Raw genomic sequence first — 57,671 nt, forward strand, 5'->3', positions numbered from 1 at the left:
GCGCGGGTCCTCGGCGGGCCTCGGGGCGCCTGGCACCCGCGGGTCGGGGGCGGCCGGGGCCGGGGGCGTGGTGGGCTCCTGCGGCAGGCCCATGGCGCGGCCCATCAGCGCGCGGGCGTCCGCGTCACCGGGCGCGTGCTGGAGGGCGACGGCCGCCTCGCTCACGGCTTCGTCGTCGCGCCCCGCCTGGAGGAGGAGTTCGGCGAGGTGCAGCCGCAGGGGGACGTCGTCGGGCGCGGCGGCGACGGCGGCACGCAGGCTGCGGATGAGGGGAGACTCGTCGGACATGCCGTCACCCTACGGACCCGGTACGACAACCGGGCCGGTGGGCCCCTCCCGCGGCGGCGCGACGGGGCCGGCGGGGCGGGCCGCGGTGCCGTCAGGACCAGCGGCCGGTGCGGCCCAGCAGCAGCGCCGTGGCGGCCGTTCCGGCGGTGGAGGTGCGCAGCACGCTGCGGCCGAGCCGGTAGGGCTTCGCGCCCGCCTCGGCGAAGGCCGCCAACTCGTCGGGGGCCACGCCGCCTTCGGGGCCCACGACGAGCACGATGTCGCCGGAGGCGGGCAGTTCGGCGCCGGCCAGCGGCTCGGCGCCCTCCTCGTGGAGGACGGCGGCGAAGTCGGCCTCGGCGAGCAGCCGGGCGACCTGCTTGGTCGACGCCGCGTCCGCGACGTCCGGGAAACGGAGCCTGCGCGACTGCTTGCCCGCCTCGCGCGCGGTGGCCCGCCACTTGCCGAGCGCCTTCAGGCCGCGGTCGCCCTTCCACTGCGTGATGCAGCGGGACGCCGCCCACGGCACGATGGCGTCCACGCCGGTCTCGGTCATCGTCTCCACCGCCAGCTCGCCCCGGTCGCCCTTGGGGAGGGCCTGGACGACGGTGATACGGGGCGAGGGCTCGGGTTCCGTACGGACCTCGGCCACCGCCACCTCCAGGCGGTCCTTGCCCTCGACGGCCGCGACCGTGCCGTAGGCGCCCGCACCGGCGCCGTCCGTCAGGACGATCTCCTCGCCCACCCGCAGCCGCCGCACCGCCACCGCGTGGCGCCCCTCGGGCCCGTCGAGGACGACCGTCCCGCCGGTGACGCGGTCGACCAGGAAGACGGGGGCGGTCATGACGCCACGCCCCGCAGCGCGAGGGCCGCCACCGAGGCGTCCAGCTCCGCGCCGAGGACCTCCACCAGCCGCCCGGCGGGCAGCTCGCGCGCCATCCGGTGGCCCTGCCCGGCCCACAGCGCCATGCCCTGCGGGTCGCCCGCCTTGGCGGCGGCCTTGCGCAGCCCGCTCGTCAGGTGGTGCACCTCGGGGTACGCGGCCGGGGCGTACGGGCCGTGCTCGTGCATGAACCGGTTGACCAGGCCCCGGGCCGGTCGCCCCGAGAACGCCCGCGTCAGTTCGGTGCGGACGAACAGGGGGTTGGTCATGGCCTGCTTGTGCAGGGCGTGCGCGCCCGACTCGGGGCACACCAGGAACGCGGTGCCGAGCTGCGCGGCCTCGGCGCCCGCCGCGAGGACGGCGGCGATCTGGCTGCCGCGCATCAGGCCGCCCGCGGCGACGATCGGCAGCGGCACGGCCTCCTTCACCAGCGCGATCAGCGACAGCAGGCCCGTACCGCAACCGCCGCTCTCCGGGTCGTCGCGGTGCGTGCCCTGGTGGCCGCCCGCCTCGACGCCCTGGACGCACACGGCGTCGGCGCCCGCCCGCCGCGCCGTCTCGGCCTCCTCGGGCGAGGTGACCGTCACGACGGTGACCGTCCCGGCGCGGGCGAACGCGGCGACCGTCTCGGGGGCGGGGCAGCCGAAGGTGAACGACACCATGGGGACCGGGTCGTCCAGCAGGATGGCCAGCTTGGCCTCGTACCCGTCGTCGCGCCCCGCGTCGGGGTCGCCGAGCGGGGTCTCGTACCAGGTGGCCTCACCGGCGAGCTGGTGCCGGTACACGTCGACGGCCGCCGGGTCGGCCTGCCCGGGCTGCGGCATGAACAGATTGACGCCGAAAGGCCGCGAGGTCAGCCCGCGGACCTGCTTGATCTCCTGGTACATGCCGTCGGCGGTCTTGTACCCGGCGGCCAGGAAGCCCAGCCCGCCGGCCTCGGACACGGCCGCGGCGAGCTCCGGACAGGAGGCGCCACCCGCCATGGGGGCCTGCACGATCGGGTACCGGCAGAGATCGGTCAGTGCGGAGGACATGCACGCATGGTGTCACGCCCCCGCACCCGCACCGAATCCAGAGGGCTCACCGCCCGTTGAACGCGTCCTTGAGGCGGGAGAACAGCCCCTGCTGCCCCGGCTGGAACTGGCCGGTCGGACGCTCCTCGCCGCGCAGCTTCGCCAGCTCCCGCAGCAGCCGCTCCTGCTCCGGGTCCAGCTTCGACGGCGTCTGGACCTCCACGTGCACGATGAGGTCACCGCGTCCGCCGCCCCGCAGGTGCGTGACGCCGCGGCCGTGCAGCGGGATCGACTGGCCCGACTGCGTGCCGGGGCGGACGTCGACATCCTCCAGCCCGTCCAGCGTCTCCAGCGGGCACTTGGTGCCCAGCGCGGCCGCCGTCATGGGGATGGTGACCGTGCAGTGCAGGTCGTCGCCGCGCCGCTGGAACACCGGGTGCGGCAGCTCGTGGATCTCGACGTACAGGTCGCCCGCCGGGCCACCGCCGGGGCCGACCTCGCCCTCGCCGGCGAGCTGGATGCGGGTGCCGTTGTCCACACCGGCCGGGATCTTGACCGTGAGCGTACGGCGGGACCGGACCCGGCCGTCACCCGCGCACTCCGGGCACGGCGTGGGGACGACCGTGCCGAAGCCCTGGCACTGGGGGCAGGGGCGGGACGTCATGACCTGGCCCAGGAAGGACCGGGTGACCTGGGAGACCTCGCCCCGGCCGCGGCACATGTCGCAGGTCTGCGCCGACGTGCCGGGCGCGGCGCCCTCGCCGGAGCAGGTCGTGCAGACGACGGCCGTGTCGACCTGGATGTCCTTGGTCGTGCCGAAGGCCGCCTCGTTGAGATCGATCTCCAGGCGGATCATCGCGTCCTGGCCCCGCCGCGTCCGCGACCGGGGCCCGCGCTGCGACGCCGTCCCGAAGAAGGCGTCCATGATGTCGGAGAAGTTCCCGAAGCCGCCCGCGCCGAAGCCTCCGGCACCGGCGCCGCCGGAGGCCGACAGCGGGTCACCACCGAGGTCGTAGACCTGCTTCTTCTGCGGGTCCGACAGCACCTCGTAAGCGGCGTTGATCTCCTTGAACCGCTCCTGCGTCTTCGGATCGGGGTTGACGTCCGGGTGCAGCTCGCGGGCGAGCCTCCGGAACGCCTTCTTGATCTCGTCCTGGGACGCGTCGCGGCGTACGCCGAGTACGGCGTAGTAGTCCGTGGCCACTTACGACTCCGCCAGGATCTGTCCGACGTAACGTGCCACTGCGCGTACCGCTCCCATCGTTCCGGGGTAGTCCATGCGGGTCGGTCCGACCACGCCGAGTTTGGCGACTGCCTCGTCGCCCGAACCGTAGCCGACCGCGACGACGGACGTGGAGTTGAGGCCCTCATGGGCGTTCTCGTGCCCGATACGTACGGTCATGGCCGAGTCCTTGGCCTCGCCGAGCAGCTTCAGGAGCACCACCTGCTCCTCCAGCGCCTCCAGCACCGGCCGGATCGTCAGGGGGAAGTCGTGCCCGAAGCGGGTGAGATTGGCGGTGCCGCCGATCATCAGCCGTTCCTCGGTCTCCTCCACCAGGGTCTCCAGCAGCGTGGCCAGCACCGTGGAGACGGTGCCCCGGTCCTCCGCCTCGAAGGACTCGGGGAGGTCCTGCACCAGCTGCGGCACGTCCGTGAAGCGCCGGCCCACCACGCGGCTGTTGAGCCGCGCCCGCAGGTCGGCCACCGACGTCTCGCCGAACGGCGCGGGGCAGTCGACCATGCGCTGCTCCACGCGCCCGGTGTCCGTGATCAGGACGAGCATCAGCCGGGCGGGCGCCAGCGACAGCAGCTCCACATGACGCACGGTGGACCGCGTCAGGGACGGGTACTGCACGACCGCGACCTGCCGGGTCAGCTGCGCGAGCAGCCGCACCGTGCGGCCGACGACGTCGTCGAGGTCGACCGCGCCGTCCAGGAAGTTCTGGATGGCGCGCCGCTCCGGCGACGACAGCGGCTTGACACCGGCGAGCCGGTCGACGAAGAGACGGTAGCCCTTGTCGGTCGGGATGCGGCCGGCGCTGGTGTGGGGCTGGGCGATGAAGCCCTCCTCCTCCAGCACCGCCATGTCGTTGCGCACGGTGGCGGGCGAGACGCCGAGGTTGTGGCGCTCCGTGAGCGCCTTGGAGCCGACCGGCTCCTCGGTGCCCACGTAGTCCTGGACGATGGCGCGCAACACCTCGAGTCTGCGTTCGCTGAGCATCGCGCGCACCTCCAGCTGGCTGTGGTTCCTCCGGCTTCGCTGGCACTCACCATGCCCGAGTGCCAACCTTCCCCCGGCAAGTGTACGGCGCCGGGGTACGCCCCTAGCAAGGGCGGCCGACCACGCTACCGCGCGACGACGCTGGTGGATGCCGATAGCGTCGCGGTATGGACGTCAGTTGGGAAGACTTCGGATGGGAGCGTCTGGGCGACGGGGTGGGCCGCAGGAGGCTGCCGGTGTGGGACGCGACCACCGCGCTGGTGGTCGGGGAGGACGGCGCCCTCCTGTTCGACACGGGCGCCACCCTCCGTGAGGGGGCCGGGATCCGGGCGCAGGCGCAGGCCCTCCTGGGCGGCCGGAGAGTGACGCACATCGCACTGAGCCACCCGCATTTCGACCACGTGCTGGGCACGGCCGCCTTCTCCGGCACGGAGGTGTACGGCGCGGTCGGCGTCGACACCGTGCTGACCCGGGACCGGGATGCGCTGCGGGGGGACGCCGTACGGCACGGTGTGGCCGAGGCGGACGCCGTGGAGGCGGTGGACGCCCTGGTGGTCCCGCACCACCTGGTGTGCGGCGAGTGGACGCTGGAACTGGGCGGGCGGCAGGTGCTGCTGGCCAACGTGGGTCCGGGCCACAGCGGCCACGACCTGGCCGTCCTGGTGCCGGGCTCCCGCGAGGTCGTCCTGTGCGGGGACCTGGTGGAGGAGTCGGGCGACCCCCAGGCCGGGCCGGACGCCATCCCGTCGCGCTGGCCGGCCGCCCTGGACCGGCTGCTGGAGCTGGGCGGCGAGGACGCGGTGTACGTCCCGGGGCACGGCGCCGTCGTCGACGCCGGCTTCGTACGCGCCCAGCGCGCTGAACTGGCCCGCCGCTTCGGGGTGTCGTAGCGTCTGGCGGATGCGCGCTTACGACCCTGACCTGACGCCCTCCTGGAAGCGTTCGGCCCCGGTGCCGGAGGTACCCGCCGAACCGGACCTGGTGGTCGAGGAGGTGAGCACCGGGTTCTGCGGGGCGGTGATCGGCTGCGAGGCGGGCACGGTGACCCTGGAGGACCGCTTCGGCAAGCACCGGGTGTTCCCACTGGCGCCGCGCGGTTTCCTGCTGGAGGGGCGCACGGTGACGCTGGTGCGCCCGGCGGCCGGCCCCGCGCGCCCGTCGCGCACCGCCTCGGGCTCGATCGCCGTCCCGGGGGCACGCGCGCGCGTGGCCCGCGCGGGGCGCATCTACGTGGAGGGCCGCCACGACGCCGAGCTGGTGGAACGGGTGTGGGGCGACGACCTGCGCGTCGAGGGCGTGGTCGTCGAGTACCTGGAGGGCGTCGACGACCTCCCGGCCGTCGTGCGGGACTTCGGGCCCGGCCCGGACGCCCGCCTGGGGGTGCTGGTCGACCACCTGGTCCCGGGCTCCAAGGAGTCCCGCATCGCCGCGTCCGTCACGGACGAGCACACGCTGGTCGTCGGGCACCCGTACATCGACATCTGGGAGGCCGTGAAGCCCTCCTCGGTGGGCATCCGGGCGTGGCCGTCCGTCCCGCGCGGCCAGGACTGGAAGACGGGCGTGTGCCGCGCCCTGGGCTGGCCGGAGAACACCGGCGCCGCCTGGCAGCACGTCCTGTCCCGGGTACGGAGCTACAAGGATTTGGAGCCGGCGCTGCTGGGCGCGGTGGAGCGGCTGATCGACCATGTGACGGTCGGCGAGGCGGCGGGCTGACCGCCGTCGCCCCGGTCGCGCGCGAGCCCGGCGGGGTCCGGAGGACAGGCCCTAGTCCACCAGGTCCCGCACCACCGCGTCGGCGAGCAGCCGGCCGCGCAGCGTGAGGACGGCCCGCCCCTCGGCGTAAGGACCGGTGTCCAGGAGCCCGTCCCTTACCGCGCGTCCGGCGGCGGCCAGGCCGGCGGGCCGGAGCAGTGACAGCTCGCAGCCCTCCCGCAGCCGCAGCTCCAGCAGGACCCGCTCCACCCGGCGGTCCTCCTCCGACAGCACCTCGCGCCCCGCGCCGGGCGAGCGCCCCCCGGCCAGCGCGGCGGCGTACGCGCCGGGGTGCTTCACGTTCCACCACCGCACGCCCCCGACGTGGCTGTGCGCTCCCGGTCCGGCGCCCCACCAGTCGGCGCCGCGCCAGTACAGCTCGTTGTGCAGGCACCGGCCCGCGTCCGAGGTGGCCCAGTTGGACACCTCGTACCAGGAGAAGCCCGCGCCGGACAGCACGTCCTCCGCGATCAGGTACCGGTCGGCGTGCACGTCGTCGTCGGTCATCGGCACCTCACCGCGCCGGATGCGCCGCGCCAGCTGCGTGCCCTCCTCCACGATCAGGGCGTACGCGCTGACGTGGTCCGGCCCGGCGCCGATCGCCGCGTCGAGCGAGGCGCGCCAGTCGGCGTCGCTCTCCCCCGGCGTGCCGTAGATCAGGTCGAGGTTGACGTGCTCGAACCCGGCCGCCCGCGCCTCCGCGACGCAGGCCTCCGGCCGCCCGGGGGTGTGCGTGCGGTCCAGCACCTTCAGCACGTGCTGCCGGGCGCTCTGCATCCCGAAGGAGATCCGGTTGAAGCCGCCCTCGCGCAGCTCGGCGAGGTACGCGGGGCCGACGGACTCCGGATTCGCCTCGGTGGTGATCTCGGCGTCGTCGGCGAGGCCGAACTCGTCCCGGATCGCGCCCAGCATGCGCACCAGATCGGCGGCGGCGAGCAGGGTGGGCGTGCCGCCGCCGACGAAAACGGTCCGCACGGGGCGCGGGTCGTCGCCCAGCACCTTCCGCGCGAGCCGCACCTCGTCGGTCAGCGTGGCGGCGTAGTTGTCTCGGGAGGCGAGGACACCGCCGGAGCCGCGCAGCTCGGTGGCGGTGTAGGTGTTGAAGTCGCAGTAGCCGCAGCGGGTCGCGCAGTACGGCACGTGCAGATAGAACCCGAGCGGCCGCTCACCGGCCCCGAGCAGGGCGGACGCGGGCAGCGCGCCGTCCTCGGGCATGGGCTCACCATCGGGCAGTACGGAAGGCATACCGTCCATTGTCCGTCACCGCCGCGCCTACCTGGCCTGGAGCACCAGCAGCGCGAGGTCGTCGCACACGGGCGTCTCACCGAAGGCGTGGACCGCGTGCTTGATCCTTTCGGCGACCTCGCGCGCCGGCAGGCCGGCGCACCCGGCGAGGGCCTCGGCCAGGCCGTCCCCGTCGTCGAACATCCGGCCCGTGCGGGAGCGGCGCTCGGTGACGCCGTCCGTGACGCACAGCAGGGTGTCGCCGGGCGCGAGGTGGAACGTGTGGCTCTCGTACCCGACGTCGTCGACGACGCCCAGCAGCACCTGGGGCACCGCGGCGGGCGTCACGGAGCCGTCCGGGCGCAGCAGCAGCGGCAGGGGGTGGCCGGCGGAGGCGAGGGTGCAGCGGGCGCCGCCGCCCTCCTCGGGGCCGAGCGGTACGAGCTCGCCGAAGAGCAGCGACAGGAACCGCGCCTGGGGCTGGGCCGGGGGCTGCGGCCCGCCGGGCAGGTCACCGGCCGCGGCGACCATGGAGGCGGCGGCTTCGGCGGCCTCGGTGGCGTCGTCGAGGAGCAGCCGGTTCAGCCGGTCGAGGACCTGGCCCACCCGGTGGTCCTCGCGGGCGAGCAGCCGCAGCCAGGGGCGGGCGAGGCCGGTGACGACGGCGGCCTCGGGGCCGCTGCCCTGGACGTCGCCGAGCATGAAGCACCAGCGCCGGAGTCCGGGACCGGCCTGGAACACGTCGTAGAAGTCGCCGCCCGCGAGGCCGTCGTCGCTGGGCTCGTACACGACGCGGCTCTCCACGCCCGGGATCTGCGCCACCTGGCTGGGCAGCAGCCCGCGCTGGAGGACCCGGCTGATGGTGACCTGCCGGGTGTAGCGGCGTGCGGCGCCGACGGCGAGGGCGACGCGGCGCGCGAAGTCCTCGACGAGGGTGGTGACCGCGTCGGGGATGCGGTCCTGTCCGCGCCGTCCGATCATGAGCGTGCCGAGGGCGTGCCCGCCGACGACCAGCCGGTACGCGAGCGCCGCGCCGCCCGGGGCGGCGTGCGTGGCGTGCTTGGCGTGCGTGGCGTGCGTGGAGGCGCCGCCCGCGCCTCCGTGCACGCCCTGCGCGCGCCCGTCCCCGTCCACGCCCTGCGCGCGCCCGTCCGTGCCGTGGGCGCCCGGGGCCGGGCCGCCGGCGGGCCGTGCGGCGCCGCATCCGTCGGGCGACGGCCAGGGGACCGGCACCGGCCGGGTGCCGGGGGGCTCCGGCATACGCGGCGGCTCCTTCTCCAGCACGGTACGCAGCGGCTCCAGCGCCGACTCGTCGGCGTGCCACACGCGGGCGAGCCGCGGTCCGCCGCCGCCCGTGCCCTCGCCCTCCAGCCAGAAGGCGCACCAGTCGGCCAGCCGCGGCACCAGGAGCTGGCCGGCGAGCGCCGCGACCAGGTCCTCGTCGAGCTGGCCGGCCAGCAGGTCGGACGCCTCGGCGAGGAACGACAGCGCTCCCCGGCCGGCCCACTCGTGGTCGTCGCGCACGACCCTGCGCGGAGGCGGGGCGAGGATCTCGGCGGCGCGCAGCCCGCGCTGGATGGCCGGCTCGGCGCCGGGCACCGGGCAGGTGTCCCAGCCGTCGAGCGGGAGCCGGGCCCAGACCGTCTTGAGGCCGGGGCGGTAGGTGATGCCCCAGCACTCGGTGAGGGCGGCGACCAGCCGGAGGCCGCGGCCGTACTCGTCCAGGCCGTCCTCGTCCTCCTGGAAGGCGTCGTGGCGGACCGGGCGCGCGGGATGGTGGTCGGACACCTCCAGGACCAGCGCGGCGGGCCGGCCCTCGGCGGGATCCTCCAGGCGGAACAGGAGCTCGACGGTGGTGCCGGCGTGGACGACCGCGTTGGTGACCAGTTCACCGACGACGAGGACCGCGTCGTGGGCGACCCGGTCGGTGATCGCCGCGGCGGCGGGCAGCGCCAGGCCCGTCCAGTCGGCGAGCGCGGCGCGGACGAAGCGGCGGGCGGCGGACGGCGCGAGGGGGTTGCCCGGCAGGCTGGTGCGCGTGACGGACTGGCCCGGCGGCGGGTGGTGGGGCGGCGGCGCCAACTCGCCCATGGTGGCGCGCTGTGTCGGGAAGGACCCCACGTGCGGCTCCTCGTCGGCTCCTGGGTCGGCTCGTGGTCGGACACCGACAGGGTGACAGATCGAGCACGCCCATAAGCGCCGAGTCATCGAACTCGCCCGCGCGGACGGGGCCGCGCCCGTCCGGCGCGGCCCCGTCCTCGTGTCCCGGGAGGTCAGTCCTCCCTGGTCCCGGCGTACATCTCGTCGATCAGGTGCTTGTACTCGCGCTCCACCACGGGCCGCTTGAGCTTGAGGCTGGGCGTCAGTTCGCCGTGCTCGATGTCGAGGTCGCGCGGCAGGAGGCGGAACCGCTTGATGGTCTGCCAGCGCTGAAGGCCCTCGTTGAGCCGGTCCACGTAGCCCTGGACGAGCCGCTCGACGTCGGAGGTGGCGACGACCTCGGCGTAGGACTTGCCGCCCAGGCCGTACTCCTCCGCCCAGGCCAGGATCGCGGGCTCGTCGAGGGCGATGAGCGCGGTGCAGTAGTTCCGGTCGGCACCGTGGACGAGGATGTTGGAGACGTACGGGCAGACCGCCTTGAACCGCCCCTCGACCTCGGCGGGCGCGATGTACTTGCCGCCGGACGTCTTGATCAGGTCCTTCTTGCGGTCGGTGATGCGGAGGTAGCCGTCGACCGACAGCTCCCCGATGTCGCCGGTGTGGAACCAGCCGTCCGACTCCAGGACCTCGGCGGTCTTCTCCGGGAGCCCGTGGTAGCCCTCCATGATGCCGGGGCCGCGCAGCAGGATCTCGCCGTCGTCGGCGATCCGCACCTCGGTGCCGGGCAGCGGCTTGCCGACGGTCCCGGTGCGGTAGGCCTCGCCCGGGTTGACGAAGGACGCGGCGCTGGACTCGGTCAGGCCGTAGCCCTCCAGGATGTGGATGCCGGCGCCCGAGAAGAAGTAGCCGATGTCGGGCGCGAGGGCGGCCGACCCGGAGACGGCGGCGCGCAGCCGGCCGCCGAAGGCGTCCCGGAGCTTGGAGTAGACGAGGGCGTCGGCGACCTTGTGCTTGGCGTTCAGTCCGAAGGGGACGGTCGCGTTGCCGGTGCGGCGGAAGTTGTCCTGGCTGGTGCGGGCGTACTCGCGGGCGACCTCGGCGGCCCACTTGAAGATCTTGTACTTGGCACCGCCGCCGGCCCGGGCCTTGGCGGCGACGCCGTTGTACACCTTCTCGAAGATGCGCGGCACGGCGGCCATGTAGGTGGGCTGGACGACCGGCAGGTTCTCGATGATCTTGTCAACCCGGCCGTCGACGGCCGTGACGTGCCCGACCTCGATCTGCCCGGAGGTCAGCACCTTGCCGAACACGTGCGCCAGGGGCAGCCAGAGGTACTGCACGTCGTCGCCCGTGACCAGGCCGGTCGCGGCGATGGCCTTGGCCATGTACGACCAGTTGTCGTGCGGCAGCCGGACGCCCTTGGGCCGGCCGGTGGTGCCGGAGGTGTAGATGAGGGTGGCGAGCTGGTCGGCGGTGATCGCGGAGACCCGGTCCCGGACGGCGTCGGGGTGCTTCTCCAGGTACGCGCGGCCGCGCTCCTCCAGCTCGGCGAGGGAGAGGACCCAGCCCTCAGGGTCACCGGCGTCCGTCTCGGCGCCGGCCGGGTCGATGACCACGACATGGGCGAGGTGCGGCAGGTCGGCGCGGCGCTCGCGGGCCTTGGCGAGCTGGGTGGCGTCCTCGGCGATCAGGACGCGGCTGTCGGAGTCGGCCAGGATGTACCCGGACTCCTCGGCGTTGGTCTGGGGGTAGACGGTGGTGGTCGCCGCGCCGGCGCACATCACGCCGAGGTCGGCGAGGATCCACTCGACGCGGGTGGCGGACGCGAGGGCGATCCGCTCCTCGGACCGTACGCCCAGGTCGATGAGGCCGGCGGCGATGGCGTAGACGCGCTCCGCGGCCTGTCCCCAGCTGAGGGACCTCCACTCGTCGGGGCCCTGGCCGGAGCCCGCCGGCACCGGGTAGCGGTATGCCTCCGCGTCCGGCGTCTTCGCCACGCGCTCCAGGAAGAGGTTCGCCACGGAGGGCGGGCGGGTCTCGATCAGGGTCTGTGTGTCGCTCACGACGTCCTCCGGGCGGCTTGCGGCTGGGCTGCACGACGGGATGGTTGTTTAACTGGCGAGTAACCCTCGGGCGGGATCAGGTTAGAGCGCCGTGCTCCGCCACGTAAGGGGCTGTGGCCCGGTGGTTCATACCCGGTTCATAACGACTGGGACGCCGCGCGGCACCCGGAGGACCCGGTGCGGCGGGGCCCGGACACGGCGCGGACACGGCCCGGGCACGGCGCGGGCACGACAGCGACACGGCGCGGACACGGCGCGGGCACGCCCCGGGTACGCGAAAGCGCCCGTCCGTGAACCGAACGGGCGCTTTCGCTTGCCCTACTGCTTCCGGGTGGCCGCCCGGCGGATCCCGGTCCCTACTTCTTGGACTTGCCGCCCGCGGCGTCGTCGCTGGACAGCACCGCGATGAAGGCTTCCTGCGGAACCTCCACGGAACCGACCATCTTCATCCGCTTCTTGCCCTCCTTCTGCTTCTCCAGCAGCTTCCGCTTACGGGAGATGTCACCGCCGTAGCACTTGGCGAGGACGTCCTTGCGGATGGCGCGGATGGTCTCGCGGGCGATGACGCGCGAGCCGATGGCGGCCTGGATCGGCACCTCGAAGGCCTGCCGCGGGATGAGCTCGCGCAGCTTGGCCACGAGCCGCACGCCGTACGCGTACGCCGCGTCCTTGTGCGTGATCGCGGAGAACGCGTCGACCTTGTCGCCGTGCAGCAGGATGTCGACCTTGACGAGGCTGGAGGCCTGCTCGCCGGTGGGCTCGTAGTCGAGGGAGGCGTAACCGCGGGTCTTGGACTTCAGCTGGTCGAAGAAGTCGAAGACGATCTCGGCGAGGGGAAGGGTGTAGCGGATCTCCACCCGGTCCTCGGAGAGGTAGTCCATGCCCAGCAGGGTGCCGCGGCGGGTCTGGCACAGCTCCATGATCGAGCCGATGAACTCGCTGGGGGCGAGGATCGTGGCGCGTACGACCGGCTCGTACACCTCGCTGATCTTGCCCTCGGGGAACTCGCTCGGGTTGGTGACCGTGTGCTCGGTGCCGTCCTCCATGAGCACGCGGTAGACCACGTTGGGGGCGGTGGCGATCAGGTCGAGCCCGAACTCGCGCTCCAGCCGCTCGCGGATCACGTCGAGGTGCAGCAGGCCCAGGAAGCCCACGCGGAAGCCGAAGCCGAGCGCGGCGGAGGTCTCCGGCTCGTAGACGAGCGCGGCGTCGTTGAGCTGGAGCTTGTCGAGGGCGTCGCGCAGCTCGGGGTAGTCGGAGCCGTCCAGCGGGTAGAGGCCGGAGAACACCATGGGCTTGGGGTCCTTGTAACCGCCCAGGGCCTCGGTGGCGCCCTTGTGCAGGGTGGTGATCGTGTCACCGACCTTGGACTGCCGGACGTCCTTCACACCCGTGATCAGGTACCCGACCTCGCCGACGCCGAGCCCGTCCGCCGGGAGCATCTCGGGCGAGTTGGTGCCGATCTCCAGCAGCTCGTGGGTCGCGCCGGTGGACATCATGCGGATGCGCTCGCGCTTGTTGAGCTGCCCGTCGATGACACGCACATAGGTGACGACACCGCGGTACGAGTCGTAGACCGAGTCGAAGATCATCGCCCGGGCGGGCGCGTCGGCGACACCGACCGGTGCCGGGACCTCCCTGACGACGCGGTCGAGCAGCGCCTCGACGCCGAGACCGGTCTTGGCCGACACCCGGAGGACGTCGTCGGGGTCGCAGCCGACCAGGTTCGCCAGCTCCTCGGCGAACTTCTCCGGCTGGGCGGCCGGCAGGTCGATCTTGTTGAGCACGGGAACGATGGCGAGGTCGTTCTCCATCGCCAGGTAGAGGTTGGCGAGGGTCTGCGCCTCGATGCCCTGGGCGGCGTCGACGAGCAGGATGGTGCCCTCGCACGCGGCCAGGGACCGCGACACCTCGTAGGTGAAGTCGACGTGACCGGGGGTGTCGATCATGTTGAGGATGTGAGTGCTGCCCTGGCCGGGCCCCTCGGTGGGGGCCCACGGCAGACGCACCGCCTGGGACTTGATCGTGATGCCGCGCTCGCGCTCGATGTCCATGCGGTCGAGGTACTGAGCGCGCATCTGCCGCTGCTCGACCACACCGGTCAGCTGGAGCATCCGGTCGGCAAGGGTGGACTTGCCGTGGTCGATGTGCGCGATGATGCAGAAATTGCGGATCAGCGCCGGGTCGGTACGGCTCGGCTCGGGCACGTGGATAGGAGTCGCGGGCACGCAGGGTCCTGATTCTCGAGACGCCGGGCGTCTCAGCTCGGGTCGACGGCGGATCGATACGTAGGGTTCCATGGTCCCACGGACGGGGACGGGCGCTCGGTTTGGGCCGCTCGGAGGGCGGCTGGTAGCCTGGGCAGCTGTGTCTCGTGGCCCTCTCAGCGACGTGGCACACATTCAGAGAAATCCTTACGAACCTGAAAAGGCTCATTCGTGGCGAACATCAAGTCCCAGATCAAGCGGAACAAGACCAACGAGAAGGCGCGCCTGCGCAACAAGGCCGTCAAGTCGTCGCTCAAGACCGCGATCCGCAAGGCCCGTGAGGCCGCTGCCGCGGGTGACGTCGAGAAGGCCACTGTGGCCGCTCGCGCCGCCTCCCGTGCGCTCGACAAGGCTGTCTCGAAGGGTGTCATCCACAAGAACGCCGCCGCCAACAAGAAGTCGGCGCTGGCCACCAAGGTTGCCACCCTCCAGGGCTGAGCTGCTCTCGATTTGATCGCCGGGACGGACCCAGCGGGCCCTCTCTTCCGCTCCTGACCGGCACCCCCGAGCCCGTACGCGGCCTGCGTTCGCCACGCGGGTACGAGCTCACCAACGCATCACCCGAAGGCCCCGTCGCCCGTTCTTCCCCAGAACACGGCACCGGGGCCTTCGCCATGCCCGGTCACGGGGCCGCCGCGCATCCTGGGGCGGGCTGCCCGGGGCCGCCGGACACCCGAAGGGCGGGTGCCCCGGGGGGGCGGCCTTCGGGGAGCAGCCCACCGCACCGGTACAGGCGCCCGCAAGGGGGAGCGTCCGGTCAGCGGCGGGAGCGGGCCGCGCGGGCGATGGTGACGACCGCCTTCTCCAGGGCGTACTCGGGGTCGTCGCCCCCGCCCTTGACACCGGCGTCCGCCTCCGCGATCGCGCGCAGCGCGACGGCCACGCCGTCCGGCGTCCAGCCGCGCATCTGCTGGCGCACGCGGTCGATCTTCCAGGGCGGCATGCCGAGCTCGCGGGCGAGGTCCGCCGGACGCCCGCCCCGCGCCGACGACAGCTTGCCGATCGCCCGCACGCCCTGCGCCAGCGCACTGGTGATCAGCACGGGCGCGACCCCGGTCGACAGCGACCACCGCAGCGCCTCCAGCGCCTCGGCCGCCCGCCCCTCCACCGCCCGGTCGGCGACGTTGAAGCTGGAGGCCTCCGCGCGGCCCGTGTAGTACCGTCCGACGACCGCCTCGTCGATGGTGCCCTCCACGTCCGCGACGAGCTGCGACACGGCGGACGCGAGCTCCCGCAGATCGCTGCCGACCGAGTCGACGAGCGCCTGGCACGCCTCCGGCGTCGCGGACCGCCCGAGCGCCCGGAACTCACCGCGCACGAACGTCAGACGCTCCGCCGGCTTGGTGGTCTTCGGACACGCGACCTCCCGCGCCCCCGCCTTCCGCGCCGCGTCCAGCAGGCCCTTGCCCTTGGCGCCGCCGGCGTGGAGCAGGACGAGGCTGATGTCCTCCACGGGCGAGCCGAGGTACGCCTTGATGTCCTTGACGGAGTCGGCGGAGAGATCGTGCGCGTTCCGCACGACCAGCACCTTGCGCTCGGCGAACAACGACGGGCTCGTCAGCTCGGCGAGCGTGCCGGGCTGGAGCTGGTCGGACGCGAGGTCACGGACGTCCGTGTCGGCGTCGGCCGCGCGGGCGGCCGCCACCACCTGCTGCACCGCGCGGTCGAGGAGGAGGTCCTCCTGCCCCACGGCGAGGGTGACGGGCGCGAGGACGTCGTCGGTCTGGTTCTTTCTGGTGGCCATCGCGAACCAGCATCGCACGGCCCACCGACAGCGCGGGCACGGCCGGACCCCTCCCTACGGCTCCTCCCGCCAGCCGTCCCACCCGGCCGCGAACTCGTCCAGCTCGGCGGCCACGAGCCGGCCGTCCGGGTCCTCGACCACCACCAGCCACTGGGCGTCCTCGGCGTCGTCCTCGCCGGCCAGGGCGTCCCGCACCAGCTGGGGCTCCTCCGTGATCCCGAAACGCTCCCCGAGCTCCTCGGCGGCTTCCTCGGCCGCGTCCCGGTCGGGCAGCACCAGTACATGTCTCACATCGCTCACGCCTCCCATTGTTCCCGCGCTCCGTCAGGGTTCCGTCCCCGGCCCCGGGGCCTCCGCCGTGGTGGCGCGCAGCTCCCTCCCCCTTCCCGTCACGGCGATCGCGCCGTGCCTGTCGGTGCTCAGCACCACCGCTCCCCCGGCCCGCAGGGTGTCGACCGTCCGGGGTGACGGATGGCCGTACGGGTTGTCCCGCCCGGCCGACACCAGGGCCAGCCGGGGCCGGGCCCTGTCCAACAGGCGCGGGTCCTGGTGCGCCGAGCCGTGGTGGGCGACCTTCAGCACGTCCACCGGCGGCAGGTCCGGGTGGGCCCGCAGCAGGCCCTGCTGGGCCGGCGGCTCGAGGTCGCCGAGGAGCAGCAGGGTCGTCGCGGGCGTGCCGTCGCCGACACGGACGAGGAGCGCGACGCTGGCGTCGTTCGGCCCCTCCGGTGCCGGGCCGGGGGCGGCGTCGCCCGGCCACAGCACCCGCCAGTCGAGCGGCCCGACCCGCCGGCGCTCACCGGCCCCCGCCCGGACGACCGGCACCCCCGCCCCGGCGGCGGTCCTCCGCACGAACGCCGCCTGGTCCGCCGGGTCCTGGAGGCCCGTGGTCTGGATCGCCCCGACCTCCCGCCCCCGCAGCACGCCCGGGAGGCCCGCGACGTGGTCGGCGTGGAAGTGGGTGAGGACGACGAGCGGGACCCGGCTGACGCCGAGCGACCGCAGACAGCGGTCCACCAGGGCGGGATCGGGGCCGGCGTCCACCACCACGGCCGAGCCGCCGCCCGCTGCCAGCACCGTCGCGTCCCCCTGGCCGACGTCGCACATGGCGAACACCCAGCCGGACGGCGGCCACCCGGTGACCAGCCTGATGAGCGGCGGTGGCCGTACCACGGCGAGCACCAGCAGCACCGCGCACGCTCCCGCCAGCCACGCCCGGTGCCGCACCCGGCGCACCCAGAGCACCAGCAGCCCGGTGACGGCCGCGAGCAGCAGACCCCCGAGCCAGCCGCCGGGCCACCCGGCCTCCGCACCGGGGAGCGCGGCACCCGTGCGGGCGACGCCGGCGATCCACCCGGCCGGCCATCCCGCGCAGGCGGCGAACAGCCCGGCCACCGGCATCGCGACCGGTGCCACCGCCAGCGCGGCGAACCCGAGCACGGTCGCCGGGGCCACCGCGAGCTCCGCCACCAGGTTGCACGGGATCGCCACCAGGCTGATCCGCGCGGCGAACACGGCCACCACCGGGGCGCACACCGCCTGCGCCGCGGCCGTCGCGGCCAGCACCTCCGCGATACGTGGTGGCACCCGGTGCCTGCGCAGCGCGGCGCTCCAGCCCGGGGCCACGGTGAGGAGCGCCCCGGTGGCCAGGACCGACAGCAGGAAGCCGTAGCTCCGCGCCAGCCACGGGTCGTACAGCACCAGCAGCAGGACGGCGGCGGCGAGCGCGGGGATCAGCGATCGGCGCCGCCCGGTGCCGATCGCCAGCAGGGTGATCAGGCCGCAGGCGGCGGCGCGCAGCACGCTCGGGTCGGGCCGGCAGACCAGGACGAAGCCGAGGGTCAGCGCCCCGCCGAGCATCGCAGTGCCCCGGAGCGGGATCCCCAACCGGGGCGCCAGACCGCCGCGTTCCGCCCTGAGCGCGCTGCCGGGCGGGCCGATGAGCAGCAGCAGGACGATCGTGAGGTTGCTGCCGGAGACGGCCAGCAGATGTGTGAGGTCCGTCGCCCGGAAGGCGTCGTGCAGGTCGGACGGGATACGGGAGGTGTCCCCGACGACCAGCCCGGGCAGCAGGGCGCGCGCGTCCGGCGGCAGTCCGTCGGTGGCGGTACGCAACCCCGCGCGCAGCTTCCCGGCGGCCTGCTGGAGGGAGGTCGGCGGCCCGGTGATCCGCGGTGGGCCGGCGTCCGCCCGCAGGACGGCGGCGAACGGTTCGCCGGCCCGGTGCGGCGGCGCGACCCGCCCCGCCAGGCTCAGCCGGGTCGAGGGCAGCAGCCGCCGCCAGTCCTCGCCGCCCGCCGGGACGATCACCAGGACGGGCGTGCGGACCCTGGTGACCGCTCCGTCGGTGGCCGTCACCCGGGTCACCTCGGCGTCCAGCACGACGGAGGCACGGGGCGCCCTCGGGCCGAGGACCCGCACACGGCTGAGCCGGGGATCGGACGTGACCGTCGCCTCCACGGTGACCCTCGCGTGCCGCTCCGCCAGTTCGGGCAGCGGACCCCGCGCGAGGTCGGCGCCGTGCAGCCCCGCGGACGCCGCACCGGCCGCGGCGCAGAGCAACACGGCCGCGCACGCCGGGCCGTTGCCCCTCCAGCCCCTCTGCGGGCTCCCGAGGAGCACCAGCACACCTGTCACGGCGCAGAGCGCCACCCCCGCCGCCGTCCATCCGCCTGGCGCGCCCAGCGCGAGGGCGGCCGCTGCCCACGCCGCCAGGGCGGGTGCCACGAGCCGGGCGTCGGCCGGGGCTTCCTGCCATGGGTCGGCGACCCCCAGCGGCGTACCCGACGCGGCGTGAACCGCCTGGCGGGTCACGGCTGTACGAGGGGCTGGAGATCCGCGAACCGGCGTTCGCCGATCCCGTCGACCTCGCGCAGCTCGTCGACCGACCGGAATCCTCCATGGCCGGTGCGGTAGTCGACGATGTGCCGGGCCAGCACGGGGCCGACGCCCGGCAGCGTGTCGAGCTGCTCCACGGTGGCGCTGTTCAGGCTCACCGGCCCCGCGCCGCCACCGGGGCCGGCCGCCGCGGACGTCCCGGACGCGAGCCCCGGAGGTGGCGCGGCCACCCCCACCACGACGTGCTCGCCGTCCATGAGCACCCGCGCCCGGTTCAGCCCCGTGAGGTCGGTGCCCGGCCTGGCCCCGCCCGCCGCGCGCAGGGCGTCGGCGACCCGCGACCCCGCGGGCAGCCGCAGCACGCCCGGCCGCCGTACCGTGCCGCTCACGTCGACCACGACGGGCGGCGCGCCTGCCGGGGTCCGGCGGGTCGCGGGCCCCGCCGCCGTCGGCGCCGCCTCCGTGACCAGTTCGGGAGCCCGGACGGGCTCCGGACGGCCCACCCAGAAGTAGCGGCCGGCGACGACGGCGGCCACGGCCAGGACGACGGCCAGCGCGACGACCGTACGGGCTTCCATCCCGCAGCGCGCCTGCACCCACAGCGGCACCCGGTCCCGCAGCGCCTGCCGCCACCGCTCCCGGCGCCCCGGCGCCCGCTCCCCCGCCGCAGTCCGATCCGGATCCGGATCCGGATCCGGATCCGGCGCAGCGGCCCCTTCGGACGGGTCTGTCGCTGCCGCCCCGGCCGGGCCGCCGGTCGTCACCCGCCTCCACCGCGCGAGCCGCGCCGCGGGCGCCCCGGACGCGGCACCGGCCGCCCGCGCCCCGGCCGAGCCACCATCAACCTCCCGCGTCCCGGCCGTATCATCATCGGTCCCCGGCGACACGGCCGTGCCGCCCCCGGTCACCCGTGGCACGGGCCACGCACCCGGCCGACGCGGCACCGGCGAATCACCGAGCGCACGCGAGTCGGCCGCGTCACCACAGGCCGCACCACCACCGGCCGCCCCATCCGCGCCAACCGCAGCACGAGCCGCCGGCGACCCGACCCGGGCGTCACCAGCCGTCGGGCGCGTCGGTGCGGGGTCGACGGCGGGGGGCGGCGGGTGCGTCGCGGACGCGCCCGCCCCTGCGAAGAGCGCGTCCGCCCGGCGGCGGGCCAACGCCTCGGCCCGTGCCCCTGCGCGTCCGCGCAGCCGGTGCCGGGCGGGACCCCGGCGGCTCCGCGAGCGGCCGTCCGACCCGGGCGGCCGGCCGGGTCCGCTCACAGCGCGTACTCGAGGCGAGGAGAATGTCACGGAGTGTGTTCGCGTTTCCATGCCACAGCACGGTAGACACCATCGCCCCACCCCGCCGTGCCGCGCCAAAATCCGTGGACAACCCGGCAGTTGTGGAAAACCCGCCCACCCGTCCGGGTGAGCCGGGCGGTCACCGCGCGGAGACGACCACCCCCAGCAGCCCCGGCCCGGTGTGCGCGCCGATGACCGCGCCGACCTCGCTGACGTGCAGCTCGGCCAGGCCGGGGACGCGGGCGCGCAGCCGGTCGGCCAGGGCGCCTGCCCGGTCGGATGCCGCGAGGTGGTGCACCGCGATGTCCACCGGGCTCGCACCCGCCCGCTCGGCGGCGATCTCCTCCAGGCGGGCGATCGCCTTCGACGCCGTGCGCACCTTCTCGCGCAGTTCGATCCGCCCGCCCTCCAGCTCCAGCAGCGGCTTCACCGCGAGCGCGGAGCCCAGCAGCGCCTGGGCCGCGCCGATGCGGCCGCCCCGGCGCAGGTACTCGAGCGTGTCGACGTAGAAGTACGCGGAGGTCCCGGCGGCCCGCTTCTCGGCGGCGGCGACCACCTCGTCCGGTGAGCCTCCTGTCTCCGCCGCCTCGGCGGCGGCCAGCGCGCAGAAGCCCAGCGCCATGGCGACCATGCCGGTGTCGACGACCCGCACCGGCACCGTCGCCTCCTTGGCGGCCAACAGGGCGGCGTCGTACGTACCCGAGAACTCGGCGGACAGGTGCAGCGAGACGATCGCGGTGGCGCCCCGGCCGGCCGCCGCCCGGTATGCCTCGGCGAACACCTCCGGGCCGGGCCGCGACGTGGTCACCGAGCGGCGCTTCTGGAGCGCGAGGGCCAGCGAGCGGGCCGAGATCTCGGTGCCCTCCTCAAGGGCCTGGTCGCCGAGGACGACGGTCAGCGGCACCGCGGTGATACCGTGCCGCTCCATCGTCTGCGGCGGCAGGTAGGCCGTTGAATCGGTGACGATCGCGACATGGCGGGACATGACCGGGAGGGTACCCCGGTCGGGGCGCCGTACGGCAGCCCGCCCCCGCCTCGTGATCGAATCCGATCAGTTCGTGGTCTCGGGACGGGCCGACTTCTGCCAGGAGTAGTAGGGCTGTTGCCGCGGGTCCTTCGCGGTGATCGCCCTGGGCGTGCCGGTACCGGACGCGTCGCGGCCGGCGCCCGCCTCCTCCGCGGAGCGCGCTTCGGGCCCGGTGCCCGTGGGCTCGGTCCGGTCTGCGGCCGGCCCGGACGGTTCCGGGGATCGTCCCGCCGCCTCCTCCACCCAGGAGAGGTCGTCCTGCTCGCGCCCGGCCCAGTGGCGCAGCGCGCCGGCCTCCACGTCGATCTGCGCGCTCAGTGACGCCAGGTCGTCGTCCGCGAAGTTCCGGGCCCGGTCGCGGGCCGCCCACCGCAGCGACTCCGCCGAGTGGGTGATCCGCTCGGTGCGCTCGCGCAGGTCGTCGAGCTGGGCGGCGACCCCGGCCCTGTCCGGGTCCCGCTCCAGCCGCTTGAGGTCGGCGTCCAGTTCGTGCCCGTGGGCGCTGAGCCTGCGGAACAGCTCCAGGGACTCCTGCAGCGAGGCGTCCTCCACCGCGCCCGCCTCCAGTGCGTCCTGGGTGGCCCGCATGGAGGTCCGCAGCGACAGGCGCAGGTGCGCCAGCTCGGCCTTCACGCCGCCGGTGCCGTAGCTCTTGGCCCGCAGCGTGGTGTCCTCGACGGTTCGCCGCGCCTGGGTGATGGTGCGGTCGACTCCGCGCTTGGCGGCCTTGACCGCCTTCACGGTCACGTACACCCCCAGAGCGACGAAGGCGACGAAGAGCAGCGCCAGGATCGCGATCGCTTCTGCCATGAAGTCCCCTTGGTGTCGCCGGGTACCGCTCCGGACGCGGCCGGCCGTCTGTTCCTCCACGGTAAACGGAACGGGCAGGCCGAGGGTTCCATCGGAACCCCCAACCTGCCCGTAGGGGAAAACACCTAGGCGCCGTGCGACGCTCGCGTCACACCCGCATCACGCCGTCCTGGTCCTGGCCGTACGGATGAGGCCGTGCGGATCGCCCGCGTCACGCCGGGACGATGTTGACCAGCTTCGGCGCCCGGACGATCACCTTGCGGATGCCCGCGCCGCCCAGTGCCGCGACGACGCCCTCGTCGGCCAGGGCCAGCGCCTCCAGGTCCGCGTCCGTGATGGACGGGGAGACCTCCAGGCGCGCCTTGACCTTGCCCTTGATCTGCACGACGCAGGTCACCGTCTCGTCGACGACGTACGCCGGGTCGGCGACCGGGAAGTCCTGGTGGACGACGGACTCGGTGTGGCCCAGCTTGCGCCACAGCTCCTCGGCGATGTGCGGGGCCAGGGGGGCGACCAGCAGCACCAGCCGCTCGGCGACCGACCGCGACACCGGGGCGCCGGTCTTGGTCAGGTAGTTGTTCAGCTCGGTGACCTTGGCGATCGCCGTGTTGAACCGCATCGCCGCCATGTCCTGGGACACGCCGTCGATGGCCTTGTGCAGGGCGCGCAGCGTGTCCTCGTCGGGCTCGGTGTCCACCACGGTGACCTCACCGGTCGACTCGTCGACGATGTTCCGCCACAGCCGCTGCAGCAGCCGGTACTGGCCCACCACCGCGCGCGTGTCCCAGGGCCGGGAGACGTCCAGCGGGCCCATGGCCATCTCGTACAGGCGCAGGGTGTCCGCGCCGTACTCGGCGCAGATCTCGTCCGGGGTCACGGCGTTCTTCAGGGACTTGCCCATCTTGCCCAGGACGCGGCTGACCTTCTCGCCCTGGTACCAGAAGGCTCCGTCGCGCTCCTCGACCTCGGCGGCCGGTACGGCGATGCCCCGCGCGTCCCGGTAGACGAAGGCCTGGATCATGCCCTGGTTGTACAGCTTGTGGAACGGCTCGGCCGAGGAGACGTGTCCCAGGTCGTACAGGACCTTGGACCAGAAGCGCGCGTACAGCAGGTGCAGGACGGCATGCTCGGCGCCGCCGACGTACAGGTCGACGCCGCCGTGCGGCTGTCCCTCGCGCGGGCCCATCCAGTACTGCTCGATGGCGGGGTCGACCAGCGCGGAGTCGTTGTGCGGGTCCAGGTAGCGCAGCTCGTACCAGCAGGAACCGGCCCAGTTGGGCATGGTGTTGGTCTCGCGCCGGTACTTCTTGGGGCCGTCGCCCAGGTCCAGGGTGACGTTGACCCAGTCCTCGTTGCGCGACAGCGGCGTCTCGGGCTGGGTGTCGGCGTCGTCCGGGTCGAAGGTGCGGGGCGAGTAGTCCTCGACCTCGGGCAGCTCCAGCGGCAGCATCGACTCGGGCAGCGCGTGGGCGATGCCGTCCTCGTCGTAGACGATCGGGAAGGGCTCGCCCCAGTAGCGCTGCCGGCTGAACAGCCAGTCCCGCAGCCGGAAGTTGACGGTGCCCTCGCCGATGCCCCGGGCGACCAGCCAGTCGGTGATCCTCGCCTTGGCCTCGACGACGCCCAGACCGTCCAGCGAGATCTCGTCGTTCGACGAGTTGACGAGCTTCGCGTCGTAGGAGTCGAACGCCTCGTCCCACGTGGAGGGGTCGGTGCCCCGGTCGTCGGAGGGCTCGACGACGCAGCGCATCGGCAGCTCGAAGGCGCGGGCGAAGGCGAAGTCGCGGCTGTCGTGCGCCGGAACGGCCATGATGGCGCCGGTGCCGTAGCCCATCAGGACGTAGTCCGCGATGAAGACCGGCACGCGGTCGCCGCTGACCGGGTTGATCGCGTAGGCGCCGGTGAAGACGCCGGTCTTGTCCTTGGCCTCGGCCTGGCGCTCGACGTCGGACTTGGACGCGGCCTGCTTGCGGTACGCGTCGACGGCCTCGGCAGGGGTGGCGTATCCGCCCGTCCAGACGTCGTGCGTGCCCTCGGGCCACGCCGCCGGGACGATCTTCCCGACCAGCTCGTGCTCGGGCGCCAGCACCATGTAGGTGGCGCCGAACAGGGTGTCCTGGCGGGTGGTGAAGACGGTGATGGCGTCGTCGCCGACGGCGAAGTCGACGCGGGCGCCCTCGGAGCGGCCGATCCAGTTGCGCTGCTGGAGCTTGATGGCCTCGGGCCAGTCCAGTGCGTCCAGGTCGTCCAGCAGCCGGTCGGCGTAGGCGGTGATGCGCATGTTCCACTGGCGCAGCTTGGCCTTGAAGACGGGGAAGTTGCCGCGCTCGGAGCGGCCGTCGGCGGTGACCTCCTCGTTGGCCAGCACGGTGCCCAGGCCGGGGCACCAGTTGACCGGCGCGTCCGAGGCGTACGCCAGGCGGTACTCGCCCAGGACGTCCGCGCGCTCGGCGGCGGTCAGCTCGCTCCACGCGCGCGTGGTGCCGGGTACGGGACGCTCACCGCTTTCGAACAGCGCGACCAGGTCGGCGATGGGGCGGGCCTTCCCCGCCTCGTCGTCGTACCAGGAGTTGAAGATCTGCACGAAGATCCACTGGGTCCACTTGTAGTAGTCCGGGTCGATCGTGGCGAAGGACCGGCGCTTGTCGTGGCCCAGACCCAGCCGGCGCAGCTGGACCTTCATGTTCTCGATGTTCGCCTCCGTCGACACCCGCGGGTGCGTGCCGGTCTGGACGGCGTACTGCTCCGCGGGCAGGCCGAAGGCGTCGAAGCCCAGGGTGTGCAGGACGTTGTGCCCGGTCATGCGCTGGTGCCGGGCGAAGACGTCGGTGGCGATGTAGCCCAGGGGGTGGCCGACGTGGAGACCGGCGCCCGAGGGATAGGGGAACATGTCCATGATGAACTTCTTGGGCCGGGCGACCACGTCCGGGTCGCCCGCCAGGTCACCGCTCGGGTTGGGCGCCTCGTAGGTGCCCTCGGCGTCCCAGAAGTCCTGCCAGCGTGCCTCGATGTCGGCGGCCATGGCCGCCGTGTAACGATGCGGGGCTGCTGCCTCGACAGCAGCCGAATTCATCTCGCTCATGATCCTTAAAGCTCCATCGATCGTCTCTGCCCGCTGCCGCTCTGTGACGCGGCGAAATGAAAAAACCCCTCGCACAGGAGGGGACGCCGCGCCGATTCCGGCCGGATCGTGAATCCGCCGGGACTGATCAGCGCGGCTCGCTAAGCAGAAGGCGTACGGCACGCATGGCGTCAGGGTACCGCAGGGCCCGTCCGGGCCGCATCGAGGTCCACGGGCCGGTCACGGCGCCGGACGGCACCGCGGGCCTCAGCGTTACTCCGCGTATCGACCCTATCCAGGGCAACCCCAAAGTCAGTTGTCGGCCGTTCCGAACTTTAAACGCTCAAAGCTCGTACCGCTTGGTATGCCTCGACTTAGCATGCGGCCACGGGACCTCTTTTCCGCACCACTGGAGTCGCCCCCCATGAACCCTCATCGCAAGATCCGCTCATCGCCCGCCGTCCAGGCCGGCGTGGGCAAGCCGGTACAGGGCGGGCTCACGGCGGCCGCGCTGGTACTCATACCGGTGCTCGCCATCGGCGGGAGCGACAGCTTCCGCGCCGCCCTGGACTTCGCGTCGGGCGTCCTCTCCCTCGTGTCCCTGACGGCCTCCGTGGCATGGGGGCTGTTCGCGCAGGACCGGCTCCTTCTCTCCACCCGGAACCGGCTCCTCGCCCAGGCCGTCCACCGCGCCACCGCGGTGGCGTCCCTCGGCTTCCTCCTCCTCCACGCCACCGTGAAGGTGTCCCTGGGGCACGTGGAACTCATCGGGGCCCTCGTCCCGTTCGGGCTCGGAGTGACCGGCACGTCCGGTCTGATCGGCTTCGGGTCGCTCGCCGGCCTGCTGATGGTGGTCGCCGCGTCCACCGGCGCCGCCCGCAGCGCCCTCGCCGGCCGGGGCAGCATCGCGGCCCGCTGGCGGCCCCTGCACATGCTGGCCTACCCGGCCTGGTGCTGCGCGCTCGTCCACGGGCTCTACGCGGGTCGCCCCGCGGCCACCTGGGTGACCACCATGTACTGCCTCGCGCTCGTCGGGGTCGCCTCCGCCGTGTCGCTGCGGCTGCTGCCCGAGCCCGTGCGGCAGCACCTCGCGGACCGCGTCCTCGGCCTGCTCGGGCCGGGGGCGGAGAAGGCGGGCCGCGGACGCGGCCGGCGGCGGGACTCCTCGGTGTCGCCGCTGCCCGGCTCGGCGGACATCGTCCCGCCCGCGCCCTACGACGCCCCCCGCCCCTTCGAGGAGCTGCGCCGGGAGCCAGCCGGACGCCCCCCGGCACCGGACGGGTCCCCGGGCCTCCCGCTCGGCCGCCCGCGCGAGCGGCCCCGCACCCTGACCCCGCCCCCGGCGCCGGCGTACGAACCCGGCTTCCCCGCGTCGTCCCCCGGGACCATGGGGGCGGGCATCTCGGCGGCCTACCGGGCCGTGTCGCTGAACAACGCCGGCACCGGTGCCGGCGCGGGCGGCCCCACCGAGGAGATCCCGTACGCCGAGCGCGTCCCGATGACGGAGGAGCTGCCGGTCGTCACCGACGAACCGGCGACCCGGCCCGGCTACTGGCCGACCCCCTCCCCGCCGCCGCCCACGCCGTCCCCGGCCCCGGCCTCGTACGACCACGAGCCGATCCCGCCCTCGTACGACCCCGAGCCCGCCCCGCCCTCCTACGGTCATCAGCCCGCCCCGGCGCCGTACGGCGCCGGCGGCCCCAACCCGCCCGTACCGGGCCCCTTCCAGCAGCCGCCGGCCGGCGAGCCCTGGACCGCACCAGCAGGAGACCGCCCGTGAACGCCCCGCTCCCCGACGTCCCCGAAGTCCGCGTCGTCGGCCTCCCCCAGCTCACCCAGGGCTTCGACCTCGTCGAGCGGCTCGACCTCCAGATGCACCTGAAGGTGCACGGCCCCCTCGAACCCATGGGCGGTGAGCGGCTGGCCCAGCTCGCCGAGGAGATATCCCTCACCGGACGGGGCGGCGCCGGCTTCCCGTTCGGCCGGAAGCTGCGCGCGGTCGCCAAGGCGACCATCCGGCGCGGGGTGCGCCCCGTCGTGGTGGTCAACGGCAGCGAGGGCGAGCCCGCGTGCCGCAAGGACACGGTCCTCCTCAACCGCGCCCCGCACCTCATCCTCGACGGCGCCCTGCTGGCCGCGGAGGCCCTCGGCGCCCGCACCCTGGTCGTCGCGGTGACCCGCAACTCCACCGAGATCTCCATCCGCGCCGCCCTCGCCGAGCGGGGCCTGTCCGACCGGCGCGGGCAGCGGCTGCGCGCGCGTGTCGTCCGCACCCCGGAGCGCATGGTCTCCGGTGAGGCGTCCTCCGTGATCCGCGCCGTCAACGGCGGCCCCGCCATCCCGCCGGGCCGCCGTGAGCGCGCCGCCGAGTCGGGGGTGGGCAACGCGCCGACGCTGCTCTCGAACGCGGAGACGTTCGCACAGCTCGCCGTCGCGGCCAGGACCGGCGCCGGGCGCTACGCCCAGCACGGGCTGGACAGCGAGCCCGGCACGGTGATGCTGACCATCTCCGGGCAGGTGGCCCGGCCCATGGTGGTGGAGGTCCCGACGGGCGTCCCCATGCGGTACGTCCTCCAGCTCGCGGGCGCGCCGCCGGTCCCGCAGGGCGTGCTGACCGGCGGCTACCACGGCAACTGGATCGACTCCATGGCGGTCGACAACTGCGTCATCTCGAAGCAGTCCATGGCGGCCGTGGGGGGCGCCCTGGGAGCCGGGGCGATCCTGCCGATCGGTCCCGACACCTGTCCGCTGGGCGAGGCGCAGCGCGTGGCGAACTGGCTCGCGGCCGAGACGGCCGGCCAGTGCGGCCCCTGCCGCCTGGGGCTGCCCGCGGCGGCCGGCGGCCTGTCGGACGTGCTCAACGGCGGCGGTCCGGCCGCCCTGGAGGCGCTGCGCGAGGTCACCCAGGCGGTGAAGGGACGGGGCGTGTGCAAGCACCCGGACGGGTCGGCCCGCTTCTTCGGCTCGACGCTGTCCGCCTTCACCGACGACCTGGCCGCGCACGTCCTGCACGGCGGCTGCGGGCGCCCGACGCTCGGTGTGCTGCCGCTGCCCGAGCCGGGCTACCAGGAGGTCGTGGAGTCCATCCCGAGCGGCGAGAAGCTGGCGGTGGACTGGACGCTGTGCAAGGGGCACGGACTGTGCGCGGACATCGTCCCCGAGCTGATCCGCATGGGCCGCGACGGCTACCCGGTGCTCGCGGACGCGTCCGTGCCGACCCATCTGCGGGACCGCGCCCAGCTGGCGGTACGGCGCTGCCCCGAGCTCGCGCTCCGGCTGGAGCGGGCACCCCAGGAACGCCCCTCGCGCCCGGCGTTGCCGAGCGCCGGCCGCAAGGCCCTTGGCAGCGGTCGCAATTGACCGGGTTCCCCGGCGGCCCCCGGCCGCCGGGGGTCCCCTCGCACCCCCGGAACGACGGGCGGGGGGTCGGCGGGAGCCGGGCTTCGGGGCATGAGAAAGGCGGGCCATCCGATCGGATGGCCCGCCTTCCACGTTCTGTGGAGCTAAGGAGAATTGAACTCCTGACCTCCTGCATGCCATGCAGGCGCTCTACCAACTGAGCTATAGCCCCTTGCGGTGTGCCGCCCTCCGGAGTTTCCTCCCGGCCGGGTTTCCCTTGCGGGCTTCCCTCGCGGCGACACGGAGAACATTACACGGTCCCCCCGGTGGTTCACCAAATCGTTTACGGTCCGTAGGGCTCTGGCCGGTAGCGTCGCCCCTTGTGACCGTGACCTCCACCCTCCGGGCGCGCCTCCGGGAGCTGCCCCTCACCGCCGCCGCGACGGCCTGCCTGCTGTCCTTCGCCGCCTTCTGGATGGCGCAGCGCGCCGCCCACGTCACCATGCTCGACCTCTCCGTCTACCGGGCCGAGGGCGAGACGGTCCTGGCCGGGGGCGACCTGTACGCGATGCGCGCCACGTCGGCGAACCTGCCGACGACCTACCCGCCGTTCGCCGCGCTGCTGTTCACGCCGCTGACCCTGCTCGGCGTCCCCGAGATGCGCACCCTGGCCACGGCGGGGAACCTGCTCCTGCTGCTGGCGCTGGTGCACCTGTCGCTGCGCCTGGTGGGCCGTGACCGGCCGGGCACGGCACTGTGGGTGGCCGCCGTCCTGGTCTGGTGCGAGCCGGTGTGGACGACGCTGCGGTACGGGCAGATCAATCTGCTCGTGGCGGTGGCGGTGCTGTGGGATCTGACACGGCGGGAGAACCACCGGTGGGCCGGGGTGGGCATCGGGCTGGCCACGGCGGTGAAGCTGACGCCGGGCCTGTTCGTCGTGCTGCTGCTGGTGGTGGGGGTGGCACGCGCGCGTGCGCACGGGTGGAACCCCTGGCTGCGGCAGGCGGCGACGGCCACCGGGGTGTTCCTCGGTGTGACCGTGGCGTCGGCGGTCGTCCTGCCGTACGACTCGCGCCGCTTCTGGACCGAGATGATCTTCGAGACCAGCCGGGTCGGGCGCAAGGAGGAGACGGCGAACCAGTCGCTCAACGGCGTGCTGGCCCGTCTGATGCACACCACCGACCCGGGGGTGTGGTGGCTGCTCGCGGCCGTCGTCGTGGGTGTGGCGGGAATCACGGTCGCGGTCCTCGCGGCGCTGCGGGACGACCGGCCGGTGGCCGTGGTGGCGTGCGCGACGACCGCGCTGCTGGTGAGCCCGATCTCGTGGTCGCACCACTGGGTGTGGTGCGTGCCGACGCTGATCCTGCTGGCGACCAGGGCGCGGCCGGCCTGGACCGTGGGCGTGGCCCTGGTGTTCGCGTCGTTCGCCCTGTGGTGGGTGCCGCACGCCCCGGCGCCGGTCCGGCTCGAACTCCACCAGAACGGCTGGCAGATGCTGCTGTCCGCCCTCTACACGCTGGTCGGGCTGGGACTCCTGGCGGCGTTCGGGACCGGACGGTGGCGGACGGGTCAGGCGGTGGCGAAGGAGTAGAACCGCTTGAGGGTGCAGTGCTCGTCGAGCAGGCGCCCGTAGATCGGCTCCCCTTCGAGTTCCCGGTAGGTCTCGATGGGGTCGCCTTTTATGATCAGCGCCCGCGCGCACTCCTCGCACCAGTACTGGTACGTGGGATTGACCGGGTCCATGTCCCGGACGATCGGCGTACCGCTGCCGCACCAGTCGCATTTCCGCCTGTGCGCACCCATGAATCAGCTCCAGCTGTGGCCGCAGGACGTGCACACGTAGGACACGCCGCCATTGTCACCGAGCACCTGGGCGACGTGGGCCGAACCGCACGAGGGACAGCTGAGTCCGGAACGCGACCGCGCCGTGACGAGCGGGTCGGAAGCCTCCTCGAAACCGCTGGCCGCCATCGCGAACTCCCTCCCGTCCGGATCTTCGTCCCCCTCCGGCCGTCCGATTCTGCCATGGCCCGGCACCGGGGTCAGCGGGGTCGGCGCACCAGCCCGGCCGACGCCCCCACGAGCGAGGCCGCGGACACCGCCAGGGCGCATACCCACAGCGCGTCGGCCGAAGCGGGCGGGCCCGGCACGTTCAGACGGCTCAGGAAGGAGATCCAGGGCATCATCGACGCCCTCGACCCGCGTCCGGCCGTTGATGGTGGCGCGGCTGCGCGGGGCGTACGGGCGGCACGCGGGCGGGCAAGACACGGATGACGTCGGTGTCGCTGTCGATCAACGGCACCGGGAGGCCACCGCCACCGGGAGGTCCCCGGCTGAGCACCCGGGCGCTTCCGGAGCTGTGCGGGGGCGGGCGGCCAGGGGCGGGAAAACACGAATCCCGCCCCCTGTGGGGACGGGATCCGGTGACTGTGGAGCTAAGGAGAATTGAACTCCTGACCTCCTGCATGCCATGCAGGCGCTCTACCAACTGAGCTATAGCCCCTCGTGTTCTCCGCGCTCCGCGCTGCGAACAAGAAGAACTTTAGCCTGTGACCTGCCGGAAAGTGAAATCCGGGTCAGTCGTCGTCGCCGAGGACCGGCTCGGGGAGCGTTCCGGCGTTGTGTTCCAGCAGCCGCCAGCCGCGAGCGCCCTCGCCCAGCACGGACCAGCAGCAGTTCGAGAGGCCGCCCAGGCCCTCCCAGTGGTACGACTCCAGGCCGAGGAGCCGGCCGATGGTGGTGCGGATGGTGCCACCGTGACTGACCACGACGAGCGTGCCGTCGTCCGGGAGCTTCTCGGCGTGCGCCAGCACCACGGGGGCGGCCCGGTCGGCCACCTCCGTCTCCAGCTCTCCGCCCCCGCGCCGCACCGGCTCCCCGCGCTTCCACGCGGCGTACTGCTCGCCGTACCGCGCCAGGATCTCCTCGTGCGTGAGGCCCTGCCACTCGCCCGCGTACGTCTCGCGCAGCGCCGAGTCATGGTCGACCCGGAGGCCGGTGAGCGCGGCCAGCTCGGCGGCCGTGGCCGCCGCGCGCCTGAGGTCGGAGGCGATGATCGCGTCCGGCTTCAGCGCCGCGAGGAGCCGCGCCGCCCGGCGCGCCTGGGCCACACCCGTGTCGGTCAGCTCGATGTCCGTGGAGCCCTGGAAACGGCGCTCCAGGTTCCACGACGTCTGGCCGTGCCTCCACAGGACGATCCGGCGGCCCCTGCCGCCCTTGCTGCCGTTCAGCTCAGCTCACCGTCCGAGCCGTCGACGGCGTCGGCGCCGCTGAGCCGGGCGTGCTCCTCCGCCTTGCCCCGGGTCTTCACGGCGTCCTCGGGCAGGGGCAGCTCGGGGCAGTCCTTCCACAGCCGTTCCAGGGCGTAGAAGACCCGCTCCTCGCTGTGCTGGACGTGGACGACGATGTCGACGTAGTCCAGCAGGATCCAGCGGGCGTCTCGGTCGCCCTCGCGGCGGACCGGCTTGGCGCCCAGTTCCTTGTTGAGCCGCTCCTCGATCTCGTCCACGATCGACTTGACCTGGCGGTCGTTGGGCGCGGAGGCGAGCAGGAAGGCGTCGGTGATCGACAGCACGTCGCTGACGTCGTAGGCGATGATGTCGTGCGCGAGCCGGTCGGCAGCCGCCTGGGCGGCGGCGGTCACGAGCTCGATGGAGCGGTCAGTGGCGGTCACATGCAAGCTTTCGTCGGCGGTCCAGAACACCCCCAGGGTCTCACGTACCGCCGACAGCCCGGCAAACCCGTATTCCGCCCCGCCGCTACCCGGTCTCGTAGTCCCGGCCCAGGACGACCGTGACGTCCGCGTTGGCCGCCGCCTTGCCCTGCGCCACGGCGCCCGGGGGCAGACCGAGGGTCTTGGCGACCTCCTCCGCCTTCGCCCGGTGTGCGGCCTCACCGTAGATGACCTGCGAGGACGACTCCGTGTCGGCCTTGCCTCCGTCGATGACGGCGTAGCCGCCGTTGATCAGCCGGACGCGTGCCGCCTCGGTGGCGTCCTCGTCGCCCGAGGCGTTCCGGACGCCGACCCGGACGGCCGAGCCCTGCTCCGGCGCGCTGACCGATCCGCCGAGGATGTCCTTCACCACACCGCTGGTGGCCTGCTCACTGAGCGTGCCGTCCTCCTGCACGGGCAGCAGCGCCGTCCTGTGGTCGCCCACCTTGGCGTGCTGGGCGAGCCTGGCGAGGGAGGCGCCGAGGTCCTTCTCCGGCAGCGACGGGTCCAGGATCTGCGCGAGCGTCTCGATGGTGACCGTCGCCGACCGGGGGTCGTCCGACATCTTGCGCAGGACGCCGAGGACGACCTGGCCGAACCGCCGCAGCTGCGCGGCCTCCGCCTCGCCGGGCCCCCGGTGGGTGGCGTACGCGACGGCCATGCGCCCGTTCAGGGTCTGGCCCTCGCCCTCGGGCACGAGCGGCGGGTCGCCCTCCTTCGCACCGGGGACCTCGGTGTCCGTGGCGGCCTCGATGCCGCCGACCAGTTCGACCAGGTTCTCCAGATACGGGGTGTCGAGCCGCCACGTCCCGCTGATCCTGGTGCCCAGCAGGGCGCCGAGCGCCTCGCGGGTGCCGGCGGAGCCGTCGTCGTCGACGGACTTCGCGAGCGTGGTGGTGGTGCCGTCGTCGTTGGCGACGGAGAGCGAGTTGGGCAGCAGGACGGTGGTGCCCTGCTTGGTGGTGGCGTTGTCGACCAGGAGCGCCGTGGAGGTCTCCTTGCTCCCGGTGTTGTGCAGGTGCAGGACGATCACGTCCCGCTGCTGCGGACCGCTCGCGGTGGCGCCCTGCCCGGTCTTCCGCTCGGACAGGCCGGGGAGCAGGCCGGCGGACCACAGGTAGCCGAGGCCGCCGATCAGGGCGACGGCCAGGACGACGACGAGCGCGACGACCCGGTGGCGGCCCCGCCGTTTGGCCTCCTCACGGCGCTCGGACCGGCTCTCGGTGAACTTGAGCCAGTCGATGACGTCTTCGGAGTCCTCGTCCGGGTCCTCGACGAAGGAGAACTGCTCGGTCCGGTACTCGCGCCCGGCCTCCGGCTCCGGTTCCGGCTGCGTTTCGGTTCCCGGCTCCGTTCCCGGCCGGCGCTGCTGCGGTTCGGGCCCGGAGGCCCGGCGGCGCTGCCCGGGCACGGCGGCGGCCGGCGGGGCCTCGGGCCGCGCGTGCGGCGGCTGCTCCTGCGGGTACTGCTCCTGCGGGTACTGCTGCGGCGGGTACTGCTCCGGGGCGGGCTGCGGTGCCGGCTGCTGCGGGGCGGCGCCGTAGCCGGTCGCGTAGCCCTCGTACCCGTACCCCTGCTGGGCGTACGAAGGGTCGTACTGCTGCTGGGGCTGCTGGTCGTGCTGAGGTTGCTGGGACTGCGCGTACTGGTCGTACTGGTCGTAGCCGTAGGACTGCTGGGGCTGGTGGGTCTGCTGGGGCTGTGTGTGCGGGTCGTACGAGTTGTACGGGTCGTACTGCTGCTCCTGGTGCTGCGGAGCCTGCTGCTGGTACACCGGCTGCCCGTAGGCGTCGTAGCCGACGACCTGCGGCTGCGGCGGGTAATACGGGTCGTACGGGTTCTGCTGGTCGTTCACCGGTGCCCCTCTCCGTGGCTCATTCGCCCCGGTACAACTGGCGCTTGTCGATGTAGCGCACGACGCCGTCCGGCACCAGGTACCAGACGGGATCGCCCGCGGCGACCCGCGCCCGGCAGTCCGACGAGGAGATGGCCAGCGCGGGCACCTCGACCAGGGAGACCCCGCCCTCGGGCAGCCCGTCGTCCGACAGGTCGTGTCCGGGACGGGTCACCCCGATGAAGTGGGCGAGCGAGAAGAGTTCCTCGGCGTTGCGCCATCCCGGCATGATCTGGGACAGCGCGTCCGCTCCGGTGATGAAGAACAGGTCCGTGTCCTCGTTGAGGTCACGCAGGTCCCGCAGCGTGTCGATGGTGTACGTCGGTCCGCCGCGGTCGATGTCGATGCGGCTGACCGAGAACTGCGGGTTGGACGCCGTCGCGATGACCGTCATCAGGTAACGGTCCTCCGCCGGGGAGACGTTCTTGTGGCTCTTCTGCCACGGCTGCCCGGTCGGTACGAACACCACCTCGTCCAGGTGGAACAGGGCGGCCACCTCGCTGGCGGCCACCAGGTGTCCGTGGTGGATCGGGTCGAACGTCCCGCCCATCACGCCGAGTCGGCGCTTGCCGGAACTGGTCGGCACTTGCTGGTCTCCCATGCGTGCAGAGCCTACTGGCACGGCACCGCGGGCGGTCCCGGCGGTCGCGGGGTGGGGCGGCCGGGGATCAGCGGTCGCGGTTGAAGCGCGTGGTGATCCACAGCAGCAGGAGCAGCACGACGAAGGCGCCGCCGCCGGTGAGGTACGGGTTGAGGCTGGCGTGATTGCCGTGCTCGGCGCCCTCGGCGAGCGTGACGAGACTGGCGGCGGTGGTGGGGAGGCTCATCTTCGGCAGGACCTATCCATCGGAGTCGGAGCGGAGACTTCGCGCACATCGTATGCGGGCCGTCCGGGCACGCTCACGCCGACTCAGTCGTTGTCGCCGGTGTCGCGCTGTCCGCGCGGCGGGAACCGGGCGGGCGGGGCGGCTCCGGCGAGGCGGACGGCCGGCACGATCCGGAGCGTGTCGCCGGGTCTCGCGGAGCGAAGGCGGCGGTCGGCGGCGCGACGGCGCCCGGCACGGCGGTGTGCCCCTCGGCGCTCCATCGGCGCTCCATCGGCGCTCCCCGGTTGTCCACAGGCTCGTTCACACCGTGGCTTCAGCGCCTACGCTGGGGGCCGTCAGGGGGACGAGACAGGTCTCGTACGGAGATGGGGGCATTTTCATGACCGACGGCAGCCACGAGAACGTACCGAGCAGGCAGCGCAGGCGGTTCCCGGGCCTTTCGTCCCGGGCCTACGAACACCCGGCGGACCGGTCGGCACTCGTCGCCCTGCGCAAGCTCAGCGGCTTCGACACGGTCTTCAAGGCGCTGAGCGGGCTGCTGCCGGAGCGCAGCCTGCGGCTGCTGTTCCTGTCCGACTCGGTGCGGGTGGGTGACGCGCAGTTCACCCACCTCAACGGCATGCTGCGGGACGCCTGTTACATCCTGGACCTGGAGAAGGTCCCCGCGATGTACGTCACGCAGGACCCGAAGCCGAACGCCATGTGCATCGGCCTGGACGAGCCGATCATCGTCGTGACGACCGGGCTGATCGAGCTGCTGGACGAGGAGGAGATGCGGGCGGTCGTCGGGCACGAGGTGGGCCACGCGCTGTCGGGTCACGCCGTGTACCGCACGGTGCTGCTGTTCCTGACCAACCTGGCGCTGAAGGTCGCCTGGATCCCCCTCGGCAACGTCGCGATCATGGCGATCGTGACGGCGCTGCGCGAGTGGTTCCGCAAGTCCGAGCTGTCGGCTGACCGGGCCGGGCTGCTGGTGGGCCAGGACCTACGGGCCTCGATGCGCGGGCTGATGAAGATAGCCGGCGGCAACCACCTGCACGAGATGAACGTGGACGCGTTCCTGGAGCAGGCGGAGGAGTACGAGGCCGGGGGCGACCTGCGCGACTCGGTGCTGAAGATCCTGAACGTGCTGCCCCGCTCGCACCCGTTCACCACGGTGCGGGCCGCCGAGCTGAAGAAGTGGGCCGAGAGCCGCGACTACCAGCGGATCATGGACGGCCACTACCCGCGCCGCTCGGAGGACAAGGACACGTCGGTCACGGATTCCTTCCGCGAGTCCGCGTCCCACTACGCCGAGTCGGTGCGCGGCAGCAAGGACCCGCTGATGAAGCTGGTCGGCGACATAGCCGGCGGCGCGGGTGACCTGGGCGGCAAGCTCCGCGACCGGTTCACCGGCGGTTCCGGCGGTACGGGCCGACCGGGCGGCGACGGCCCGGCCGCCTCGGACTGACCGCGCCCCCACCGGCACAGCGCCCCGTCGGCACACAGCGGCGTCCGGCGGACCGCGCCGCCGGTCGGCCCGGTCCCCGTCACCGCCCGTCCCGGCCCCCTCCGCCCCTCCCCCCGGTGGCGGGCGCCGGGCGGACGGGAGCCGGGAGGGCGGGCTGGGTCAAGGGCGCCAGGGCGCCGCAGAGGGCGGGCGCGGCCCGGGTGCCGGTGGCGTACGGGTCGGTGAGCCCGGGCCCCTCCGGAGTGGCGCGGTGTCCGGCGAGCACGGGGTGCAGGAAGCCCGCCGGGTCGGCCGAGCAGGACTGGGGGCCGGCCTGCACGCGGCTGGTCAGCACCTCCGCGCGGTGCATCCGCAGGTCCTCGCGGTCGAAGCGGAAGATCAGCTCGCGGCGCACGGTGAACAGCGAGGCGTCGGCGGCGGGAGCCGCGCCGGCCGGGCGCACCGCGTAGACGAGGGTGTGGTCCGACGCCACCTCCAGGGTGTCCGGCCCCACCTCCGCCACCCGCATCGTCCCCCGTACCCGCGTGGCGGTGTCCGCGAGCGCCACCTCGGCCGTGTCGAAGCGCACCAGCCAGCCGGTCGCGGCGTGCCGCCCGTCATCGGCCGGGGAGTCGACACTGCGGTCGAACTGCTCCAGCTGGTCGGGATCGAGCAGCAGCCGGATCTGCCGGACGGCGTCGCCGGTGACGACGTCCGGGTCGAGCGAGGACAGCACCAGGTAGTCCTTGGCGGTGCTCAGCGCGGTGACCACATGGCCCACGGAGAAGTGGGCGGTGCGCCGGGCGGCCGGGAGGGTGACCCCGGCGGCGCCGGAGCGGAACGACGCGGCGGGACTGCGGGCGTACAGGGCGGCGGGATCCCCGCCGGGGACCGTGCCCCGCGGGGCGAGCGATACCACCGTGGTCAGCAGCGGCTCGGCGCGCCGCTCGGCCGACGGCTGGTAGGCGTTGCGGGCGCTCAGGTACACCACGGCGGCGAAGGTCACCGCGAGGACCAGCACGAAGAGCAGGGCGCCGTGCCGGGGGCGGGCACCGGTGAGTGGCGGCACCTCCCCCTCGGGACGGCTCCGTACGGCCCGGGCGCTGTCCTCCAGGCGTTCCCGCGCCGAGTACTCCTGGAGGCGGGCAGCGCGGACGAACGACTCGTCGAAGACGACGGACCCGTACTCGTCCTCACCGCCGCCGGGGATTCCGTCGGGTGTCCCCTCGGGCGGGTCGCCACGCCCTGCCATACCTTCAGGGTAGGTCCGCGGAGGGTCCGGTAAACGCGCTGGTACGGGACAACACGCGGGCGGCCCTAGGGTGTTCGCGGCAGCGTCGGCACGGGTGCGGCACCATGCCCGGCGGAGGCCGGGGACGCGGTGCGGGCGGGCGGGGCGCGGTGCGGGCCGGTACCGACCCGGTCGGTGACCTCGGGTCCGGTGCGGGCGGGCGCCGGGGGCGCGGGTGGTGTGTCGACGCCGCTGGTCGCGGGCGCCGGCACCTGCCCGCCGCGCCCGCCGGAGGAGGATCCCCGGTAGACGGCCGTGAAGGCGAGGGCGACCATCCCGACGCCCATCACCACCGCGAGGACCCACGCCACCGGCCGGTGCCAGCGGGAGCTGGGCCGGTAGGGCCGCAGGGCGCCGCCGTGCGCCCCGTAGGGACCGGCGTTGTCGGCGGGCCCGTACCGGTCGGCGTACCCCGGCGCGCGGGCCCCTGGCGCGTACCCGTCGCCGTAGGGGTCGTCGGCGGAAGCACCGCCCGCGCCGGCCCGCGCGGCCTCGGCGTCGGCCCGCGCCCGGGCGGCGGCCAACAGGCGTTCCACGGCGCTGGGTTCATGGATCACGGCGGCCCGGACGAAGTCCTCGTCGAACACCACGGAGGCGAAGTCGTCGTCGGCGCCCCCGCGGTCGTCGTCGGGCTCCCAGCCGTCCGGGAACGGCCTGCCCCCCACGTCGTCCGGCACGGTCCCAGCGTAGACCGAGGAGGTGCTTTTGGGCAGGGAGCGCGGCAAACCCCGCTCACCCGGCCCAGCCGCCACGGCTACCGTGTGTGACCGTCACCCGTCACGATGTACTTGGTCGACGTCAGCTCCGGCAGCCCCATCGGACCCCGCGCGTGGAGCTTCTGCGTCGAGATGCCGATCTCGGCGCCGAAGCCGAACTGGCCGCCGTCCGTGAAGCGGGTGGAGGCGTTGACCGCGACCGTCGTGGAGTCCACCAGCTGGGTGAAGCGGCGGGCGGCTGCCTGGGAGGTGGTGACGATGGCCTCGGTGTGGCCGGAGGTCCAGAGCCGGATGTGGCCCACGGCGGCGTCCAGCGAGTCGACGACGGCCGCGGCGATGTCGTACGACAGGTACTCGGTCTCCCAGTCCTCGGCCGTGGCCGCCACCACGGTGGCCTTGGAGGCACCGGCGTAGGACTGCACCCGCTCGTCGCCGTGGACGGTGACGCCGGCCTCGGCGAGGGCGTCCAGGGCGCGCGGCAGGAAGGCGTCGGCGATGTCCTGGTGGACGAGGAGCGTCTCGGCGGCGTTGCAGACGCTGGGCCGCTGCGCCTTGGAGTTGATCAGGATGTCGACGGCCATGTCCAGATCGGCCTGGGCGTCGACGTAGACGTGGCAGTTGCCGGTGCCGGTCTCGATGACCGGGACGGTGGACTGCTCGACGACGGTGCGGATCAGGGAGGCGCCGCCGCGCGGGATCAGGACGTCGACCAGGCCGCGGGCGCGCATCAGCTCGCGCACCGAGTCGCGGGACTCGCCCGGCACCAGCTGCACCGCGTCCGCCGGCAGCCCCGCGCCGCCGACGGCGTCCCGCAGGACGCGGACCAGGGCGGTGTTGGAGGAGTACGCGGAGGAGGAGCCGCGCAGCAGGACCGCGTTCCCGGACTTCAGGCAGAGCGCGGCGGCGTCGACCGTCACGTTGGGCCGGGCCTCGTAGATGATGCCGACCACGCCGAGCGGGACGCGGACCTGCCGCAGGTCGATGCCGTTGGGCAGGGTGGAGCCGCGCACCACCTCGCCGACCGGGTCGGGCAGCGCGGCCACGTCCCGGACGTCGGCGGCGATGGCCCGCACCCGCTCGGGGGTGAGCGTCAGCCGGTCGATGATCGACTCGCTGGTGCCGGCCTCCCGGGCCCGCGCGACGTCCTCGGCGTTGGCCTCGACGATCTCGCTCGTGCGGACCTCCAGCGCGTCCGCGATCGCCAGCAGCGCGTCGTCCTTGGCCGCGCGCGGGAGTGGCGCGATTTCGGCGGACGCGGCGCGCGCCCGGTAGGCGGCGCGGGTGACCGGGGTCATGTCGTCGTACGGCGTGACGGACGGCGAGGTTGCGGAGGCGGGGGAATGCGACGAGGTCATACTCGCAGCGTAATGCGCTCCGGACGGGCATCCCTCACGCATCCCGCTCTGCGAGACACCCCGTGGCCCGGTACGTCAGTACGGGTGAACCCCCACGGGGGCGGCCGGCGGCGGACCGTACCCCTCCGCGATCCGCAGGTGGTACGTCTCGCGGTCGATGACCTCCAGACCGACGATCTCCCACGGCGGCAGCTTGGCGCTCTGCCGGTGCTCGCCCCACAGCCGCAGGGCGACGGCGGCCGCGTCGTGCAGGTCGCGGGCCTCCTCCCAGTACCGGATCTCGGCGTGGTCGTCGGCGTACCGGCTGGTCAGCAGGAACGGATGGTCGTGGGCGAGCTGCTCCAGGGCCCGTCTGACGTCCTTGAGCGGGGCCGCCTGACCGGAGACGCTCAGGGTGATGTGCCACAGCTTGGACACCGGGCGGTCCGGGGTCCGCAGCGGCGCCGTCGTCGACGCCGGCTTCGTCGAAGTCGGCCCCGGCCTCGACACTCGTCAAGGCGCGTTCGGCCGTCCCTCGGGGCAGAGCCCCCGGGCGCGCTCGTCTCACCGGCGGCCTCCTGTGTGTACGTCGTGTGCTGTCACCCCGCCCACCCCTGAGACAAAGTTGACCAGTCCCGCGCGGGACGTGGGGCGGTTTTGGTGAAGCTCTCCGGCGGATGGCGGGACTTTCAGCCGTTCTGGGGCTGGTCTAGGCCTCCAGGACGACGAGATCGTCCCTGTGTACGACCTCCTTCTCGTACGCCGGGCCCAGCTCCCTGGCCAGCTCTCGGGTGGACCGTCCGAGGAGCTGGGGGATCTCCTTGGCGTCGAAGGTGACGAGTCCCCGTGCGACGGCCCGGCCGGAGGCGTCGCGCAGCTCGACGGGGTCCCCCGCCGCGAAGTCGCCCTCGACGGCCGCGATGCCCGCCGGCAGCAGGGACTTGCGGCCCTCGACGACCGCCCGCACCGCGCCGTCGTCCAGGATCAGGGCGCCCTGCGGGGTGGAGGCGTGGGCCAGCCACAGCAGCCGGTCCGCGGAGCGGCGGCCGGTGCGGCGGAAGTAGGTGCCGGTGTCCCGGCCGGCGAGGGCGTCGGCGGCGCGGCTGGCGGAGGTGAGCACGACGGGTACGCCGGCGGCGGCGGCGATCCGGGCGGCCTCCACCTTGGTGACCATGCCGCCGGTGCCGACGCCCGCCTTGCCGGCCGAGCCGATCTCGACGCCCTCCAGGTCGGCGGGGCCGTGCACCTCCGCGATGCGCGAGGTGCCCGGCGTGGACGGGTCGCCGTCGTAGAGCCCGTCCACGTCGGAGAGCAGGACGAGCAGGTCGGCCCTGACCAGGTGGGCCACGAGGGCGGCGAGCCGGTCGTTGTCGCCGAACCGGATCTCGTCGGTGGCGACCGTGTCGTTCTCGTTGACGACCGGCAGGGCGCCCATGGCGAGCAGCTGGTCGAGGGTCCGGTAGGCGTTGCGGTAGTGGGCGCGGCGGCTGGTGTCGTCGGTGGTGAGCAGGACCTGGCCGACGCGTACGCCGTAGCGGGCGAAGGAAGCGGTGTAGCGGGCGACCAGGAGCCCCTGGCCGACGCTGGCGGCGGCCTGCTGGCGGGCCAGGTCCTTGGGGCGCCGGGCGAGGCCGAGCGGTGCGAGGCCGGCGGCGATGGCGCCGGAGGAGACCAGGACGATCTCCTTCTCACCTCCGCTGCGGACCTTGGCCAGTACGTCGACGAGCGCGTCGACGCGGTCGGCGTCGAGGCCGCCGGAGGCGGTGGTCAGGGAGGACGAACCGACCTTGACGACGATCCTGCGGGCTTCCGTCACGTACTGTCTTGCCACTGTCACATGGGAAATCTATGCCAGGAGCGGCTCGCGGCGCTCGCGCGTTCCATCGGATGGACACGCCGCCGGACACCACGGGACAGCGCCGCTCGCCCCGCCGCACGCCGGGCCGGGCGGGCCGCCCGGGTCAGGTACTCCCCCGCGCCCACCCGGCCCGCCGCAGCACCCGCCCCGCCAGCCGGCGGGCCCGGCGGCGGGTGACGCCCAAGTGGCCGGGCGCGCCCCGCACTTCGTACGCGCTGTCCGGGATGCCCACCGCCGGGTCGCGGAAGTGCGGGTACGCCAGGTACTCGCGGCCCCACCGGCGTACCCGCTCGGGCGGCGGGCCCTGCTGGAGGCGGGTGACCACGTCGACGAGGGCGTCGGGCCGGTTCAGGGCCACACACGTCAGGCGCAGCCGGTCCTCGGTCTTCAGGCGCCCGGCCAGGCCCGGCGTCCAGTGGGCGGCCATCAGCGGCGCGGCCAGCTCCATCTTGGCGAGCAGGACGTCGCGCGGCTGACGGAGCACGACGGGGCCGAACTGCGGGAGCAGCGTGACGGTGAACGGCCGCATCATGAGCAGGTCGCGGCGCTCCCCCGCCGGTACGTGGGCGGCGATGAGCTCGGTCAGGGCCCTGGCCGAGGCGAAGCGGGGAACGTAACCGCCGGTCTTCGTCAGGTGCTTGCCGTCCTCCCGGCCCACCAGGTAGTAGCAGGTGTAGTCGGCGACCACCGAGACGCCGCTGCCGCGCAGGTACGCCTCCAGTGTGAACAGCGCGTCCTCGCCGGTCGTGAGCGACTCGTCGAAGCGCATGCCGTGCCGCACGAGCAGGTCGCGGCGGAAGAGTTTCTGGGCGCTGAGGGTGTACTTGACGTTGGACCGGTAGATGTCGGCGCGTTCGACGGTCTCCTTCCACATGGACTTGGCGGCGTTGCGGTTGACGCCGACGGTCCTGCCGAGCACCACGTCGGTGCCGGCCCGGTCCGCCATGGTGACGAGCCGTTCCAGTGCCTCGTCGCCGAAGTGGTCGTCGGCGTCGAGGAAGAAGACGTACCGGCCCCGGGCGAGGGCGAGTCCGGTGTTGCGCGGGCCGCTGGGGCCACCGGAGTTGGCCTGCCGGACGACGCGGGTGGCGACCTTCGAGCGGGCGGCGAACTCCTCCAGGTACTCCCCCGTGCCGTCGGTCGAGCCGTCGTCGACGGCGACGATCTCGATCCGGTCGGCCCCCAGCGTCTGCGCCTCGACCGATGCCAGGCACTTCACCAGGTACGGCATGGCCTCGTAGGCCCCGATGATCACGCTGACATCGGGAGTGTTCTCAGTCATCGGCACCCACTGCTCGATCCACCTGGACGGACGAAGGTCGTCCGTCATGGTGCCCGCCGCGCGTATCCGTACGGTGACGGCACGCACAGCGGCCCGTAAGTACGCCTCGTACGAGGGACTCACGGGCCGCGGGGTGTACGTCCGCTTCATGCCGAAGGGCGGGGACGACCGGGGCTCAGCGTGCCGCGGCGGCCTCCTGGGCGCCCTTCTCCGCCACGGTGTCGAGGGCGGCGCCGACCGGCTCCTCGCCGGCGCCCTCGGCCTCCTGGTCCAGCTCGCCGATCCGCTCGCCGGCCAGCCGCTGCGCCACGCCGTCGTTGCGGGCCTCCGCCCTGGCGGCCAGCGCGCGCACGGCGGCGTCGAACCGCTCGATCGAGGTCGGCTCGTCGGGCCCGAGCAGGTACCGCTTGAGCCGCTTGCGCTCCCCGGCGAGCGGGTCGGCGGCCGGGTCGGCCACGGCGGCCAGCAGTTCGTCGAGCTCCACGGCGTCGTTGGAGAGGATCACCGCGGCACGGACGGCGGTGTTCTGGCGCCTGAACTCCTCGGCGCCCAGCCCGGCGGAGTCCGTCACCGCGTACGGCTTGCCGCTCGCGATGAAGTCGGACACCACGCTGGAGATGTCGGAGACCATGCCGTCGGCCTCGTTGAAGCAGTCGTACAGCTTCGGCTCGGCGCCGGTGACGACCTTGTGCTCCCACCAGCCGAAGGAGCGCCAGTACGCGTCGTTCCACTCGGCCCGCAGCCGCTTGATCTCGGCGAGGCGGTGGGGATCGGCGAGCGAGACGCGCGACTCCTCGGCCTCGTCGCCGCCCTTACGGCCGGGGGCGGCGAGCTGCGCGATCCGCGCCTCGACACGGGTCAGCTCGGCGCGGGCCGACGCGTGCGACGGCCGGGCGGCGGTGATCTCCTTCGCCCAGCGGGGGTCGGCGGCGCGCTCGGCGTTGGCGGCGGCGACCATCTTCTGCAGGCGCTCGTCGACGGCCTTGGCCTTCTTGTCGACGAGTCCGGTGAAGGGGTGCGGCTTGTAGATCACCCGGACCGGCCGCGGCGCGTTCAGCAGCCGCCTCATGATGTTCTCGCCGGCCAGCAGCAGCGAGGTGTTGCCGGGGTTGTTGTCCCAGCCCTCCCAGGTGGGGGCGTACAGGACCGTGGGGATGGGGTTGCCGGGGGTGCCCGTCCAGGTCCTGATCGGCGCGAGCTGGGGGCGGCCGACCTCGACGATGTCCTCGTCGCGGACGCCGACGTCGGCCAGCGCGTAGCGGTCGCGCCCGGCCCGGCCGGCGGTCCACACCTCGTCGTACACCTTGGAGAAGGGGTTGACGCTGGCGAGCTTGTCGCTGTCGCCGTGGCCGATGAAAACGTGCTTCATGGTGGGCACGCGCAGCATGTGGATGTTCTTGCCGACGTTGGCGGGGTAGAGCGTCACGCGGATCGACGACAGGTCCATCGCCATGAGGTGCTGGCCGCCGGGAACGCACAGGATCGGTACGGAGGTCGGCTGGAGCTTCTGCACCAGGGTGCGCTCGCGCATGATGATGACCGGCCGGCCGGCGATCTGCTCCATCGTCTCCAGCCACATGTTGACCTGGTACGCGGAGTCGTCGGAGCCGGAGAAGTACAGGGCCACCGTCGGCTGGTACTCGCGCAGCCAGGTACCGACGGCCTTGAGGACGGCGCCCGTGGCCGGCGCCCGGCGCTTGCGGCGCAGGTGGGGGACGAGGGCGACGGTGTAGAGGAGGCCGAGCCCGAGGGTCACGGCGGCACCCGCGTAGCCGATGACGTTCCGGCCGGAGGCGACCGCCGCGATCACGCCCGCCATGGCGGGGATGTCGAGGTGGAGCATCTTCTCGGCGGAGCGGTTGAGCAGCGCCTGCGGCGGGGCGTCGGGGATGCGTACGGCGTTGAGGTCGATGTTCCGGGTGACGACCGGCATGGTGCGGCGCAGCCGGATGAGCGTGGCGAGGGCGCCCTGCGGGGCCTGGAGGCCGTAGAAGAGCAGGAAGCAGGCGACCGCCGCGTAGAACAGGGGCTGGTCGGCGGAGCCCTCGCGGGCGAGCAGCAGGACCAGCAGCAGCTGGCGCAGCAGGAAGCGGATGGCGAGACCGGCCCGGACCTTGCTCAGCCGGTTGATCAGGTAACTGTCCTTCTGGTGCAGATACCAGTCGGCGACGTAGGTCACGGCACCGGCGGCCGCGAAGAACCAGAGGTTCGGGAGGAGGGCGGCGAGCATGACGCACGGATAACCCAGTCCCATGAGGACTGCCGCGGCGAGCTCTGACGCGCTGCCCACACGTGCCAGGCGAATGGCGGTCGAAATCACGAAGAACCTGCTCCAGAAAGGGGGTGCCGGTTTTTTTCACAGGGACAAGACTCCCGTGAAGGTGGGGGACTTCACGGACTTGCTTTGCGAAGTCCTCGCGGACTTCGCCGACTCTTACGAACTCGGGCCTCTGCATTCGCTTAATGCGACACAGAGGCCCGAAGAACACATCTGGCGAGTATTACACATCTTCCTGTCGGTCCAGCACCGAGGCGAGGGCCTGCTCGAAGCCGGACGCCTCGCTCGCCCCACGTGTGGGGTCCTGCTGCCGTACGTCGATGACATGGCCGGTGAGCTCGGAGAGCAGCACGTCCAGGGAGGTCCGGGCCACGGCCTCGGAGGACAGCAGCGAACCGGCGGGCTCCTGGCCGAACGCCTTCGTGCGCATCGGCGTGGCGGTGCGCTCCGGGTTGACGCAATTCACTCGGATTCCTTCGCCGGCCCATTCGTCGGCGAGGGCCTGGGTGAGATTCACCATGGCGGCCTTGGTGGAGGAGTAAAGGCTGTACTCGGCCCGGCCGCGGGTGTAGCTGGAGGACGTGTAGAGCAGCAGCTGCCCCTTGGTCTCGACCAGGTATTTGTGCGAGGCGCGGGCGATCTGCACGGGTGCCAGGTAATTGACGTTCAGCGCTTCCTGAATGGTCGCGGTGTCGGTTTCGGCGAGCTTGCCGATGCGCAGGACGCCCGCCGTGTTGATGACGTAGTCGATGCGGCCGCTCTCCGCGTACGCCGTGGCGAGCGCCTCCTCGACGTGCGCGGGGTTCTCGACGTGCGTGCCGGTGGTGGAGCGGCCCAGGGCGTACACCGTGGCGCCGTACCGCTCGGCGAGGGCGGCGATGTCGGCGCCGATGCCGTACGAACCGCCGAAGACGACGAGCGTCCGGCCGGACAGCAGCTCGCGGTAGGCGGCCTCGTCGGCCTGGCGCGGGGCGGCGGTGGAGGCCAGCTGGAACAGCTTGTCGGCGATGAACACGTCGACGGGCTGGGTGACCTTCATGTTGTACTCGTCGCCCGCGACGACGTAGATCGGCACGTCCGGCAGGTAGCGCAGGACGACGCTGCAGTCGTCGGTCGCCTGGAAGTTGGGGTCGCCGGCCGCGATCTCGTAGGCCCGGCGGATCGTGGAGAGCTTGAACGCCTGCGGCGTCTGGCCGCGGCGCAGCCGGGAGCGGTCGGGTACGTCGGTGATGAACTCGCCGTCCTCGCCGTGGGTGCGGGTCACGATGATCGTGTCCGCGGACGGGATGGCGACGTCGACGGCGTGGTAGCGGTCGAGGGCGTCGACACAGTCCTTGATGACGCGCTGTGACAGAAGCGGACGCACCGCGTCGTGGAAGAGGACGTTGAGGTCCTCGCCCTCGCCGAGGCCCTCGCCCAGCGCCCGGATGGCGCGCTCGGTGGTCTCGTTGCGGGTGGCACCGCCCTCGATGACGCGGGTGACCTTGGTGAGGCCCGCCTTGGCGATGATCTTCTCGACGTCGGGCACGAAACCCGGCGCCATCAGCACGATCACGTCGTCGACGCAGTCGGCCTGCTCGAAGATCGTCAGCGTGTGCTCGATGACCGCCTTGCCCGCGATCTTCAGCAGCTGCTTCGGGATCGCGAGACCCACGCGCTGGCCGGTACCGCCGGCGAGCACGACAGCTGTGGTGCGGGTCTTGGCTTCATGCGGCGCTGACACAGAACGACCTACCTTGCGACGACTGGGGGACGGGCTGATGGTCGCACTCTCCGTGACCGTCTCGCAAGGCGGACAGCGGGCACCCCGTACCGGTGCGACACGTGGTGTTCACGCTGCGGCCGTGAAGGGCGGACGGGTGCCACGACGGCGTCCCGGTGACCGACATCACGCGGCCGGCTTGTCGACGACGCTGAGCACGAGGTCGTTGGCGGCGCTGTGGAAGAGGGTGACGACGACCCGGTCCCTGGGCCTGCCCGCCAGCTTCCTGGCGATGCCCCGCGCGAGGGCCAGCGGCTGCCTGGCACGCGGCTCGGCCGGGGGGTACGGGAACAGGGAGCCCTTCTCGACGACGTCGTCGAGGAAGCGCCCGAGCCGGACCGGTTCGGCGTCGGGCGCGTACCGCAGCCACAGGTCCCACACGTCGTGCGGGTCCTGCCGACGGGCGGCGGGGGCGGCGCAGGGGAAGGCGAGCCGGAGTCCGTCGGCGCCGTGGCGCGTCCCGGGGAAGGCCAGCTCCAGCGGGGCCCTGCCGCGCCGCCGCAGCAGCAGAACCGATTCTCCGCCGGGCTGGGCCGTGCCGTGGAGCCGCGCGGTGAGGGTGACCGTCCCGTCCTGAATCCGGACGTCGCCGACCTCGGCGTGGGCGGGGCGGACCCAGGAGCGCAGGTGCAGGGTGCCGGCCCTGGTGTACGGAACGAGCTGGCGGACCGGTTCGCCGGGGCGCTGCCGCCGCGCGGCGCGCATGGCGCCGCGCTGGTCGACGGCGCGGGTGGCGAGCGGTACGGCCTCGGGGGCGCCGGGCAGTTCGGCGCGGACGGGGTGGACGCCCTCGGTGAAGGGCGTACCGGCCGGGACGGTCGCGGTGCCGTCCGCGCCGAAGGGGAAGGCGTGCCCCCCGGTCACCAGGCGGGCGCCCTCACGGGGGGTGAGCAGCGTCACGGTGAGCGTGCCGTCGTCGGCCGCGACGCAGTCGGCGACGGTGGGCGCCCCGGGGGCGGGGGCGGGTGCCGGGCGCCGGGCCGCGCGGGGGGTGGCGGCGGCGCCCAGCTCGGTGAACAGCTCCTCGTACCGCGCGGCCACCGGGCCCGGGTCGAAGCGGCGGCCGTTGGCGAGGGCGGCGGCGCCCATCCGGCGGCGCAGCTCCGGGTCGTCGATGAGCCGGAGCAGCGCGGCGGCGATGGCGTCGACGTCGCCGACGGGTACGAGCAGGCCGTCCTCGCCGTCCGCGATGATCTCGCGCGGGCCGTAGTCGCAGTCGGTGGACACCACGGGCAGGCCGCAGCGCATCGCCTCGACGAGCGTCATGCCGAAGGACTCGTGGCGGGACGTGGACACGGCCAGCGCGCCCTTGACCCACTCGGGCTCGATCGGGGAGCGGGGGCCCATGAGGTGGACGCTGTTGTAGAGGCCCAGCTGGTCGATCCTCCGGCGCAGCCGGTCCTTCTGGTTGCCCCAGCCGCAGATGCGCAGCGTCCACTCGGGGCGCTGCGCGACGACCTTCGCGAACGCCTCGATCAGCACCTCGTACTGCTTCTCGGACGCCAGGCGGCCGGCCGTCACGATCGTGGTGCCCGAGGTGTCGGAGGGCGTGACGACCGGTGCGGGCACGCTGTTGGGGATGGCCAGCACCCGGGTGCCGGGCAGTGGCATCCGGGCGCGCCAGATGGCGGCGTCGCCCTCGGAGACGGTCACGAAGGCGTCGAGCCTCGGCAGGAACCGGGCCATCTCGGCCCGGAGTTCGGGCTTGTGGTGGTTGTGCGTCATGTGCTCCTGCCCGACGAGCACGGCGCCCTCGGGCGCGAAGGCCGCGACGTAGGCGACCAGTCCGGGCCGGGTGCCGATGACGACGTCGGCGTCGGAGCCGGCACCCGCGTAGTGGGCGCGGACGCGCTCGTCGGTGAGGCGGCTGTACTCCTTGTACCGCGCCTCGCTCCGCGGGAAGTCCTCGGCGGGCCGGAGGTGCTGCTCGTGCTTCGTCTCGTTGGCCGGGGAGGAGGGGCGGGTGTCGACGAGCGGTACGACGGTGATGCGCGGGTCGATCGCGAAGAGCGGCTCGTCCCGGTGCCGGAACACGGAGACGATCTCCACTTCGTGTCGTCCGGCCAGCTCCTCGGCGAGGTTCAGCGTGGTGCGGATGGTGCCGCCGATGCCGTAGATGGTGTGGATGAGGAAGGAGACCTTCATCAACGCTCCGTTCAAGTCAGCCGGGCCACCCATGGCCCCGCCCCCGGAGACAAGACGGTGATCCTTGGCCACAGGTTGTCCGGCTGGAGCGATATAAACCGGATTTTCTATCCCTTTTGCGACGCACGGCGCCCCCGCGCGGGGGCGTGCGGCGGGACACCCCCGCTCGGGGGCCCGCCGCACGCCCCGCTCGGGGGCGCGTCTCGCACGTCCGGCGCCGGGCGGCGGACGATCCGGGGGGATCGGTCCGGCGCCGGGCGGCGGGGATCAGAAGGGGTCGAAGCCGTCGAACTCCCGGTCCGCCTCGTCCCGCTCCGCCTGGCGGTCCTTGCGGCGCTGCGCGGCCGGGCGGGGGGCCTCCATGCGGTGGTCCTCGCCGCGGCGGCCGAGCATCTCCGCGCCCGCCATCATCGTGGGCTCCCAGTCGAAGACGACCGCGTCCTCCTCGGGACCGATGGCGACGCCGTCGCCCGCGCGGGCCCCGGCCTTCATCAGCTGGTCCTCGACGCCGAGGCGGTTGAGGCGGTCCGCCAGGTAGCCGACGGCCTCGTCGTTGGTGAAGTCCGTCTGGCGCACCCAGCGCTCCGGCTTCTCGCCGCGCACGCGGTACAGGCCGTCCTCCCCCAGCGTGACCGTGAAGCCCGCGTCGTCGACGGCCTTCGGGCGGATGACGATCCGGGTCGCCTCCTCCTTCGGCTTGGCCGCGCGCGCCTGGGCGACGATCTCGGCCAGCGCGAAGGACAGCTCCCTGAGGCCCATGTGGGCGACGGCGGACACCTCGAAGACGCGGTAGCCGCGCGCCTCCAGGTCCGGGCGGATCATGTCCGCGAGGTCCTTGCCGTCCGGGATGTCGATCTTGTTGAGGACGACGATACGGGGACGGTCGTCGAGGCCGCCGTACTGCCTCAGCTCCTCCTCGATGACGTCCAGGTCGGTCACCGGGTCGCGGTCGGACTCCAGCGTCGCCGTGTCCAGGACGTGGACAAGCACCGAGCAGCGCTCGACGTGGCGCAGGAACTCCAGGCCCAGACCGCGGCCCTGGCTGGCGCCCGGGATGAGGCCGGGGACGTCCGCGATGGTGTAGACGGTCGAGCCGGCGGTGACGACGCCCAGGTTCGGGACCAGGGTGGTGAAGGGGTAGTCCGCGATCTTGGGCTTGGCGGCGGACAGGACGGAGATCAGCGACGACTTGCCGGCGCTGGGGTACCCCACGAGCGCCACGTCCGCGACGGTCTTCAGCTCCAGGACGATGTCGCCGGACCGCCCCGGCTCGCCCAGCAGGGCGAAGCCCGGCGCCTTGCGGCGGGCCGAGGCCAGCGCCGCGTTGCCCAGCCCGCCGCGGCCGCCCTCGGCGGCGACGTACGAGGTGCCGTGCCCGACCATGTCGGCCAGCACGTTGCCCTGCCCGTCGAGGACGACCGTGCCGTCCGGCACCGGCAGGACCAGGTCCTGCCCGTCCTTGCCGGACCGGTTGCCGCCCTCGCCGGGCTTGCCGTTGGTGGCCTTGCGGTGCGGCGAGTGGTGATAGTCCAGGAGCGTGGTGACGGACTGGTCGACGACCAGGATCACGTCGCCGCCCCGGCCGCCGTTGCCCCCGTCGGGGCCGCCGAGCGGCTTGAACTTCTCACGGTGGACGGAGGCACAGCCGTGGCCTCCGTTACCCGCGGCGACATGCAGCTCGACGCGGTCCACGAAGGTGGTCATGTTCTGTGCCTCCAGTTACGACAGTTACGTGCGGAAATGTCTACGTGTTAACACGCGAAGGGCGGACCCGCTTCCCGAATACGTCCGGGAAGTGAGGTCCGCCCTCGCAAAGAACCGAGCAGCCCGATCAGGCAGCGGTCGGAACGATGTTCACGACCTTGCGGCCACGGAAGGTGCCGAACTGCACCGCACCGGGCTGCAGCGCGAACAGCGTGTCGTCGCCACCACGACCGACGCCCGTACCGGGGTGGAAGTGGGTGCCACGCTGGCGGACCAGGATCTCACCGGCGTTGACGACCTGACCGCCGAAGCGCTTCACGCCGAGCCGCTGAGCGTTGGAGTCGCGACCGTTCCGGGTGGACGATGCGCCCTTCTTGTGTGCCATGTCTCCTCAGTCCCTTACTTCGCAGCCGTGGGGATCGCCGTGACCTTGATCGCCGTGTACTGCTGGCGGTGGCCCTGACGACGGCGGTAGCCGGTCTTGTTCTTGTAGCGCAGGATGTCGATCTTGGCGCCCTTGTGGTGGTCCACGACCTCGGCCTGGACCTTGATGCCGGCCAGCACCCACGGGTCGCTGGTCACAGCGTCGCCGTCGACAACGAGCAGGGTCGAGAGCTCGACCGTGTCGCCAACCTTGGCAGTGGAAATCTTGTCAACCTCAACGATGTCGCCGACAGCAACCTTGTGCTGGCGACCACCGCTGCGCACGATGGCGTACACGCGGATCTCTCTCTCGCTCGGAACGGAAACTCCTGATGCCAGCCGCCCGCACGGGCCGGCGAGGGCCCGTGACTGTCCGCGAGGGATGAGCGGCCTCTTCCAGCGGCGGGCCGTGCCCGGCCTGCCGGAAGGGAGGTGCTCAGGAGTTGGCGCGCATGGAAACACGCCGACGGTCAAGGTTACGGTCCGCGCCCTCACGGGTCAAACCGGCCGGGCGCCGCCCACCCCGGCCGGGCGCGGGGCCGGTGGCCGTATGCTCGCCGGGCGAAGACGCATCCCGGGAGCCGGAAGGCAGAGCACAGTGAATTACAGGGTCCAGCCCACCGCACAGGTCGCCGACAACGCCGAGATCGGTGCCGGGAGCAGTGTGTGGGAACTCGCGCAGATCCGCGAGGGAGCGAAGCTCGGCGAGGGCTGCGTGATCGGCCGCGGCGCGTACGTGGGTACCGGCGTGCGCATGGGCGACAACTGCAAGCTGCAGAACTACGCCCTGGTCTACGAGCCGGCCGAGCTGGGCGACGGTGTCTTCATCGGCCCCGCCGTGGTCCTCACCAACGACCACAACCCGCGCTCCGTCGACCCCGACTTCAAGCAGAAGCGCGGGGGCGACTGGGAGGCCGTGGGCGTGCGGATCGCCGACGGCGCCTCGATCGGCGCCCGCTCGGTGTGCGTGGCGCCGCTGGAGATCGGCCGCTGGGCGATGGTGGCGGCCGGCGCGGTCGTCACCAAGGACGTCCCGGACTTCGCGCTGGTCGTGGGCGTTCCGGCGCGGCAGGTCGGCTGGGTCGGCCGGGCCGGCGTCAAGCTGGTCGAGCGGGACGGCGAGCCGGGTGTGTGGGAGTGCCCGAAGACCGGCGCGCTGTACGAGGAGAAGGACGGCGCGCTGACCGAGCGCGGCTAGTCCGGATCCGGCATGCGGAGGGAAGGGCCCCGGGCGACGACGCCCGGGGCCCTTCCCCGTACCGCTCCCGTACCGCTCCCGTGCCGCGGTGTGGTGCTCCCGCGCGGTGCGCCGCTCCGGTGCGCCGCTTGCGTCCGGTGCGGTGCTCCCGCGCGCCGCGGTGCTCCCTACGGTGTGCCGCCGCCGCGCCGCCCTCTCGTACCGCTCCGGCCCGTCGCCCCCCGCGCCGCGCTCAGACCCGCCGCCAGGCCTCCAGCGCCAGGCCCGGCTCGGGCTTCTGGCGGGCGACGCGCAGGGTGCCGTCGGTGCCGAAGGCGGCCATCACGACCCGGCCGCGCCCGTCGAGCGCCAGCGCCGGGGCGCCCACGCACGGGTCGCCGGTGAGCGTCCAGGTGGCGCCCAGGGCCTCGTCCTCCGTCGGGTACGCGGCGAGGGCGGGGCGGCCGGTGGCGGCGTCCCGGCGGGCCATGATCGTGCAGTCGTGCCCGTCGACCGAGGTGCGGAGCAGGGCGACCGGACCGGTGCCCGCGCCGGTGCCGAGGACGGACGGCGCCTTGTCCGAGGGGCGCCAGGCCCGCACCGTGCCGTCGCCGGCGTCCTGCCAGAAGTGGGTGAGGCGGCCGGGGCCGGTGCGCTCCGAGGACAGCGAGTCCGCCACGGGACGGGCCGGGACGTCCTCGGCCCGCTGGAACTTCACGCCCTTGCTCTCCTGCGTCCAGCGCAGGAGGTGGTCCTCCGCGGGCGCCACCAGCTCCATCAGGCCGTCCTCGGTGATCGACGCCCGGATGGGGCCGGTGATCCCGCTGCCCTTGAGGTCGGCCCACTTGTTCCACTTGCCCGACGGCACCGAGGACCGCCCGCAGATCCCGCCGCCCACGTTGCGCACGAAGACGTGCAGCGAGCCCTCGGAGTCGATGACGGCCGCGGGCGGGCCGATCCGCCCGGCGAGCTCCGGGTCGTCGGGGTACGGGTTGCCCACCACCGCCCAGTCGCGGACGGCCAGGCCGGACTGGTACTGGAGAGCGAAGACGACGTCGGTGGCGGGGGTGCCGTCCGCGAGCCGCGTGCGGCGCAGCGCCACGAGGTGGACGTACCCGTCGGCGCCCTGGGCTATGGACAGGTGCCGGTCGACGCCGGGCGCCGGAATGGTCTCGGGACCGGTCCAGCCGGGTCCGCCGGGGTGCTTCTCGGTCCAGCGCAGCACGGCGCCCTCGACCGGGGCGTACGCCGTGAGGCGGCCGTCCTTACCGCGCACCAGCCAGTCGGTGGCGGCCGGGAGGGAGGCGTCGGGGAGCGGGCTGCCGCCCCGGTCGGCGCCAGGGCGCGACGGGGCGTCCGCAGAACGCCTGGATCTCCGCGCGGACCACACCGCCATGGCTCACCGCCGACCTTCCCCTGACCAGTTCGAACCGTTCACGCGCAGCTCCCCCGAGCTTGCGCGACGATAGCATTTCGGCGGCTGTTCCCCGGTCCCCCGAAAGGCCCATCCGCGGCACCCGCGTGGGACCCTTCGTACCGTGCTCACTCTTCTCGTCGTCGACGCCGCGAACGTCGTCGGATCGGTGCCGGACGGCTGGTGGCGCGACCGCCGCGGCGCCGCCGAGCGGCTGCGCGACCTGCTCGTCCCCCGTGCCGCCGGCGGGGTGGCCGGGCATCCCGGGCCGCTGGACGTCGTGCTCGTGGTCGAGGGGCGGGCGCGGGGGGTGGAACCGGTCCCCGGGGTGCGGGTCGAGGAGGCGCCGGGCAGCGGCGACGACCGGATCGCCGAGCTGGCCGGCGAGGCCGCCGCGGCGGGACGCCACTGCGTCGTGGTGACGGCGGACCGCGAACTGCGCCGGCGCGTGACGGCGCACGGCGCCGCGTGCCTCGGCCCCCGCTCCGTACGGCCCTGACGGCGGCGCCGGAACCCCGCCGTCAACTGTTCATGGAATCGTTATCCCGGCCGTTCACCGAGGCGCACGCGCCTTCTGACCATGGTCGTCGGACACGTGGTTTCCGGCCCTTGCTCCGGCCGCGGGGCTGGTCATCCCGGCCATTGCCTACGATGGCACGGCACGCCTCCCTCATCGACCTGTCCCAGTAGAAGAAGAGTGCTCAGTGAAAGTCATCAGCATCGTCGGCGCACGTCCCCAATTGGTGAAGCTCGCTCCGATCGCGGCCGCGTTCGCCGGGACGGAGCACGAGCACTTCATCGTGCACACCGGGCAGCACTACGACGCCGACCTCTCCGACGTCTTCTTCGACGGCCTCGGCATCCCTGACCCGGACGTCCACCTGGGCGTCGGCTCCGGCAGCCACGGTGTCCAGACCGGGGCCGTGCTCTCCGCGCTCGACCCGGTCCTGGAGCGCGAGAAGCCGGACTGGGTGCTGGTCTACGGCGACACCAACTCCACCATCGCCGGTGCCCTTTCGGCCGTGAAGATGCACCTGCCGGTCGCCCACCTGGAGGCGGGTCTGCGCTCCTTCAACCGGCGCATGCCGGAGGAGCACAACCGCGTCCTGACCGACCACTGCGCCGACGTCCTGCTCGCCCCGACCGAGGAGGCCATGCGCCACCTCGCCGACGAGGGCCTCAAGGACCGCGCCGTGCTGGCCGGCGACGTGATGGTCGACATCTGCCTGAAGATCCGGGACGACGTCCTGGCCGGCAAGCACCCCGCGCCCGTGCTGCCGGAGGGCATCGACCCGTCGGAGCCGTTCCTGCTGGCCACGCTGCACCGGCCGGACAACACGGACGACCCCGAGCGCCTGCGCGCGATCGTCGACTCGCTGGCCGGCCTGCCGGTCCCCGTCGCGCTGCTCGCCCACCCGCGCCTGGTGGCCCGCGCCCACGAGCACGGCATCGACCTCAACACCGGTTCCGTGCACGTCGGCAGGCCGCTGCCGTACGCCGGTCTGGTCGCCGCCGTGCTGGCCTCGGCCGGTGTCGTCACCGACTCGGGCGGTCTGCAGAAGGAAGCGTTCCTGCTGGAGCGCATCACCACCACCATCCGTCCCGAGACGGAGTGGGTGGAAACCGTGGACACGGGCTGGAACGTCCTTGTTCCCGACCCGCACACGCTGTCCGCCGACGAGTGGGCCGCCACGGTGACCCGCGCGGTCCCCACGGCCGACCCCGGCACCCCGTACGGCGACGGCCGGGCCGCCCAGAACGTTGTCCGGATCATGGAAGAGTGGAAGGGAGGCAGCCGGCACGCGTGACCGGACAGGGCCTCTCACGAGGCACTTATCCGTACATGTCACCGTGCTAGCGTCACCGGTTATGTCAGCGTCTCCCAGGTCCGGGCTGCCCGCGACAGGCAAGCGGCCCCATGTGATCTACCTCGCCATCGGTTTCCCGCCAGCGGCCAAGAGCTGCGCGTACCGCATGCGCGAGACCGCGAACCAGTTCATCAACCAGGGCTGGGACGTCACCGTCGTCACCATCGCGCAGGAGTCGTGGGAAAGGGACTCCGGCGTCGACCTCACCCTGCTGGAGCAGGTCGACCCGCGCATCAAGATCGTCGAACTGCCGTTGGTGCGCGAGGACCTGGAGACGGACATCCGTCTGTACAGCGAGGAGCGCGCCCTCAACCCCAACGGGTGGGTCACGCGGCTGCGCCGCCGGCAGATGGAGCCGTTCCCCGAGCCCAACTTCGGTGACTGGCGCGAGGATCTGGAGAAGGCCGTCCTCCGCGTCCACGGCGAGCACCCGGCCGACCTGCTGCTCGCCAGCTGCGTCCCCTACGTCAACCTCGCCGCCGCGTGGAAGCTGTGGGAGGAGGCGAAGGTCCCGTACGCCGTGGACTTCCGCGACGGCTGGTCCATCGACGTCATCGACGGCGTCGAGGCGTTCGCCCGCGACTCCGCCGAGGGCGTCTGGGAACAGCGGATCCTCGACAACGCGCTGTCGCTGTGGGTCGTCAACGACCCGATCGCGGAGCATTACCGCACCCGCTACCCCGACTTCGCCGACCGCGTCCACGTCGTGCGCAACGGCTACGACGCCGACAGCTCTCCGGGCAAGGCGCACCGCGCCAACCCCGAGGCTGGCCTGGCGTTCGGCTACCTCGGCACCGTCAACTTCACGGTCCCGCACCTGGAGACCGTGCTGAACGCCTGGCGCGCCGCCCGCGAGAAGGAGCCGCTGCTGGCCAACGCGACCTTCGAGGTGCGCGGCCACATCGGCAACGGCTCCGGCCGCGAGGCCAACCGGCACGCCGAGGTCCTCAAGCAGGCCGAGGTCGACGGCGTACGCTTCGGCGGCCCCGCCGCCAAGGCCGAGGTGGCGTCCATCTACGCCCGCTGGGACGCGATGGTCCTCATCCTCATCGGCGGTCGTTACGTCACCTCCGGCAAGGTGTACGAGTACATGGCGACCGGCCTGCCGATCGTGTCGGCGCACGTCGTCGAGCACGACGCCTCCAACGTGCTGCGCGGCCACCCGCTGTGGACGGGTGCCGTCGGCATCGACGAGGAGGGCCTGACCGAGTCGTTCATCAAGGCCGCGCACATGGCGGTGGAGACGAGCGACGAGGTGCACGCCGAAGCCATGGCGCACGCCGACCAGTTCACCCGCGAGGCGCTGATGACCTCCGCCGTGAAGCAGCTGATCGACGACTGCACCGCCCTCGGGGAACAGAACACGGACACCGCGGACGCCCCCCTCGCCGAGAACCAGATCGTCGCCGGAGGGCCGTCCCTGTGACCAACGTCCTGTTCATCGCCAGCGTCCGGCCGCAGCTGGGCGTGTTCGCCGACTCGGTGCGCAAGTTCCGCGCCGCCGGGGCCACGACGTACCTCGCCGGTACGTTCCCACTGGAGCCGGTGGCCGAGGAGCTCGCCGCCATGGAGCTGGACGGCACCCACCAGCTCCCCCGCAACCTCAACTTCCGCAGTACGGCGCTGCGCCGCAAGGCCCGTATGGCGCCGGGCGGCATGAAGGTGTGGATGCAGGCGGAGCGGGACGGCGTCCTGCGCCGGCTGGCCCGCAAGGCCGACGTCCTGGTGGCGCTCGACGCGGGCGCCGTCTACACCGTGTGGCGCCTGTCGCAGTACTACCGCGTCGAGGAGGCCCACTTCGGCCTGGCGCCGGCCCTGAAGGCCGTCGACCGGGTCAAGGCCAAGGGCACCACCGGCGGCCGGGGCGTCCTGCCGCCGATGGACGTCGTGAAGCAGAACGTCCGCCGCTCGGTGGACGGCCTGCCCGCCACCGTCATGCGGCACGCCACCGCCCGTCCCGTGATGCGCTCCACCGTCGGCGCCCGTATGTGGCGCACGGCCGTCACCGCGCCCGGCGTACCGCCCAAGGTCCGCATCGCGACGTCCCGGTACGTGGCCGAGGGCATGCAGTGGGCGGGCCGCACCAGTGGCGCCGCCCTGGCGCTCGCCGCCGCCGCGTCGAAGATCCCCGACCTGGGGCTCAAGGCGCAGCTGCTGGACGAGGCCGTGATGAAGGAGCTCGGCAAGGGCCTCAACCCGCGCGACCTCGACAAGGCCGTCGCGGCCCAGCTGGCCCACGCGGACGCGCAGTTCGCCGGGGGCGACCACGAGAAGGCGTCGTTCGCGCTGGACCGCGCGCTGTTCCTGCACTTCCACCGGGTGCTGCACATCGACCAGCTGTCGTCGCCGCTGGCCAAGGACGCGCAGGGCTTCGTCGAGCCGCTGTACCGCTCCAAGGTCATGGACGTCATGAAGCGCCCGCAGGGGCGCAGGACCCCGGCGGCCCCGGCGCCCAAGGACCGTCCGCTGCGGCTGCTGGTCACCACCAGCGCCAACGACAACTTCCTGCACCACATCCTGGACCGGTACGGCAACCACGAGGGCGTGGAGCTGCGGTACCTGGACCTCGCGGCGCAGAAGGCCCTCAAGCGGATCGCGTGGGCGGGCCGCCGGGTGCTGGAGGACCGCCTCGCCGGCGGCACCAGCACGTACCAGGAGG

The 57,671-nt window shown here is 73.1% G+C and carries 47 protein-coding genes, 2 tRNA genes and 1 pseudogene (2 of these 50 only partly in view); 12 read left to right on the top strand and 38 right to left on the bottom strand.

The features are described 5' to 3' along the window. From IE109_RS15230 to hrcA, 5 genes are all read right to left on the bottom strand, one after another. Nucleotides 1-288, bottom strand: the start of a protein-coding gene (locus tag IE109_RS15230) for an ATP-binding protein (RefSeq protein WP_189551416.1). 1,014 nt of this gene lie to the left of the window's left edge; 288 of the gene's 1,302 nt are visible here — the first part of the coding sequence; its start codon is at nucleotides 286-288; its stop codon lies beyond the left edge, outside the window. 91 nt (nucleotides 289-379) lie between these two features. Further along, nucleotides 380-1,111 (bottom strand): 16S rRNA (uracil(1498)-N(3))-methyltransferase, encoded by a 732-nt coding sequence (locus IE109_RS15235; protein WP_189551417.1) that lies wholly within the window; start codon nucleotides 1,109-1,111, stop codon nucleotides 380-382. Next, nucleotides 1,108-2,184, bottom strand: coding sequence for a nitronate monooxygenase (locus IE109_RS15240; protein ID WP_189551418.1), 1,077 nt, complete (start codon nucleotides 2,182-2,184; stop codon nucleotides 1,108-1,110). Before IE109_RS15240 ends, IE109_RS15235 begins: the two co-directional genes overlap by 4 nt. A gap of 46 nt (nucleotides 2,185-2,230) precedes the next feature. Beyond that, nucleotides 2,231-3,367 (bottom strand): molecular chaperone DnaJ, encoded by a 1,137-nt coding sequence (gene dnaJ, locus IE109_RS15245; RefSeq protein ID WP_189551419.1) that lies wholly within the window; start codon nucleotides 3,365-3,367, stop codon nucleotides 2,231-2,233. Beyond that, nucleotides 3,368-4,384: a heat-inducible transcriptional repressor HrcA gene (hrcA, locus tag IE109_RS15250; RefSeq protein ID WP_064071914.1), complete on the bottom strand. Its 1,017-nt coding sequence runs from the start codon at nucleotides 4,382-4,384 to the stop codon at nucleotides 3,368-3,370. Nucleotides 4,385-4,551: 167 nt separating this feature from the next. Here hrcA and IE109_RS15255 point away from each other — a divergent pair, with 167 nt between their 5' ends. Then, nucleotides 4,552-5,274, top strand: coding sequence for an MBL fold metallo-hydrolase (locus IE109_RS15255; protein WP_189551420.1), 723 nt, complete (start codon nucleotides 4,552-4,554; stop codon nucleotides 5,272-5,274). Between the two features lie 10 nt (nucleotides 5,275-5,284). Then, nucleotides 5,285-6,097, top strand: coding sequence for a DUF3097 domain-containing protein (locus tag IE109_RS15260; RefSeq protein ID WP_189551421.1), 813 nt, complete (start codon nucleotides 5,285-5,287; stop codon nucleotides 6,095-6,097). Between the two features lie 51 nt (nucleotides 6,098-6,148). On the opposite strand, the gene hemW is transcribed toward IE109_RS15260, so the two are convergent. From hemW to lepA, 4 genes are all read right to left on the bottom strand, one after another. Beyond that, nucleotides 6,149-7,381: a radical SAM family heme chaperone HemW gene (gene hemW / locus IE109_RS15265; RefSeq protein WP_189551422.1), complete on the bottom strand. Its 1,233-nt coding sequence runs from the start codon at nucleotides 7,379-7,381 to the stop codon at nucleotides 6,149-6,151. 27 nt (nucleotides 7,382-7,408) lie between these two features. Beyond that, nucleotides 7,409-9,451 carry a SpoIIE family protein phosphatase gene (locus IE109_RS15270; protein ID WP_229891123.1) on the bottom strand — a complete coding sequence of 681 codons (2,043 nt, stop codon included), beginning with the start codon at nucleotides 9,449-9,451 and terminating at the stop codon, nucleotides 7,409-7,411. Between the two features lie 182 nt (nucleotides 9,452-9,633). Next, a complete protein-coding gene (locus IE109_RS15275) occupies nucleotides 9,634-11,523 on the bottom strand; it encodes an AMP-dependent synthetase/ligase (RefSeq protein ID WP_189551424.1) in 1,890 nt (629 codons plus the stop codon). A gap of 356 nt (nucleotides 11,524-11,879) precedes the next feature. Beyond that, complete coding sequence (gene lepA / locus IE109_RS15280) at nucleotides 11,880-13,751, bottom strand: translation elongation factor 4 (RefSeq protein WP_189551425.1); 1,872 nt, start codon at nucleotides 13,749-13,751, stop codon at nucleotides 11,880-11,882. A 210-nt stretch (nucleotides 13,752-13,961) separates the two neighbouring features. Between lepA and rpsT the strand changes: the two genes are divergently transcribed. After that, nucleotides 13,962-14,228 (top strand): 30S ribosomal protein S20, encoded by a 267-nt coding sequence (rpsT, locus tag IE109_RS15285; protein ID WP_189551426.1) that lies wholly within the window; start codon nucleotides 13,962-13,964, stop codon nucleotides 14,226-14,228. Between the two features lie 319 nt (nucleotides 14,229-14,547). Here rpsT and holA read toward each other — a convergent pair whose 3' ends face one another. From holA to leuS, 7 genes are all read right to left on the bottom strand, one after another. Continuing rightward, nucleotides 14,548-15,534 (bottom strand): DNA polymerase III subunit delta, encoded by a 987-nt coding sequence (holA, locus tag IE109_RS15290; RefSeq protein WP_189551427.1) that lies wholly within the window; start codon nucleotides 15,532-15,534, stop codon nucleotides 14,548-14,550. Nucleotides 15,535-15,588: 54 nt separating this feature from the next. Next, entirely contained in the window at nucleotides 15,589-15,834 is a 246-nt protein-coding gene (locus IE109_RS15295; protein WP_189551428.1) for a hypothetical protein, read from the bottom strand. Between the two features lie 24 nt (nucleotides 15,835-15,858). After that, nucleotides 15,859-18,348 carry a ComEC/Rec2 family competence protein gene (locus IE109_RS15300; protein WP_189551429.1) on the bottom strand — a complete coding sequence of 830 codons (2,490 nt, stop codon included), beginning with the start codon at nucleotides 18,346-18,348 and terminating at the stop codon, nucleotides 15,859-15,861. Next, nucleotides 18,345-18,950 carry a helix-hairpin-helix domain-containing protein gene (locus IE109_RS15305; RefSeq protein ID WP_189551430.1) on the bottom strand — a complete coding sequence of 202 codons (606 nt, stop codon included), beginning with the start codon at nucleotides 18,948-18,950 and terminating at the stop codon, nucleotides 18,345-18,347. Before IE109_RS15305 ends, IE109_RS15300 begins: the two co-directional genes overlap by 4 nt. Nucleotides 18,951-19,800: 850 nt before the next feature. Beyond that, nucleotides 19,801-20,646 (bottom strand): DegV family protein, encoded by an 846-nt coding sequence (locus tag IE109_RS15310; RefSeq protein WP_189551431.1) that lies wholly within the window; start codon nucleotides 20,644-20,646, stop codon nucleotides 19,801-19,803. 66 nt (nucleotides 20,647-20,712) lie between these two features. Further along, nucleotides 20,713-21,498 carry a magnesium transporter CorA family protein gene (locus tag IE109_RS15315; RefSeq protein WP_189551432.1) on the bottom strand — a complete coding sequence of 262 codons (786 nt, stop codon included), beginning with the start codon at nucleotides 21,496-21,498 and terminating at the stop codon, nucleotides 20,713-20,715. Between the two features lie 211 nt (nucleotides 21,499-21,709). Next, nucleotides 21,710-24,580 carry a leucine--tRNA ligase gene (leuS, locus tag IE109_RS15320; protein WP_189551433.1) on the bottom strand — a complete coding sequence of 957 codons (2,871 nt, stop codon included), beginning with the start codon at nucleotides 24,578-24,580 and terminating at the stop codon, nucleotides 21,710-21,712. Nucleotides 24,581-24,983: 403 nt separating this feature from the next. Here leuS and IE109_RS15325 point away from each other — a divergent pair, with 403 nt between their 5' ends. After that, nucleotides 24,984-26,339: a hypothetical protein gene (locus tag IE109_RS15325; protein ID WP_229891080.1), complete on the top strand. Its 1,356-nt coding sequence runs from the start codon at nucleotides 24,984-24,986 to the stop codon at nucleotides 26,337-26,339. Next, nucleotides 26,336-27,919, top strand: a complete 1,584-nt coding sequence (locus IE109_RS15330) for an NADH-quinone oxidoreductase subunit NuoF family protein (protein WP_189551434.1) — start codon at nucleotides 26,336-26,338, stop codon at nucleotides 27,917-27,919. The genes IE109_RS15325 and IE109_RS15330 overlap by 4 nt, the downstream gene beginning before the upstream one ends. Nucleotides 27,920-28,057: 138 nt before the next feature. On the opposite strand, the gene IE109_RS15335 is transcribed toward IE109_RS15330, so the two are convergent. Further along, nucleotides 28,058-28,130 (bottom strand) — tRNA-Ala (locus IE109_RS15335). 150 nt (nucleotides 28,131-28,280) lie between these two features. On the opposite strand from IE109_RS15335, the gene IE109_RS15340 reads away from it, so the two are divergent. After that, nucleotides 28,281-29,489: a glycosyltransferase 87 family protein gene (locus IE109_RS15340; RefSeq protein ID WP_189551435.1), complete on the top strand. Its 1,209-nt coding sequence runs from the start codon at nucleotides 28,281-28,283 to the stop codon at nucleotides 29,487-29,489. Here IE109_RS15340 and IE109_RS15345 read toward each other — a convergent pair. From IE109_RS15345 to IE109_RS15380, 8 genes are all read right to left on the bottom strand, one after another. After that, on the bottom strand, nucleotides 29,468-29,701 hold the full coding sequence (locus tag IE109_RS15345; protein WP_064069556.1) for a hypothetical protein: 234 nt from the start codon (nucleotides 29,699-29,701) through the stop codon (nucleotides 29,468-29,470). The genes IE109_RS15340 and IE109_RS15345 overlap by 22 nt on opposite strands. Before the next feature lie 627 nt (nucleotides 29,702-30,328). Then, nucleotides 30,329-30,401: transfer RNA gene (locus tag IE109_RS15350), tRNA-Ala, on the bottom strand. A 73-nt stretch (nucleotides 30,402-30,474) separates the two neighbouring features. Continuing rightward, nucleotides 30,475-31,128, bottom strand: coding sequence for a histidine phosphatase family protein (locus tag IE109_RS15355; RefSeq protein WP_189551620.1), 654 nt, complete (start codon nucleotides 31,126-31,128; stop codon nucleotides 30,475-30,477). Next, nucleotides 31,125-31,571 (bottom strand): ribosome silencing factor, encoded by a 447-nt coding sequence (gene rsfS / locus IE109_RS15360; protein ID WP_189551436.1) that lies wholly within the window; start codon nucleotides 31,569-31,571, stop codon nucleotides 31,125-31,127. Before rsfS ends, IE109_RS15355 begins: the two co-directional genes overlap by 4 nt. Before the next feature lie 85 nt (nucleotides 31,572-31,656). Next, nucleotides 31,657-33,465 (bottom strand): LCP family protein, encoded by a 1,809-nt coding sequence (locus tag IE109_RS15365; RefSeq protein WP_189551437.1) that lies wholly within the window; start codon nucleotides 33,463-33,465, stop codon nucleotides 31,657-31,659. 19 nt (nucleotides 33,466-33,484) lie between these two features. Beyond that, nucleotides 33,485-34,105, bottom strand: coding sequence for a nicotinate-nucleotide adenylyltransferase (nadD, locus tag IE109_RS15370; protein ID WP_189551438.1), 621 nt, complete (start codon nucleotides 34,103-34,105; stop codon nucleotides 33,485-33,487). A 67-nt stretch (nucleotides 34,106-34,172) separates the two neighbouring features. Then, nucleotides 34,173-34,331: a hypothetical protein gene (locus tag IE109_RS15375; protein WP_189551439.1), complete on the bottom strand. Its 159-nt coding sequence runs from the start codon at nucleotides 34,329-34,331 to the stop codon at nucleotides 34,173-34,175. An 83-nt stretch (nucleotides 34,332-34,414) separates the two neighbouring features. Further along, a complete protein-coding gene (locus IE109_RS15380; RefSeq protein ID WP_189551440.1) occupies nucleotides 34,415-34,591 on the bottom strand; it encodes a hypothetical protein in 177 nt (58 codons plus the stop codon). A gap of 119 nt (nucleotides 34,592-34,710) precedes the next feature. Here IE109_RS15380 and IE109_RS15385 point away from each other — a divergent pair, with 119 nt between their 5' ends. Beyond that, nucleotides 34,711-35,781, top strand: coding sequence for a M48 family metallopeptidase (locus tag IE109_RS15385; protein WP_189551441.1), 1,071 nt, complete (start codon nucleotides 34,711-34,713; stop codon nucleotides 35,779-35,781). A gap of 79 nt (nucleotides 35,782-35,860) precedes the next feature. On the opposite strand, the gene IE109_RS15390 is transcribed toward IE109_RS15385, so the two are convergent. The 12 genes and pseudogenes from IE109_RS15390 to rplU form a co-directional block, all read right to left on the bottom strand. After that, complete coding sequence (locus tag IE109_RS15390; RefSeq protein WP_229891082.1) at nucleotides 35,861-37,012, bottom strand: SCO2583 family membrane protein; 1,152 nt, start codon at nucleotides 37,010-37,012, stop codon at nucleotides 35,861-35,863. Between the two features lie 65 nt (nucleotides 37,013-37,077). Then, complete coding sequence (locus tag IE109_RS15395; RefSeq protein WP_189551442.1) at nucleotides 37,078-37,728, bottom strand: SCO2584 family spore wall biosynthesis protein; 651 nt, start codon at nucleotides 37,726-37,728, stop codon at nucleotides 37,078-37,080. A gap of 77 nt (nucleotides 37,729-37,805) precedes the next feature. Further along, nucleotides 37,806-39,122 carry a glutamate-5-semialdehyde dehydrogenase gene (locus tag IE109_RS15400; protein ID WP_189551443.1) on the bottom strand — a complete coding sequence of 439 codons (1,317 nt, stop codon included), beginning with the start codon at nucleotides 39,120-39,122 and terminating at the stop codon, nucleotides 37,806-37,808. 75 nt (nucleotides 39,123-39,197) lie between these two features. Then, a pseudogene (locus IE109_RS15405) lies at nucleotides 39,198-39,669 on the bottom strand (DUF8830 family protein). A gap of 141 nt (nucleotides 39,670-39,810) precedes the next feature. Then, nucleotides 39,811-40,938: a glutamate 5-kinase gene (gene proB, locus IE109_RS15410; protein WP_373297711.1), complete on the bottom strand. Its 1,128-nt coding sequence runs from the start codon at nucleotides 40,936-40,938 to the stop codon at nucleotides 39,811-39,813. A gap of 124 nt (nucleotides 40,939-41,062) precedes the next feature. After that, the gene (locus IE109_RS15415) at nucleotides 41,063-42,241 is read right to left on the bottom strand and encodes a glycosyltransferase family 2 protein (protein ID WP_189551444.1); all 1,179 of its coding nucleotides are present in this window, start codon (nucleotides 42,239-42,241) and stop codon (nucleotides 41,063-41,065) included. Nucleotides 42,242-42,416: 175 nt separating this feature from the next. Then, nucleotides 42,417-44,561: a hypothetical protein gene (locus tag IE109_RS15420; protein ID WP_229891086.1), complete on the bottom strand. Its 2,145-nt coding sequence runs from the start codon at nucleotides 44,559-44,561 to the stop codon at nucleotides 42,417-42,419. A gap of 181 nt (nucleotides 44,562-44,742) precedes the next feature. Then, complete coding sequence (locus IE109_RS15425) at nucleotides 44,743-46,242, bottom strand: bifunctional cytidylyltransferase/SDR family oxidoreductase (RefSeq protein WP_189551445.1); 1,500 nt, start codon at nucleotides 46,240-46,242, stop codon at nucleotides 44,743-44,745. A 165-nt stretch (nucleotides 46,243-46,407) separates the two neighbouring features. After that, entirely contained in the window at nucleotides 46,408-48,426 is a 2,019-nt protein-coding gene (locus IE109_RS15430; RefSeq protein ID WP_189551446.1) for a glycosyltransferase family 4 protein, read from the bottom strand. 267 nt (nucleotides 48,427-48,693) lie between these two features. Further along, nucleotides 48,694-50,130 carry a GTPase ObgE gene (gene obgE / locus IE109_RS15435; RefSeq protein WP_189551447.1) on the bottom strand — a complete coding sequence of 479 codons (1,437 nt, stop codon included), beginning with the start codon at nucleotides 50,128-50,130 and terminating at the stop codon, nucleotides 48,694-48,696. Nucleotides 50,131-50,257: 127 nt separating this feature from the next. After that, on the bottom strand, nucleotides 50,258-50,515 hold the full coding sequence (gene rpmA, locus IE109_RS15440) for a 50S ribosomal protein L27 (protein WP_189551448.1): 258 nt from the start codon (nucleotides 50,513-50,515) through the stop codon (nucleotides 50,258-50,260). Nucleotides 50,516-50,529: 14 nt separating this feature from the next. Further along, entirely contained in the window at nucleotides 50,530-50,850 is a 321-nt protein-coding gene (gene rplU / locus IE109_RS15445; RefSeq protein WP_017944922.1) for a 50S ribosomal protein L21, read from the bottom strand. Between the two features lie 301 nt (nucleotides 50,851-51,151). On the opposite strand from rplU, the gene IE109_RS15450 reads away from it, so the two are divergent. Beyond that, entirely contained in the window at nucleotides 51,152-51,751 is a 600-nt protein-coding gene (locus IE109_RS15450; RefSeq protein WP_189551449.1) for an acyltransferase, read from the top strand. A gap of 232 nt (nucleotides 51,752-51,983) precedes the next feature. Here the strand turns inward: IE109_RS15450 and IE109_RS15455 are convergent, their stop codons facing one another. Continuing rightward, nucleotides 51,984-53,006, bottom strand: a complete 1,023-nt coding sequence (locus IE109_RS15455) for a PLL family lectin (RefSeq protein WP_229891088.1) — start codon at nucleotides 53,004-53,006, stop codon at nucleotides 51,984-51,986. A 262-nt stretch (nucleotides 53,007-53,268) separates the two neighbouring features. Here IE109_RS15455 and IE109_RS15460 point away from each other — a divergent pair, with 262 nt between their 5' ends. The 4 genes from IE109_RS15460 to IE109_RS15475 all read left to right on the top strand — a co-directional run. After that, a complete protein-coding gene (locus IE109_RS15460) occupies nucleotides 53,269-53,643 on the top strand; it encodes a PIN domain-containing protein (protein ID WP_189551451.1) in 375 nt (124 codons plus the stop codon). A 205-nt stretch (nucleotides 53,644-53,848) separates the two neighbouring features. Continuing rightward, nucleotides 53,849-54,952, top strand: a complete 1,104-nt coding sequence (wecB, locus tag IE109_RS15465) for a non-hydrolyzing UDP-N-acetylglucosamine 2-epimerase (RefSeq protein WP_189551452.1) — start codon at nucleotides 53,849-53,851, stop codon at nucleotides 54,950-54,952. 112 nt (nucleotides 54,953-55,064) lie between these two features. Then, nucleotides 55,065-56,438, top strand: coding sequence for a glycosyltransferase (locus IE109_RS15470; protein ID WP_189551622.1), 1,374 nt, complete (start codon nucleotides 55,065-55,067; stop codon nucleotides 56,436-56,438). Then, nucleotides 56,435-57,671, top strand: partial view of a glycosyltransferase family protein gene (locus IE109_RS15475; RefSeq protein ID WP_189551453.1) — the 5' portion only. The gene runs 896 nt beyond the window's last position; 1,237 of the gene's 2,133 nt are visible here — the first part of the coding sequence; its start codon is at nucleotides 56,435-56,437; its stop codon lies beyond the right edge, outside the window. Before IE109_RS15470 ends, IE109_RS15475 begins: the two co-directional genes overlap by 4 nt.

Source organism: Streptomyces lavendofoliae (assembly GCF_014649735.1).
Lineage (GTDB): Bacteria > Actinomycetota > Actinomycetes > Streptomycetales > Streptomycetaceae > Streptomyces > Streptomyces lavendofoliae.

Excerpts from the sequence above, each read along its gene's own strand:
- IE109_RS15235 (WP_189551417.1), bottom strand. The coding sequence starts at position 1,111 with ATGACCGCCCCCGTCTTCCTGGTCGACCGCGTCACCGGCGGGACGGTC.
- IE109_RS15240 (WP_189551418.1), bottom strand. The coding sequence starts at position 2,184 with ATGTCCTCCGCACTGACCGATCTCTGCCGGTACCCGATCGTGCAGGCC.
- hrcA (WP_064071914.1), bottom strand. The coding sequence starts at position 4,384 with ATGCTCAGCGAACGCAGACTCGAGGTGTTGCGCGCCATCGTCCAGGAC.
- IE109_RS15255 (WP_189551420.1), top strand. The coding sequence starts at position 4,552 with ATGGACGTCAGTTGGGAAGACTTCGGATGGGAGCGTCTGGGCGACGGG.
- IE109_RS15260 (WP_189551421.1), top strand. The coding sequence starts at position 5,285 with ATGCGCGCTTACGACCCTGACCTGACGCCCTCCTGGAAGCGTTCGGCC.
- hemW (WP_189551422.1), bottom strand. The coding sequence starts at position 7,381 with ATGCCTTCCGTACTGCCCGATGGTGAGCCCATGCCCGAGGACGGCGCG.
- IE109_RS15270 (WP_229891123.1), bottom strand. The coding sequence starts at position 9,451 with ATGGGCGAGTTGGCGCCGCCGCCCCACCACCCGCCGCCGGGCCAGTCC.
- holA (WP_189551427.1), bottom strand. The coding sequence starts at position 15,534 with ATGGCCACCAGAAAGAACCAGACCGACGACGTCCTCGCGCCCGTCACC.
- IE109_RS15305 (WP_189551430.1), bottom strand. The coding sequence starts at position 18,950 with ATGGAAGCCCGTACGGTCGTCGCGCTGGCCGTCGTCCTGGCCGTGGCC.
- IE109_RS15310 (WP_189551431.1), bottom strand. The coding sequence starts at position 20,646 with ATGTCCCGCCATGTCGCGATCGTCACCGATTCAACGGCCTACCTGCCG.
- IE109_RS15315 (WP_189551432.1), bottom strand. The coding sequence starts at position 21,498 with ATGGCAGAAGCGATCGCGATCCTGGCGCTGCTCTTCGTCGCCTTCGTC.
- leuS (WP_189551433.1), bottom strand. The coding sequence starts at position 24,580 with ATGAGCGAGATGAATTCGGCTGCTGTCGAGGCAGCAGCCCCGCATCGT.
- IE109_RS15325 (WP_229891080.1), top strand. The coding sequence starts at position 24,984 with ATGAACCCTCATCGCAAGATCCGCTCATCGCCCGCCGTCCAGGCCGGC.
- IE109_RS15345 (WP_064069556.1), bottom strand. The coding sequence starts at position 29,701 with ATGGGTGCGCACAGGCGGAAATGCGACTGGTGCGGCAGCGGTACGCCG.
- nadD (WP_189551438.1), bottom strand. The coding sequence starts at position 34,105 with ATGGGAGACCAGCAAGTGCCGACCAGTTCCGGCAAGCGCCGACTCGGC.
- IE109_RS15375 (WP_189551439.1), bottom strand. The coding sequence starts at position 34,331 with ATGAGCCTCCCCACCACCGCCGCCAGTCTCGTCACGCTCGCCGAGGGC.
- IE109_RS15380 (WP_189551440.1), bottom strand. The coding sequence starts at position 34,591 with ATGGAGCGCCGAGGGGCACACCGCCGTGCCGGGCGCCGTCGCGCCGCC.
- IE109_RS15385 (WP_189551441.1), top strand. The coding sequence starts at position 34,711 with ATGACCGACGGCAGCCACGAGAACGTACCGAGCAGGCAGCGCAGGCGG.
- IE109_RS15390 (WP_229891082.1), bottom strand. The coding sequence starts at position 37,012 with ATGGCAGGGCGTGGCGACCCGCCCGAGGGGACACCCGACGGAATCCCC.
- IE109_RS15400 (WP_189551443.1), bottom strand. The coding sequence starts at position 39,122 with ATGACCTCGTCGCATTCCCCCGCCTCCGCAACCTCGCCGTCCGTCACG.
- IE109_RS15415 (WP_189551444.1), bottom strand. The coding sequence starts at position 42,241 with ATGACTGAGAACACTCCCGATGTCAGCGTGATCATCGGGGCCTACGAG.
- IE109_RS15430 (WP_189551446.1), bottom strand. The coding sequence starts at position 48,426 with ATGAAGGTCTCCTTCCTCATCCACACCATCTACGGCATCGGCGGCACC.
- obgE (WP_189551447.1), bottom strand. The coding sequence starts at position 50,130 with ATGACCACCTTCGTGGACCGCGTCGAGCTGCATGTCGCCGCGGGTAAC.
- rpmA (WP_189551448.1), bottom strand. The coding sequence starts at position 50,515 with ATGGCACACAAGAAGGGCGCATCGTCCACCCGGAACGGTCGCGACTCC.